Raw genomic sequence first — 53,380 nt, 5'->3', positions numbered from 1 at the left:
CGGCGCGGCCGGCTCGGAAGCGCCTGCAGGCTGCTCTTCCGCGGACGCGTCCGCATCGGGCCTGCGAGGGGGCTGGTCGGCCTGGGCACCGGCATAGGGGTTCGATGCCGTAGCGCTCGTCTGGTACGGAACGCCGTCGGGCAAGGGGGCCGAGGACACGCCCCAGCGGCCGACGTCGAAGCGGCAGAACCACTGACCGACCGCGTTGATGGAGATGAGCTGCATCGCAGTGCCGATCACGCCCCCGAAGAACATGACGACGACCACGAGCACCACCGCCAAGACGATGATGCCGGGCCCGATGCCCTGGATCATATGGCTCGCGTACTCGCTGCCCCTCAATCCGGCCCCGAGCACGAACCCCATCACGCCGCCGAAGGCGAACAGGCTTCCCACCAGCGCGATCGCCATCGAATAGGCCGTGGTGACCAGCCCGCCGATAAGCGACACGCCGTACGCGTGGAGAAATCCGCGCGGATCGCGCCCGATCATCTGGAACAGGCGGTCGACGCGCCAGCCGGCGGCGAAGTTGTCGTAAATGGTCGCGCGCACCATGGCCGCCGTGGCAAACGTCCCCATCAGCAGATTGACGATCAGGATCACCAGGGCGATCAGGATGGACGTGTCGCGCGCGAGATCGAACACCGAGCTCGAGAATACCCCGATGCCCATAGGGAACGCGGCGATGGGATACCAGCCGCCGAACAGCATGAGGTCGATCGCCCCGAGCACGAGGCCCATGGTCACCGTGAGCAGAAACGCGATGCCGCCCGTCGAAAGCACCTTGCCGTAGGCGACGCCGCGCTGCTTGGGCGCCGCGTCGACGCCCCATGCGGTCAGGCGCGCCCACTCCAGACCGTATCCAAGGATGGCGATCTGGCCCAAGATGGGAATCCAGCCGACAAGGGTGAGGATCAGCAGCGGCTTGATCCATCCCTTGTCGCGCGTCAGCATCTTCCAGGAAGAGACGAATCCCAGCTGCTGTGCGTACATATCTCTTACTCCTCTGATCTCAGGTCGCCAAGGCGACCGTGCCATGCACCTTCACCGCTTTACCGCGCCGCGAAAGACGTGACTACCGGGCAACGTCCGCGAACAGCGACCGCACCGCTCCCATGCAGATGGACGATTCGGCAAACGAATACGCAGCGCCCGCGCGATACGGCAGCACCATCAGGCGCGCCATGGCGTCCCCGCGACACGCCGCCTCGCATATGAGGGCACCGGTATGCCCGGCATCGACATCAACGAACCCATCATAGACAAAGGCATACGCCTCCGGCTTCTCGCGGACCAAAAGATCGCGCACGGAGCGGTAGATATCCCGTGCCGATCGACCGTGGTGCTCGACGATGTCGTACCCGTCGGATGCGCACATGATGGTAAAGGGAGCGAGGGAACCGCATCCGATAAGGCACGACCGCGCCTCCGCAAACGCGTGGTCGACGGCGACGCGCAGCGCCTCCGCCGGCATGGCGTGCGTGGCTATGCTCGTGGCGTACATCGCGGTTCCTCCTTTCTCACATCTTCAGTGTATCCGCGACAAAATGCCCTTATGGCGGCATTTGCCCAGATTAAGCGGGTCTTAAGGCGTCGGGGGAGACAGAGACTCCTGCCTGCCGGCTCCTTAACTCCCCCACATTTTTTCGCCATCTTGCAAATGACACTTGCGCGCGGCGCTGGATACGGTAAAATTGCCGTTGCATTTCACGGAGAGTTGTCCGAGTGGCCGAAGGAGCACGATTGGAAATCGTGTAGGCGCCAAAAGCGTCTCCAGGGTTCAAATCCCTGACTCTCCGCCAGCATCTTCTCATGGCGCGCCCCTTGTGACGCGCCATGTTTCACTCCAACGGAGGAGTGGCAGAGTGGTTGAATGCGGCGGTCTCGAAAACCGTTTACCCGGTAACCCGGGTACGAGGGTTCGAATCCCTCCTCCTCCGCCATCATGGAACGCAAAGCGCCCGCCAGCTCGGGCGCTTTTTTGTATGTCGCCCCACCTGCGAAGACAGAGCGAGCGCAAAACCCTCCGGCCAGGACATGGGAGCGAAGCCGGAGCTCTTGTTCCAAATCTATGACGGCAAACGATGCGAGCGCTATCCGGTATACTTTGTCTCACATCCCACGGGGCGCAAAGCCCGGAACGGAGCTGAGCATGATTCCGACCATCATCGCGATCGTTGTCGTCATCGTCATCGTCTGCGCAATCGCGGGCATCTACAACAACATGGTCACGCTGCGCAATCGCATCGACAACGCGTGGCAGAACATCGATACCCAGCTTCAGCGTCGAAACGACCTGATCCCCAACCTCGTCGAGACCGTCAAGGGCTACGCGTCGCACGAGCGCGAGGCGCTTGCCGCCGTCACCAACGCGCGCAACGCGGCCGTCACGGCGACGACGCCCGACGAGAAGATGGCCGCCGACGGCGCGCTCACCAGCGCCCTGCGCCAGCTGTTCGCCGTGGCCGAGGCCTATCCCGATCTCAAGGCCAACGCCAATTTCATGCAGCTCCAGACCTCGCTCGAGGACACCGAGAACAAGGTCTCCTACGCCCGTCAGAGCTACAACGACTGCGTGCTCAACTACAACAACGCCATCCAGACGTTCCCCGGCGTCATCTTTGCCGGCATCTTCCAGTTCAAGGAGCGTCAGGGCTTCGAGGCGGAAGAGGCGGCGCGCTCCGTCCCGAACGTGAAGTTCTAAGCGACGCCGATCACGTGGCCGATGTGCGCCCGGGGGCTTTCCCTCGGGCGCTTTTTTGCGCGGCGCGTCGCACTCCCCGCTCACGGGAATCCCCTTCATTCATGAAAAAGTACGGGTGTCAAACAAACAAATCCTGGGCAAACGCCGAAAAGGGTCCCGTTCATTCATGAATGAACGAAGGCCCGCATCTGCCACAAGGGACCGGCTGCCCATCGGGCACAGGCGCATATGCCCTTTTGCCGCGCACAGCGGTACAATCAGGCGGACTGCGAACCCGACACACGAACGGATCGACCCGAAGACATGACTTCCCCTCAGCCCAAGCAGGAGACCACCGGCACCAAGCCCGCATCAACGCACACCCCGCGCGCAGATGCAGCCCGCCAGCAAGACATGCGCCCCGCTCGCCCGCGCTCACGCTATATCCCGGCGCTCGACGGCATCCGCACGCTTGCCGTCGCGGCGGTCGTCCTCTACCACCTGGGCTTCTCATGGATCCAAGGCGGCCTCCAGGGCGTCACGATGTTCTTCGTGCTGTCCGGATACCTCATCACCCACCTGCTGATCGTCGAATACCGCGGCACCGGACGCATCGACCTCAAGGATTTCTGGATTCGCCGCATCCGTCGCCTGCTGCCCGCCGTGCTGACGGTCATCGTGGTGACCATCATCTTGTGTGCGCTGTTCAACCACGTGATGCTCACCAAGATGAGGCCGGACATCGTCCCCTCCATCCTGTTCTTCAACAACTGGTGGCAGATTCTGCGAAACGTGTCGTACTTCGATGCGCTGGGCGACCCCTCGCCGCTCACCCACTTCTGGTCGCTGGCCATCGAGGAGCAGTTCTATCTGATCTGGCCCCTGCTGCTGATGGGTGTCTGGAAGCTCGGAGGCAAGAACAAGCTCGTGCGCCGGGGCACGCTCGTGCTGGCCATCGTGTCGGCGGTCGCCATGACGGCGCTGTACGATCCGTCGGTCGACCCGAGCCGCGTGTACTACGGCACCGATACGCGCGTGTTCTCGCTGCTTCTGGGCGCCTGGCTCGCGTTTATCCCGACCTCCTCGATGCGTCTCGGCTGGCTCGCCCCGCATCTGCGCAAACTCGGCAGGAGGCTTGGGAAGGCCGCAGGCGAGCACAAGCCGGCGGATGCGCACCGCGCAGGCACCCCGCATCCCACCTACCGCATGGTCGCCCAGAAGTCCGCCGATGCGATCCGCAGCGAGCAGAAGATGACGAACAGCCCGTGGCTCATCGACGTCATCGGCCTTTTGAGCCTTATGGCGCTGATCGCCATCATGGCCCTCACCAACGGCTACACCGCCTTCCAGTACCAAGGCGGCACCCTGCTGTGCTCGCTGCTCACGGTTGCGCTGGTGGCCGCCTGCGTGCAGCCCGACACGCTGCTGTCACGCGTGTTCTCGCTGCCGCCGCTCGTGTGGCTCGGCAAGCGCTCGTACGGCATCTACCTGTGGCATTACCCGCTGCTTTTGCTCATGAACCCCGTGAGCGACATCAGCGAGAAGCCCTGGTGGGTCTATATCATCCAGATCGCCCTGGTCATCCTAGCGGCGGAGCTCTCGTACCGCTTCATCGAGACGCCGTTCAGGCACGGGCTGTTCGGCAAGATCGTCAAGCAGCTCAAAGGGTCGCACGAGACGCCCGGTCGCCTGGCGCGCAAGCACCCGCTTCCCGTTGCGGCGACCACGCTCGTGCTGGTCGCCGCCGTAGCGGGGCTCGTCCTGGTGCCCGACACCTCCGCCCTGTCGGCAGAGGGCGCCGCCCTGCTCGAGCAGGGCACCGATGACGGGCAGGACGCTGCGGGCGCCGAAGGGCAGGCGGATGGCACCCCTGCCGATCAGGAGGATGGCGAGACGACCGCCGCCGAACCCCAAGGGGCCTACGACATCGTGATGATCGGCGATTCGGTCTCGGTGCGAGTCATCCCGGCGTTTGAGGAGAAATTCCCCCACGGATACATCGACGCGGCGAAGAACCGCCAGTTCGGCACGGGCATCGAGATCTATCAGAGCCTCGTCGACCAGAATCTCGCCGGAGGCATCCTCGTGTTCGCCCTGGGCACGAACGGACCGATGAGCGACGAGCAGATCGACACGCTCATGGGGATCGCCGGGGCGGACCGTACCGTGGTGTTCGTCAACACGCGCAGCCCGCAGCCATGGACCGGCCCCACGAATGAGACGCTTGCGCGAGCGGCCGAGCGCTATTCCAACGTGCGCATTGTTGACTGGTACGGCTACAGCGAGGGCCGCAACGACGTCTTCGACGGCGACGGAACGCATCTGAACGAGTCGGGCGCGGTCGAATACGTGGATCTCATCTACTCTGCGGTCGAAGACATCCTGCCCGTGCACCTCGATGACCCCGAGCTGCAGCAAGAGCTGCAGAGCCGGATGCAATCGGTGACCGACGGCATCAGGACCTCGCTGACCGATAGCATGACCTCGGTGCTGCTCGAGCCCTATAACGCGCAGGAGTAGCCCCCGGCCGCACGCCATCGGCATCGGCATCGGCATGCCCCGGCTTCGCCTCTGTGCCGCCGCGCGAGCGCGCGCCTTTCGGCCCGATCAGTACCCGAGGGCCTGGAGCACGAACATGATGATGGTCAGCACGGTGATGATGACGATGGTCGCCCAGGTCAGCACGTTCCACACGCGCCCGTTGCGATACTCGCCCATGATGTGGCGGTCCTGGGCGATGAACAGCAGAAAGACCAGCAGCACCGGCAGCAGCACGCCGTTGATGACCTGCGCGCTCATCATGATCTGGAACAGATTGACGCCGGGCATGATCACCAGCAGGGCCGAAGCGACGATGACCGCGGTGATGATGCCGCGGTAGATCGGCGCCTCCTCCCAGCTGCGGTCCGCTCCGCGCTCCCAGCCGAACGCCTCGCAGATCGCGCTCGAGGTGACGCCGGGCAGCACGCAGGCGGCCAGAAAGCTCGCCGCCACCAGGCCGGATGCGAACAGGATGGTGGAGAACTCGCCCGCGATGGGCTCGAGGGCGAGCGCCGCGTCGGCGGCATCCGACACCTGGACGCCCGCCGGGTAGAGAACCGCACCGGTCGTGACCACGATGAACCACGCGACGGCGCAGGCGATGATCGAGCCCGACGTCGTGTCGATGCGCTGCAGGATGATGCCGCTCTCGTCGACGTTCTTGTCGACCACGTTGTTTTGCGCCAAGAAGATCATCCACGGTGCGATGGTGGTGCCGATCGTCGCCACGAGCAGCGAGACGTACTCGGGTTCGGGCACGATATGAGGCGACACCGTCGCCGCCGTGACCTGCCCCCAATCGGGACCCGCCAAAAACGCCGCCACGATATAGGTCACGAACACGCAGCTCACCATGAGCAGGATCTTCTCGATGCGCTGGAAGCTTCCCGACATGGTGAGCGACCAGATGGCCAGACCGACCAGGGGAACCGATACCGTGGCGGGCACGCCGAACAGCGCGAGGCCGCTTGCGATGCCGGCAAACTCCGAGATGGTCACGGCGGTGTTCGCGACCAGCAGCGCACCCATCGCCAGCGCGCTCTTCCGCACGCCGTACTTCTCGCGGATGAGCGACGCGAAGCCCTTGCCGGTCACGCAGCCGCACCGTGCCGCGGTCTCCTGCACCACGATGAGGAGCACCGCCATGAGCGGCAGCATCCACAGCGTGCCGTAGCCGTAGCTTGCTCCCGCGCTCGAATACGTGGCGATGCCGCCCGCATCGTTGCCCGATAGAGCAGCCAAAAGACCGGGACCCATGGCGCCGAGCACCATCCCGATCGTCAACTTCTGATGCGTCCGTCTTGCCATGTCAGCACCCCTACGCGGCGATCATGGAGACCGCGAGGGTCGAGACGACCGAATAGAGCGCGCACGCGATCAGCACGGCCGACACGCTGAGCGCGATGCCCGACGTGTTGAGGTCGTGCTCGTCGCGCCAGAACAGCACCTTGAGGTAGATGACCGAAAGCGCGCAGCTCACAAACGTCACGCCCGCCGCGCAGGCAAAGCAGGCGGACAGCATGCGCGCCGCCCCGATGAGCGCGTTGACGGCGCCGTCGGGATCCGCCGCGGCAGGCATCCATCCGCCAGCCGAGGCGCTGGCCAGCACGTCGTCGGAATAGGCGGCGCCCAGCACCAGCTGGCCGCATAGGTAGATCACGAGCGCCAGCACCGCGCCGACAAGCACGGTCTGCAGGAAAAAGGCCAGGTAGGGCTTATCCTCATCGTCAGCCTCGTCGTACTCCAGATAGTAGTTGCGCACGTACGAGACGACGCGGCTCGCCGCGAGCAGGGAGACGGGCATGACGCACATGGGGTAGATGAAGTAGCTCCCAAGACCGCCCATCATCTGCAGGACCGCCGCGATGATGCCCGATGCGATGGCCCAGACGAGCAGCCAGTACTGGCGGCGCGCGAACCACGAGAACACGTGCATGGACTCGCCCGATCCGCCCTCGGCGCCCGCCATGCCGGCGATCTGCAGGTCCTCCTGGTGCTCCTCGTTCATGACCTCCATGGCGTCGTCGACCGTGACGATGCCCAGGATATGGCGGTTCTCGTCGCACACGGGCATGGCCGCGAGGTTGTACTTGGACATCTCCTCGGCGACGTCTTCCTGGTCCTCGTCGGGCGAGACCCAGACCACGTCGCGATACGCGAGGCTGTTCAGGCGCGCATCGTGATCGGCAACGATCAGGGTGCGCAGCGAGAGCACGCCGGTGAGCGCACCGGCGGGGTCGGTGGTGTAGACGTAATACACGCTCTCGAAGTCCTCATCGAGCTTGCGCAGGCCGTCGATGGCATCGGCGACGGTCGATGTTGCCGGCAGGGCCACGAACTCGGACGTCATGATACGACCGGCGGTGTTCTCCTCGTAGCCCAGCAGGTTGCGGATGGCACGCTCCTCCTTGACGCCCATGAGGCGCAGAAGCTTCTCGGCCTTCTCGTAGTCGAGCTCGTCGATGAGGGCGGCGGCGTCGTCGGGGTCCATCAAGGCCAGCATCGAGGACGCATCGCGATCGGACAGGCCCTCGAGCATCTCGGCCACGAGCTCGTCGTCATCGAGCTCGGAGATGGCCTCGGCGGCCTGCGCCGTGTCGAGCTGGGCGAAAACCTGGCCGCGCAGGCGCGGGTCGAGCTGCTCGATGATGTCGGCGATGTCCGCCGGGTGCAGCTCGCCGAGGGTCTTGTGAGAAACGGACAGCTTGATGGTCTGCGTGGAGCGCTCGAGCAGGTCCATGTACGACCACGCGATGATGTCCTCTTGGAGCGGCTTGCCCACCGCGCGCGAGGCGGCGACCACGACGCGCTCGAGCACGGGATGCAGCGTGCGCAGAAGGCCGCGGACGCCCACCTCGGCGCCGAGCAGGCGCAGCTGGTTTTCGCCCGACGCGGACAGCTTGATGTCGTTCACGCGCACGACCTTCATGCCCTGCGTGTCGACGATCTGCTTGTTCATGATGTCGCGAGCGAGCAGCACCTCGTCGGGCTGCAGATAGGAGAAGCGGATGTCGGTGGCGGGCATTTTGAGATACACGCCATCGTCATCGAAGCGCTCGACATATTTTCGCCACGAGATCATGAACGGCGTCTTGCCGGGCCCCTGGAACGCGAGTGACGTCACATGAGGGAAAACCTCACCCGTGGCGATGCCCAAGTCATTGACGATGCCGATGCGCTCGCCCGCCGAATCGACGACAGGAAGCTTGAGCATCTCTGAAAGATAGTTCATGGTGCTCCTTCGAAGAAGAAAAGAAAGCTATGGCCGCGCAACCCCGGCGCGCGCCATAACGAAGGGCACCCGCAGGGGTCAGCTACTGTGTGGTCGAGGTTTGGATCTCACCTGTTACCTTTCTCGTGACCCCCATACAAGAACAAGACGGCCGCGCCCGATGGGCACAGCCGTCTGTACTATAGCATGTCCGGGGCTGCTGCCAAAACGCGCGCCGCGCCTTACACGTTGGGCAGCACCGCATCTTCGGGCATCTTGACGGTCCCATCGATCACGTCCTGGGGAAAGCGCCCGTCGAGCTCCATGAGCTCCGACACCGTTACCAGCTCGTAGCCGTCGGCCTGCAGGGCCTCGATGATGCCCGGCAGCGCCTCGACGTCCTGGGCGCGGTTTCCGCCGCCGTCGTGCATGAGCGCGATCGCGCCGTTGTAGGCACCCGCGAGCACCTTGTTCTTGATGGCCTCGGCGCCGGGCAGCTTCCAGTCGAGCGTGTCGATGTTCCACAGTACGTTGCAGCTGATCAGATCCCCCGCGCGCGCCCATTCGGTAAGCGTGAAGGCGCCGTACGGGGCGCGGATCATCTGAGGTCGGAAGCCCGATGCCCCCTCGATGGCGTCCGCCGCGCTGCTGATCTCGGCGCGCAGCGAATCGCGATCGCAATCGGGCAGGTTGGCGTGCTGATTCGTGTGGCTCGCCATCTCATGGCCGCCCTCCACGACCGCCTTACTGTCGCTGTCTACCTGCGTGCCGAGATTGAAGAACGTCGCCTTGACGCCGTAGCGGTTGAGGATGGCCAAGATGTCTTTGGTATACGCGCTCGGACCGTCGTCAAACGTCAGCGCTATGTACTTCTTGTCGCCTTTGGGCTTGGGATTGTACATGGAGACCACCATGTCCACCGGAGCCTCGACGACTTCCTTGTCAGCGGTTTCGCCGGACTGCTTGCCCGTCCACACCTTCTTTTTGCCCGACTTGCCCCACTGAGACACGAACTGGATCGCACCGGAGCCATCCGATGTGATGTTCGGGGCGATCTCGACGATCTCCTCGACATACTCCTCGGTCTTGTCGAGACCGTCGGACACGGTCAGCGCAAGGTCATCGTCGAGTGCCATCTCGGGAAGCTCCGACGTCTCCACCGCCTCGCCTTCGCTGATGACCGAGCAGCGCTCGCCGCCCTGTTCATCGAGAACGTTGCCGTTGACCGACAGCAGGCGTCCGGCCTTGACGCCGAAGTAGTTGTTGTCGGCAAGGAACTGGTCGACCGGCGTGCCGATCTTGCCCGACACCTCCTGGCCGTTGACGGTAACGTCGACGGAACGCCAGAAGAACTGATAGCCGATACCGATGCCGACGGCGGCGATGAGCACGACCGCCACGGCCGCCGCGATGAGCGGCACGCGCTGCATACCGCGATGCTCGTGACGCACGTACGCCTCGCGATGCCGTACGGGCGCCACGCCCCGAGGCGCCCCGTGTCCCTGACGCGGCGCAGAAGATGTCCGGGGCGAACCCTGCGCCGCGTGCGGCGCATACGCCTGCTGGCGGGATCCCTGTGGGCGCGCCGCCCTTGGATGGGCAGCTCCCGACGATTGGGGCCGAGAAACGGCCTTCCGCGGTCGCGGCGCAGGAGCCTGGTGGGATGCAGGGGCAGGCCGGGACGAAGCAGCACGGGTATGGGCGGTCGGCTTGTGCGACGCCCCTGCCGTCGAGGCGTGTCCCGATGCCGGCCGATAGGTCGGATGCTGAGACGGGACCGATGTGCGCGCATGGGGACGCGACGCGGCGCCCTTCTGGACACCGCGATCAGGCTGCGATGCCGAACGGGCACCGTACGGGGACTGGGCCGTCTTCCCCTGTGGGCTCTTCTCATGCATGTCGCTCATCGGACCATCTTTTCGTATCGATCACGTCGCGCAGCGGTACGCGACGTCGAACAGGCTGTGTCCATCATGACCTTCGTCGCGGCCGCAACCCTGCATGCCTGCGACAACCGGATGATTTTCGACGATTCCTACATCATGATTGTATTTTTATCTATTCGGATTCCCCCTCACCCTCATCTATTTCAAGCGATAGATGAGGCAGGACGGCATCCGCGGGCATCGAGGTGCGGGACAGGTCGAGCGTGTCGGCCAGCTCCTCGTCGGTCTTGATGAGCTCAGAGAGGCTCACGATCTGATAGCCCTCGTCTTGAAGGCGCGAAAGCAGGGTCGGCAGCAGCTCTAAGGTCTGCTCGCCGCACGAGTCGTTGTCGGTCAGAAGGATGATGTCGCCGTTGCCGACCGAACCCATGACGGTCTCGATCACCGAATCGGCGCCGGGCAGCAGGTAGTCGCCCGAATCGATATTCCACGTCACGACTGCGCTCACCAGATCCATGGCCTCGGTCCAATTCTGCTCGGAGAACAGACCGTAGGGCGGTCGCAGCAGCGCGCAGGTCGTATCTGCGGCACGGTCAATCGCGTCGAAGCCCTGGGTGAGCTGCTGGCGCAGGTCGTCACCGGACAGCGTCGTGAGGTCGACATCGTTTTGACCGTTCGAGCCCAGCTCGTTGTCGCTGGCGGCGATGCTTGCCACCGCAGCCTGGTTGGCATCGACCCGATCGCCCTGCATGAAGAAGGTCGCCGTGGCGCCCGCGTCGGAGAGCACCCGGAGGATCTGCTCGGTATAGCTGCTGGGGCCCTCGTCGAAGGTCAAGGCCACGCACTTTCCGTCCGCCGGAGAGACGGACGTCGCGCGCACCACGCAGTTCTGAACCTCCTGCACCACACCGCGATCGGCCGTGATGCCAGAGACCGTGCCCGTCCACACCTCGGTCCTTCCAGGGATGCCCCAGGTTTCGACGTACTGGATGGGGCCGCTGCCCTTGAGCGTCAGGGTCGGCTGGATCGCGGTTGCCTGGACCTCGTGCTCCTCGTAGACATCGCGCCCGTCGCCGATGGCGAGCTCCTCGCCACCCGTAAGCTGGGTGGTATCGAGCTCGGCGTTGTCGATCTGCTCGCCGTTCAGCACGACGGAATAGGCCTCTCCCCCGCGCTTCTCGAGCACGCTGTCATCGACCGCCAGCAGATCGCCCGCGCGATAGCTCAGCTCCTGGTCGTCGATGAGCTGCTGGATGGTCGAGTTGATGCGCACCGAGCTATCCGAACCGTTCAAGGTGATGGGCACGCTGCGGTTGATGTACCACACGACGCTCGCCACGAACAGCAGGGCGGCGCAGGCGACCGCGATGATCGCATAGGGTCGGCGCGAATCGTTGCGGCGGGGCATCATGCGGCCGCGACCGTGGCGTCCGAACCCCTGCGTATGGTGGAGATATTGCGCCCCCGGCCGGCGCTTGCCCTTGCGGCGCGCAGAAGGCAGCTGGTTGCCGTTGCTGCGCCGATAGTGGGGCTTCTTCGAGGTTTTGGAGTAGGAGGTGGTGTAGTTAGGCAATGGTTCTCCCCTTGGTGCGTTTGGGAAAACTGTACCATTGTTGGCCGTGCAATTTTGGGGAAACACCGATCAATCGCGTCCGCGGCACCCGGCACGGGGCGACCGGCGCGAAATGAATCGATCAGCGGTTCCCCGAAGATTCATCCCACAATTGCACGCGCTACTTCTTTTTCTTCTTGGGCGCTCCCGCCGCCTTGCGATACTCCGCGGCAAACGACGAGAACATCCCCTTGGTCTTGCCGAGCTGCTTGCCCAGCGCGCGGCTTCCCTTGTCGAGCGCTTTCGAGCCGTGCTCGTCGATCTTGGCCGCGCCCTTTTTGACCTTGTCGCCGATCACGACGGTCGCCTCGGCCGCCTTGGCGGCAGCGCCGCCGGAAAGCTCCAGCTCGCACACCTTGTCGGAAACGACCATGGCGCCTTTTCGGTAGCCCTTGAGGTAGGAGGCGGGCATCTCGATGTCGCCCACGAGCATGCTCGAGGTGCTGCCGTTGGTGATCTTGAATGTGGAGACCTTGCCGGTCTTGGCGTCGAAGGCGCAGTCGGCGCAGTAGCCCATGGCCTTACCGGAAGCGGTCACGACATCCATGCCGGTCCAGATGAGGCACTCATCGAGGTTGATGCCCAAGCGCTTGGCCGCCGCATCGTCGTAGTTCTCCTTGCCGTCGGCCACCGCGATCACGCCTTCATATACCTTGAGCGCGTCGAGTGCCACGAAGCGATCGGGCCGCTTGATCATCGCGGCGACATCGGGCAGCTTGACCATGAAGCCCACGACGTGCAGACCGTCGGGCGAGAACACGGCAAAATGCACCCGCCCGAGCCGCTTGGGCTCGCGCGGGGTGCCATCCTTGTTGGTTCGCTTGGATTCGGCGGGCATGCGGTAGATGCGCGCGCCCTGGAGATCGGCGACGAGCATTTACGCCTCGGCAGCGGCCTCAGCGCCCGCAGCGGGGGCATCGGTCACGACGGACTCGACGACGACGTCGGCGGCGGGCGTCACGTTGCCCCCGGCGATGGCGTCGTTGAGCTGCTCGCGGAGCTGATCCATGCGCTCGCGGGCCAAATCGACCTTGGCGCGAAGCTCATCGGTCTTGGCGTCCACCATGGGGCCGAAATCGGTTGCGGCGGCACGGGCCGTGTCGACGCCCTGCTCATACATGTCACGCGCGCTGTCCCACGCGTCGTTGGCCATGTCGGCGGCCATGGCGCGCGTCTCGGCGCCCGAGCGAGGAGCCACCAGGATGCCGGCGACCACACCAGCGGCGGTACCCAAGACCGCGCCTGCGACAAAACTGAATCCCTTACCCATGTTGCTCCTCCCGTATAGAGTGAACGTTGTCGATGGAGTCTTCATTATACCTGCGTGTACCCACTCGGGGCATCGCATAGACCCAAACGGCGCCGGGTGGCCCGTATCGATGGGCCGCCCGGCGCCGCCTGCGGTCGGTTTTACTCGGAACGGTGGTTGGACGCCGCGCCGCCGAACATCGGGCGGAACACGTCGGCAACGCGCTTGGCGGGCGCATGACCTGCCATCTTGGCCCTCATGCGCAGACCCTCGGTGTCGATGGCGCGACGCGGGGCATCCTGGCGGGATGCTGCGGCCTCCGGCTGAACCGGCACCTGGACCTCGGGAGCCGAGACGGGCTCGAAGCCGCCATCGGGCTCAGTGCCCTCCGCTTCCGCGTCCTCGGCGGCGTCGGCGGTCTGCTCCCCCTCGCCGCGCAGATTGAGCACCAGGCTGCGCAGAGCGGCGACGGTGCCGGGAAAATCGGGCGCCGGCGCCGAGGCGTGCAGGAACGCCCAGTCCATCATGAAGGATGCAGAGGAAAGCGCGCCGACGGTCAACGCGTCATCGGGGCACGAAAGCTCGACGTCGAACAGGCGCTCGTCACCGGGGACCGCACGGGTGCGCCCGCACGACACGTTACCGCCTAGGCCGGTCTCGTTCATGATCTCGACCGTCAGATGCTCAAGCAGGTGCGCGAGCTCGGTATCGCCCATGCACTCCTGGAATTCACGGCCGGTGTCGCCCAGGCACAGATGCTTGGCGATGGCCGGCGCCAGATAGTAGACGCGCGCCGTCGCCTCGATATCCTCCGAGGTCTTAAGAGGCATGCCGGGGTTGACCAGCACGCGGGCGCAGAGCTTGTCGACGCCCACCGTGATCTTCAGGATGTTGAACAGCTGTGCCATGAACGTTTCCGCCTTTTCGTCTTTCGCTACGCCCGCGGCAAGCCGCGAACCGTTACTTATCATTATGCCCGTCTTCGGCCTCGTCCGCAGGCTTGGGCTCTGCGTCGGGGTCGGGACCGGTCACGCGGATGAGCGAGATGCGCTGCCCGCGCATGGACTGCACCTTGAACTTGTACCCGTCCTGCTCGAAGACGGCGCCGATATCGGGCACCGAATCGCACAGGTCCAAGATCCAGCCGGCAAGGGTCTCGTAATCGTCGCTCTCCTCGATGGGCCAGCCGAGCTCGGCAGCATCATCGCACGAAAAGCGTCCGTCGACCAGCCACTCGCGACGCGACAGGCGGGTGAGGTACTTGTTATCGGGGTCGAACTCGTCCTCGATCTCACCCACGAATTCCTCGACGATGTCCTCGATCGTGATGACGCCGGCCGTTCCGCCGTACTCGTCCACCACCACAACCATCTGTTCATGCGCCGTCTGCATCTCGGACAGCAGCGGCAGGATGTCCTTGGTGTCCGGAACGAAGGTGGCGTCGCGCACGTAGTCGCTCACCGGGGAGTCCGACAGGCCCTCGAGGGCGGGGCGGATCAGATCCTTGATGTGGGCGATGCCCACGATGCAGTCCTGGTCCTCGCGATAGATAGGGATGCGGGAGAAACCGGTCTCGCGCATGACGGTGAGGACGGACATGATGTTGTCGTCCTCTTCGCACATGGTGACGTCGACGCGCGGCACCATGACCTCGCGCGCCACGGCATCGCCCAGGTCGAAGACCTCGTGGATGATGCGCTTCTCCTCATCGAGCAGCGTGTCCTGCTCGCTGATCATGTACTTGATCTCCTCCTCGGAGACGTTCTGGCGATCATCGGCACTCTTGATGCCCAGCAGCTTGGACAGGCCGTTGGCGGAGGCCTGGGTCAGCCACACGAGCGGCTTGGCCAGGTTGCGGAAGGTGGAGATGGGGCCGGCGACGGACTTCGCCATGCCCTCGGCGTCCGCGAGGCCGATGCGCTTGGGGACGAGCTCGCCGATCACGATGGACAGATACGACACGACCAGCGTGATGATGATGGGCGAGATGACCGGGGCGATCGCCGTGAGCGGGCTCAGGCCGAACGACTCGAGCCAGGTCGCCAGAGGATCGGACAGCGTGTTGGACGACACGGTCGCGGAGAAGAAGCCGACGAGCGTGATGGCGACCTGGATGGTCGCGAGAAAGTCGGTGGAATCCGTCGAGAGCTCGAGCGCCTTGGCGGCGCGCCTGTCGCCCTCCTCGGCGTCGTGCTCGAGGCTGGCGCGCTTTGCCGTGGTGAGCGCCATCTCCGACATGGAGAAATAGCCGTTCAGAAGCGTCAGAAGAAGCGTTGCGATGATGGAAATTGCTATGCCCATAGCGTAATGATCGAACCTCCGAGGTCGAGTGGAAACGTGGCGATCCGCCTGCGCGGATGACGGTACGGGTGGCGCAAGGGCGCCCGAACTATCAGATCACGAAAAGGATCACCACCATGAAGATGAAGATGCTGCCGGCAAGCACCCACAGGTGCCAGACGCTGTGCATGTAGCGGATGCTCTTCATGAGGTAGAAGATGGTGCCGATGGTGTAGCACAGGCCGCCGACGACAAGGAGCGCGAGCGCGAGCGGATCGAGCGCCGCCACGAGCTGGGGCAGACGGAACACCACGAGCCAGCCCATGACGAGGTAGATGATGATCGTCACCCAGCGCGGCTGGCGTTGACGTCCGACGATCTCGAAGGAGATGCCCGCGAAGGCGAGCGCCCAGATGACCACGAACATGACGATGCCGCCGTACGGCTCGAGCGTGATGAGGAGAAACGGGGTATAGGAGCCCGCGATAAGCAGGTAGATGCAGCTGTGGTCGATGGTGCGGAAGATGCGCTTCGCCGCGGGCACTTGGATGGCGTGGTACAGCGTCGACGCAAGGTACTCGAGGATGATCGAGACGCCGAACACGATGGCCGAGGCCATGTGCGCAGGCGCCGCACCGCCGAGGGCGGCCTTCACGATGAGGAGCACGAGGCCGGAGATGCCGAGCAGGACGCCGATGCCGTGCGTGATGGAGTTCGCGATTTCTTCGCCGACCGTGTAGTGCGGCGGCTCTTTGTGATTGCGCCCATGGTCCTGCTTGCAAGGGTATTTGGGGCAGGAGCGTCGCCGTTTGGGGCAGGTGGCGCATACATCCTCGACGGCGTCGTCGCGCACGTCGGTTACCACCTGAACAGGTGAGGGATCATCGGATTCGGGCACCGGCGCGGACGAGCCGCCCGGCACCGTGGTACTTCGCGATGTGGAACTGTCGCCTGATGCGGACATGTTGCTGAGCAATCCTCCAAATATAGACCGCTCAAAACTATAGCAAACGAGCAGGGTGTCGTACAAGTAGCAACGTTTTGGGTCGTTTGGGGACGGGTTCATCTTCGTCGACGACATGTCGTCGACGAAGATGAACCCGTCCCCAAACGACCCAAAACGCCGCCCGCCCCAGGACAATCCTGGGGCGGGCGGCCCCATCGACTGCTTGTCGCTACTTCATCGTGATGAGCTCATAGCGGCTCGTACCCAGACCGATCTTCTCGGCGTGCTCGATGCAGGAGCGCCAGTTGGTGTCGGGATGGGTCATGTTGAAGTGGTCGTGCTCGCAGCGCTCGGGGATGCCGCCCTCGGCCTCGAGCTTGTCGCGCATGTCGGTGAGCTCGGTGTTCGGCAGCGCCGGCGCGGCCAGCGCCATGTCGATGCAGGCCTGGTCGATGGCGACCGGGTCGAAGCTCGCGAACATGCCCAGATCGGGCACGATGGGCGTGTCGTTCTCGGCATGGCAGTCGCAGTTGGGGCTGATGTCGATGGCGAGCGAGATATGGAAGTTGGGGCGATCCTGCACGACGGCCTGCGTGTACTCGGCGATCTTGCAGTTCAGCACATCCACGGCCTGGTCGTAATCCGGCTCGATGGCATCCTGGTTGCAGGCGCCGATGCAGCGGCCGCAGCCCACGCAGCGATCGTGATCGATGTGCGCCACCGGAACCGTCACGACCTTGCCGCTCTTGAGCTCGCGCTCGCGCGTCTCCTCGAACGTGATGGCGCCGTGGGCGCAGATGCGCTCGCAGGCACGGCACCCGATGCAACCTTCCGTATGGACGCTGGGCTTGCCCGACGCGTGCTGCTCCATCTTGCCGGCGCGGCTGCCGCCGCCCATACCCAGGTTCTTCATGGCGCCACCGAAGCCGGCCTGCTCATGGCCCTTGAAATGCGTGAGGCTGATCACGATGTCGGCGTCCATCAGCGCGCGGCCGATCTTGGCCTCCTTGACGTACTCGCCGTTCTTCACCGGCACGAGCGCCTCATCGGTGCCTTTGAGACCGTCGGCGATGATCACATGGCAACCGGTGGCATACGGGGTGAATCCGTTCTGGTAGGCGCAATCGATGTGCTCGAGCGCGTTTTTACGGCTGCCCACGTACAGCGTGTTGCAGTCGGTCAGGAAGGGCTTACCGCCGAGCTCCTTGACCACGTCGGCGACGGCGCGGGCGTAGTTGGGACGCAAAAAGCTCAGGTTGCCCAGCTCGCCGAAATGAATCTTGATGGCGACGAACTTGTTCTCGAAGTCGATCTGATCGATGCCGGCGCGGCGAATCAGGCGCTTGAGCTTATCGACCTGGCTCTCGCGGCCATGGCTGCGAAGATCGCAGAAATATACCTTGGACGGTTCGGTGATGGTATCCATAAGATCCCCTCTGTGTCGTATGGATTACTGGCGCGAGCGCATTGTACCAAACGCCCATGCGGTGCGAACCGGCACGGCCGCGCCAGCCCTACTGAACAGGACGGGAGCGAGCGGCAGCGAGCCCGATGGCCGCAAAGGCCACGGCGAACAGCGCCGTGATGCCCATGCCGCAACCGGCCTCGGCGAGCACATCGGCCGTGAGCTGCGGAGCCGAGGGCAGCGAAGCGACGGCCTCGTTGGTCCAGAAAGCCGGAGAGAACCGAGCCGCAGTCTGCACGGCGTCACCCAGCAACGCGATGGGCACCCATGCACCGCCCAGAAAGGACATGATCAGGCCGCCGATATTGCCGAGCGCGTTGAGCCCTTCCTCGCCCACGCCCAGCATGGCGAGCATGAAGGCGACGGACAGCGGCACGAGGGCGAACACGAGCATGGCGACGAGCGCCAGCATCACCTGGGCCGGTGCGGCGACAAGCGTGCCGATGCCGCTCGACACGACCCCCACCGCGCTCGTAGCCGCCCACACGCCCACCGTGATCACAAGGCAGCCGAGCAGCATGTGCAAACCGAGCCTGCGGGGACGCAAAGGCGATGCGAGCATGCGGCGGCGAACGTCGGGCTCCGTCATCTTGGAGAGCACGAGACCCACGCAGACCACCACCGAGCACATGAGCGTATAGGTACTGAAGCTCAAATATGTCTGCAGCGGATACGCGGAGCTCGTGGCGACCTCGGCGGCCTCGACCTCCACGTCAGCACGGCGATCCGCCGCGGCATCGACGGCGGCGGCGACCTCGGCGGCGCTCGCCTCGGGCTCCAACGCCGCCTCGGCGCCTGCAAGCGAGACCCAGCGGGCGGCCTGCTGCTCGGCAAACGCCGACGCCTGCGTGTAGCCGCCGTACGCGACCTGCAGACGCGGCAGCTCGCCGTCGCTGCGCGCGGCAGACAGGCAATCGTCCTCGAACCCCTGGGGCACGATGATGACCGCATCGACCTGATTGGTCGCCAGCGCATCCTGCAGCGCGAACTCCTCGTCGGGGACGTCAGCCACATCGTGTATGCGGGAGAGATAGCCCTCCAGGGCTTCCGACAGGTCGGAATCGTCGCGATCGATCACGGCCAAGCTCGCCCGCGCGGGTTCATATGTTTGGGTATCCTCCTCGACGTAGGCGGCACCGCCGGTGACAAACGATCCGATGAGGGACAGAAACAGCACGTACACGCCCAGATAGATGGGGTGCTTGAACGCGATGGTGAGAGCGGTCCTAAAGATGCGCATAGCGATGCCTCCTGAACAGCGGGGCCGCGCACGCGAAGAGCACCGCGCCCCATGCGACGCAGGCGAGCAGGCGGGCGGCGAACGGCACCAGGGACTCGTAGAAATACAGGCTGTAGAACAAGTCGCATACGAGCTTGGTGGGATTGATCCACGCCGAGACGGGCACGGCGCGCGCGATGCTGTCCGCCAGCTTCATGGTGGGTTCGCCGTACAGGCCCGCAAAGATGGACAACACGCAGGTGAGGCCCGTCAGGATACCCGACCCCGACGATGCCGACCCCTTGAGCGGCAGCGATCCGACAAGCGCCCCCAACCCCGTGGCCATGCAGGCTCCGGCCGCCAAGGCCAGAAGGCACAGCCCCTCGCGTCCCTCGAAATCGATACCGACAACGAAGCGGATGAAGGCGAACGCCACGGACAGGAAGATCGCCGACAGCGCCCACGAGCCCAGCAGGGCGCCCGCAAGCTGCCGGATGCGGCTCGTGCCGGCGATGCAGCGGCGCGCCGCCACGGCGGAGGCCGTGGGCCTGATGTTGCTCACGGCGATCATGGAGAGCTGGGCCACGAACATGGTGGCCATGCCCATAAGGGCATAGTAGTAGCGCACGGTCTCGTCAGGCGTGCCGCGCGTCAGCGAGATGTGCTCGGTGTCGGCCGCGAGCGACAACGCGCGCTCGACGACCTGCGGGTCGGACAGGGCGGAAGGGTCGTGCGCGACGAGGTCCTCCAACAACGCCTCGGACTGGGTGTAGGAGCTCGCCACGGTCTCCAATATCGAACGGTTGATTCCGTAGCTCCGCCCCCGATCCCCCTGGTGCGCCGAGGAATACTCAGGTGCCACGGTAAGCTGGACCTCCCCTGCCCCATCGATGCGAAACACGCCGTCGACCTCGCCGGCATCCAGCAGATCGCGGGCCTCTGCGAGGGTTTCGACCTCGGTGACGACGAGCAGGGCGGCACCCGTGCCCTCCCCGGACGCGCCAGCGTCCTCGTCGGCAAGAGCGCCGACCGCCTCCGCGAACATCGAATCATCCCAGGCGGCATCGGCCACCACCGCAACCGGCACGGCGTCCACCGACCCGTCGTTGCGCATACTTGAGAACATGAACATGAACAGCGTCGCCATCAGCACGGGGAACGCGAGGGCCCACACGAGCGCGCTGGGCGTCCTCAGCAGCATGATCACGGTCGCTTTGAAGGTACTTCGCATGATGGCCCCCTAATCGCGCAGCTCGCGGCCGGTAAGCTCGAGAAACACGTCGTTTAAGGTCGGAGGCTCGGCGTACACGCGCCCCAACTGCACACGGGCCGCTCCCAGCACCCCGAGCACGTCGGTGAGGTTGTGCGGGCTCGCCTCGCAGCGCACGGTGAGCGTCTGGTCGGCATGGCCCGCCTCCAGCACGTGGGGCAGCGCGCGAAGGCGCCGCAATACGGCATCGGACACCGAGGGGACCTCGATCACGATCTTCTCGCCCGTGGACACCATGCGCTTGAGCTCCTCGTTGGTGCCCTGCGCCAGCACGCGGCCCCCATCCATGATCATGATGCGCGAGCAGATCTGCTCGACCTCCTCCATGTAATGGCTTGTATAGACCACGGTCGCACCCTCGTCGCGAAGCCCCTTGATGCCCACGAGGATGGCGTTGCGGCTCTGCGGATCGACCGCCACGGTGGGCTCGTCGAAAAAGATGAGCTCGGGCTTGTGCGCAATGCCGCACGCGATGTTGAGGCGACGCAGCAGGCCTCCGGAGAGCTTCTTGGGGCGGAATCCCGCGAACTCGGCGAGGCCCACGAAGTCGATGGCCTCGTCAACCAACGCGCGGCGGCGCGCGCGGTCCGATACGTACAGCGAGCAGAAGAAATCGATGTTCTCGCGGACCGACAGCTCTTCGAGCACCGCCACCTGCTGGGGCACGATGCCGATTCTCCTCTTGAGGTCATAGCGCGCCGGCGCCATATCCTCGCCGAACAGGCGAATCGAACCCCGATCGTATGTGAGCAGCTGGAGCATGCAGTTGATGGCCGTGGTCTTGCCGCTGCCGTTGGGCCCCAGCAGTCCGAATATCTCCCCCTCGGCGATATGGAGATCGAAGTGGTCGAGTGCGAGCAGCTCGCCATAGCGCTTGACCAGTCCGTCCACCGCGACGATATCCATGGATGCCTCCCATCCGGTCCTCGATCCGGCACGACGCCGAACCCGCCTGCATCGGCATCTCGGGCAAACGGACGCCGCGCGGCCGATCTTTTTGGAAACCATGCTGCGTCCAGTGTGCTCGAGCACGGCAACGAGCGCCAGTGACAATTGTCATGGTCTCTATTTTCGCAGGTAGATAGCATTGGTTGCGCACGTTCGCGCACCGATGGACAAAGGGAGGCGAACACGGCTTGAACCCCCGGGCGCCCGCTGCGCAACACGGGCATGAGGCCGATCCGCCATCGCAGCCGCCTTCTTCAGGCAGAAGGAGGAACCTCCCTTGCTATGATAGGAGCATGGAACGCACGATCGACAAGCTTCTGGTCTTCTGCGGGTGCGCAGCCTGCCTTCTGCCCCTCCTTCCCGGGGGGCTGGGCACCGCTGGCGTCATCATGACGCTGCTCGCCATCTGCAGCGCCGCGCTGTCCGATGCGCTCCCCGAGCGAATTCGCGCAGCGATGCCCATCTGCTACTGCATATGCGCTTTGTCCACGCCCGCGGGAGCAGGCTTCATTCCCCTGGCGCTCTACGACACCGTACGCGACCTGCACCGCAGCGACCGGATGCGCGCCTCATGGATTGCGCCGGTCGCCTCGCTGTGCATATCGGCCGTCCTCTGGCGGCCCGAGCTGCTCACCCTGTACGCCACGGCGGCCCTCAGCGGACTCGCAGCGGCGCTCTCGGCGCGCACGAGCCGCATGCTCGCCCGACAGGCGACCCTCAACCGCACGCGCGACGACCTAACCACGCGTGCCCGAGCCCTCCTTGACCGGGCACGGGGCCTTGAAACCCGCCTGGACGACGCGCTTCGGCATGCGGATTCGACGGATACGACATCCCGGGCAGCGGGCGCGGACGAACCCGAAAGGCGACCCGCGGCCTTCGCCTGCCTCACCGACCGTGAATACGAGGTCGCCCGCCTCATAGCCGAAGGGCTGGACAACCGGGAGATCGCGGCGGCGGCCTATATGGGCGAGGGCACCGTCCGCAACCACATCAGCTCGATCCTCTCCAAGCTGCGGCTCAAAAATCGCACGCAGATCGCCATCGCGTTCTGGCGCGGCTGAGCAGGAGCCCATGCGGGCATCGTTATGCGCATGGAGGGCGAGCACCCGTCTTTCGGCAGCGCGCGCGAGTTACTCGGCGCTTCCTCGACGGATACCGAGTGCTCTGTCGAGCTGAACGTTATCGGGTTCATAGGGCTCGCGCACGCCGTTGCGCAGCATGAAGGCGTCGTCGCCCTTGCCCGCCACGACGATCACGGCGGGACCGGACGTCTCGCGAACGATCGTGCGAATCGCCTCGGCGCGATCGAGCACAATCTTCCAGTTCTCGTTGCCCTGGGCGGCGACCGCGCGCGCGATGGCGTCGCAGATGTCAGCCGGATTCTCGGGACCGGGGTCGTCCTCGGTGATCACGATGCGATCGGCGAACTTGCCGGCCGCCTCCCCCATCGTCTCGCGACGATCGACGCCCTTGCCGCCCGTCGACCCAAAGACCACGGCGATCTCGCGCTCCGGATAGGTCTGACGCAGCTCACGCAGCAGCATTTCCAGACTCATGCCGTTGTGCGCGTAGTCGACGACGCCGACGATACGGCCGTCGTCGGAGCGATGCATCTCCATGCGTCCGGGGACGCGCGCCTCCTTAAGACCCCGCTCGATCGACACTCCCTCGACGCCGAGCGCCACTGCGCAGGCGATCGCCGCCAGTGCGTTCGACAGGTTGAACGTAGCGGGCGTCGGAAGGTCGATGGTCAGCACGCCCGCAGGCGTCTGCACGCGAGCGCGCAAGCCCGAATCGCCGCGCACGGCACCGAGCGCATGGATGTCCGCCCGCACGTCGGAGAGCGAGTAGGTGAGCACGCGCCCGCAGGAGCGCGCGGCCTCGAGCACGCGGTCCGCCACATCCATGTCCAGATTGACCACCGCGACGCGGCAGTTGTGGAACAGCATCAGCTTGCTGGCAAAATAGTCCTCGAGCGTCGGGTGCTCGATCGGCGAGATATGGTCTTCCCCGAAGTTGGTGAACGCGCCCACGGCAAACTCGATGCCCAGCGTGCGATGGAACTTGAGCGCCTGGCTCGACGCCTCCATCACGATCTGCTGGCATCCGGACGCTGCCGCATTGGCGATGCGGCGCTCCAGGGTAAACGGCTCGGGCGTCGTCAGCAGGCTCTCGCCTCGCTCCGCTCCATCATCGAACTCGACGCCGGTCAGGAAGGCGGGCGCTACGGCGCCGTTGCGTCGAGCATCTTCGGCGAGGATGCTGCGCAGATAGTACACGCAGGTCGTCTTGCCCTTGGTGCCCGTAAACGCGCAGACCTGGATCCGTGCGGACGGATGATCATAGGCGGCGTCCGCAAGAAGGCCGAGGGCGCGACGGATGTCACGCACAAGCACGCAGGGGGCATCCACGCCGTAATCGACGGTAGAGACGTAGGCGACGGCGCCGGCGCCGCAGGCATCAACAAGATACTCGCGCTTGAACGCTGCGCCCTTGCAGACAAACAGCGTTCCCGGAACCGCCTCGCGCGAATCATCCGTCACAAGGCGAATCTCCAGCGCACCGACCCCATCGGGCGCCTGGAGCAGATTGTCGTCTTGCGCAAGAATTGAAAGATAGCGCTCAAGCGGATATATGTGCTGGATAGCGGCGGGCATGCGCACTCCCTGGCGTCTGCGAACGTATGGTGACAATCTCAAAGTGTACTCCAAGGGCTGACGATGCGACGGTGGGGCGATCGAACGCAAAGCACTCTCTGCAACGCGGTGGCCGCGCTCCCACGATTCCACCTGTTCACAACGAATAACGTTCCGAGAAACAATGGGAAGGGCGGTTGGAAGCATGCTGGATTGAGAAGCGCTCGTCCGGAGCGGCTCGATTGCGTTGTCTTGCCGCGATTCACCCCTGCCGTCTCAGCGCGATAGGCAAATCTCACCGCAAAAGCGCAGGATTGAGAGGGTCATTATATGTTGAAAATGAATTTGGTATCAATCATTGAAGTATCCTGTGCTTACGGTCAAAACTGACAACGCTTCTACCTGCAGCTTCTTTCCTTTGGGTTCGAGCAGGGCAGCGAAAGAACATCAAAACATGCCTCCAGATGGCCTTGATAGCTCGATTATTGATACCAAATTCATCGAGAACCGTACGCATATCATGATAAAACGTTTAATCATGATGCGGTTTTTCCATCGGGCGGATACGAGGGCCTGATTTCGCCTGCCAAGCACCCCAGAAGCCCAAAAGCGAGACGGGGCCCGCCTGCTCGGCGGAACCCCGTCATCATAAGCTCTTTGCAGCCGTCTACCTTACTCGGAGGCTTCCTGCGCGGCCTTGGCGGCCTTCTTTGCCGCAGCGGCCTTGCGCGCAGCCTCGACGCGCGCCTGCTGCTCAGGCGTCAGCTCGCGCTTGGGCTTGGCGGCAGCGTCACCTGCCGCCTTGGCGCCGGCGGCGGGCTTGGCGGGCTTGGCGGGCATGTCCTTGTGCATCGTGAAGACGGAGAGCTCCGTCGCGGGCTCCGTGCAATGGACATCCATCGACAGACAGTTCTTGGGGCACTCGTGCGTGCATGAGGCGCACTGGACGCAGCGATACGGGTCGATGGTCCAATCGCCCGCCTTGCGATCGACCGTGATCGCTCCGACCGGGCAGGCGCGCTGGCACATGCCGCACAGGATGCAGACGTCGATATCGTTGACCACATGTCCGCGCATCTGGGGGAACAGGCGCTCCAGATCGCGCTTCTCATACGGGTAGCGCACCGTTGCGGGCTTGCTCACCAGGGAGCGCAGCGTCATCTTAGCGAGATTGAATGATCCCATACGGCCCTACCTTTCCGTGCAGCTGATGCACGGGTCGATGGTCAGGATGATCATGGGTACGTCGGCCAAGTCGACGCCCTGCAGCGCGCGCACCATGCCGGCCAGGTTCTGTGAGGTTGGCGTGCGCAGGCGGAAGCGGTCGAGGTACTTCGTGCCGTTGCCGCGCACATAGTAGAACGCCTCGCCGCGCGGCTGCTCGATCAGCACGTGCGCGCGTCCCTCGGGAGGCACCACCTTGGGTCCGGGCTTGCCGCCGATGCCGTCGTGCGGAATCTTGGCGACCAGCTCCTTGACGATATCGATGGACTGGAAGACCTCCTCGCAACGCACCTTGCAGCGGGCGTAGCAATCGCACTCGTTGGAGATGATGGGCTCGAAGTACTCAAGGTCGCCGTAGGCGCCGAACCCCGTCGTGCGCATATCGTGCTCCACGCCGGAGCCCTTGGCGAACGGACCGACCATCGACAGCTCGAGGGCGTCCTCGAACGAGATGTAGCCCACGCCGCACAGACGGCTGCGCACCGAGGAGTCGTTCAGCATGGTGTCGACGATGATCTTGTAGTCATGGCGCAGGCTCTCGAGCTTGTCGCATACGTCGCGCAGCATGCTGTCCTCGATGTCGTGAGCCATGCCGCCCACGATGCAAATGGACAGGATGATGCGGCCGCCGCAGGTCTCCTGGAAGATGTCAAGGATGGTCTCGCGCAGGCGCCAGCAGTGGTTGAACAGGCTCTCGAATCCAAAGCCGTCGGCAAGCAGGCCGAGCCACAGCAGATGCGAATGAATACGGGACAGCTCCTCGAGAATGGCGCGCAGGTAGTCGACGCGGCGGGGTACCTCGATGCCGAGCAGCTTCTCGGTCGCGGCGGCGTAACCGTAGCCGTGGCCAAAGCTGCAGATGCCGCAGACGCGCTCGGCGACGTACACGAACTGGTTGTAGTCGCGCTTCTGAACGAGCTTCTCCAGGCCGCGGTGGACGAAACCGATCTGCGGGATGGCCTCGACGACATGCTCGTCCTCGACGACCAGGTCAAGATGAACCGGCTCGGGCAGCACCGGATGCTGCGGGCCGAACGGGATGACGGTACGGGTTGCCATGCACTACTCACCAGCCTTCTGGGTACGCGCGGCAAGCGCGGCGCGAATCTTGGCCGCCTTCTCGGGATCCATGTTCGCGAGCTTCTCTTCCATCTTCGCCGCACGCTCCTCGGGCGTGGGCTTGGCGGCCTTGGGCCCCAGATCGTCGACGGCCGCCACGGCAGCGGCGTCGGCGGTGGCGCGATCCTCGGTCAGTGCGCGCTCGGCGCTCTTGGCCTCGGCGGCCTCGCGGGCTGCCTTGGCCTCCTTGGCGGCCTTCGCGGCGCGCAGCTTGGCCGCCTTCTCGCGCTCCGCCTTCATCTCGGGCGTGATCACGGTCATGGGCGCCTTCTCGGCAAGCTCGAAGAAGTGGCCGCCGAAATCAAGCTTCATGTTGATGAACTGCACGCCGAACAGGTCATGGGCCTCGTTCTCATATGAAAACGCGGCAAAGTACAGATCCTGAATCGAGGGGACCTCGGCCCCCTCGGGCACGCGCACGCACAGGTTGAGGGCGTTGTCGCACGTCTCGTCGTAGAACGTGTAGACCAGATCGATGCCGCCCTCGGGAAGCTCGGCGCACAGCTGGACGAACCGCATGCCCTGGTGCTTGAGGCTCTGGATGCGCGTCAGGAGATCGCACAGGTCGATATCGACGAACTCGGTGGTGTACATCTACTTTTCCCTCGCCTTCATGGCAGCAAGACGCGCATTGACCGCCTCGTCGTCCAACAGGTCGTCGGGATCGCGCAGGACCTCGCCCGCCTCCAGACGGCGCGCCTTCTCGTCAAGGATCTCAACGCCCTTGAGCACTGCATCGATGATCGTCTCGGGGCGCACCGCGCAGCCCGGCGCGTACACGTCGACCGGAATGGCCTTGTCCACGCCGCCGATGACGTTGTAGGCGTCGCGGAACACGCCGCCGGTGCACGCGCAGATGCCGCACGCGACGACGACCTTGGGCTCCAGCATCTGGCTATAGATATGGCGCACGACGCGGATGTTCTGCGCGTTGATGGAGCCGGTCACCAAGAAGATGTCGGCGTGCTTGGGGTTACCCGTGTTGATGATGCCGAAGCGCTCGATGTCGTAGAGCGGCATGAGCGAGTCGAGCACCTCGATATCGCAGCCGTTGCAGCTCGATCCGTCGTAATGGATGAGCCACGGCGATTTGGAGTTATATCCCATATCACTTGCTCCTTAGATGAACGGGGTGACGAGCACGTAGAACAGGTTGACGACGCCCATCACCAGCGCGACGAGCCACGCGAGCTTCAGGCAGTTCTGCCACTTGGTGCGCGCGAAGTTGTTGTCGATGGCGACCTCGAAAAACCACGTGATCGCGACGACGGCGAGAGCGACCACGATGGAGATGGGCGAATCCCAGATGAAGAACATGCCCACCCACATGAGGAACAGGACGCTCTCGCACCAGTGCATGATCTCGATCTTGGCGAGCGTGCGGCCGGTCATCTCGGTCGTAATGCCCTTGAGCAGCTCCTGGTGCGCATGGTGGCTGTAGGACAAGTCGAACGGACTCTTGCGCAGCTTGATGGTCAGAATGAACAGCAGACCCAAGAAGATGGGGATGAGGGTGGTGACGATCGGCGCATCGATCTGGAACAGGCGCGCGATGTCGAACGACTGGGTCGCCGTGAAGAAGCCGACTGTCATGATCAGCAGCATGGGCTCATAGGACATGACCTGCAGGCACTCGCGATCGGCGCCGGCGTCGGCCCACGGGGAGCGCGAGGAGTACGCGGCGATGATCACGAACAGAGTGGCGAGCGTGACCAAGAAGACGCACATCAGCAGGTTGGAACCGGAGATGAACATGCCGCCGGCGAGGATGCAGAAGACGAGCGCGCAGGTGACGTACGCCTCGTCGATGGCGTTGACGCTCGTCTGCTCCTTGGACAGCAGCTTGCGCACGTCGTAGTAGGGCTGCAGCAGCTTCGGTCCCACACGCCCCTGCATGCGCGCGCTGACCTTGCGGTCAAGACCGTCGAGCAGGCAACCGACGATGGGCGCGCAGACGCCGAAGACAACCACGCCGACGAGGATGCCCACAAGGCCGGGACCGACCAGCAGCACCTCGCGCTCGACGAGGAACGCGCCGCCGGAGAGCAGGCCGGGATTGAAAATGAAGCAGGCGGCGAACGCCATGAGCAGCACCGACGTGCAGACGATCAGGCCGACGTTCGTGAGGATGCCCTCGGGGAAGATGTCGTTCAGATACCAGTTGCGCTTGGTCGAGCGCATCGTGCGGCCCATCGATCCCAGGTAGGTGCGCGAATCGGCGTCGATGCACGTGCCGGACAGATACACATGCTGGCGCGCCTTCGAGGAGCGGCCCCACGGGGTCAGCAGCACGATGGCGATAAACAGGACGATAGCGACCATGATGAGCATGTTGTCGATATCGATGAGGCGCGGGACCTTGTTGTAGGTGAACTCGAGATAGGGCCCGATCACGTACTGGGAGATGACCGGCAGCAGCACGCAGCACATGACGAGCAGCGCGGAGATGAACCCGATGGCCGCCCACTCGGTCGCATGGACGCCGCCCTCGACGTTCTCGGCCTTCTGGGACACGCCGGCGAGCTTGCCGAGCCACTTGGCCCAGAAGAAGAACGTCGCGGCGGAGCCGAACGCGAGCAGGATCAAGAAGATGACGTTACCCGTCTCGGCAAACGACACGAGCGTCGCCCACTTGGAGATGAGCATGCCGAAGGGGGCCACGAACATGCCCATGATACCGAGCATCATGAAGCGGGTCAGATGCGGCAGGCGGCTGAACAGACCGTCCATGTCCTCGATGTTGCGGCTGCCGATACGGTGCTCGACCGTGCCGACGCACAGGAACAGCACGGACTTGGACACCGTGTGGAAGATGATCAGGAAGATGGCGGCCCACACGGCCTCGGCGGTGCCCACGCCCGCGCAGGCGGAGATCAGGCCCAGGTTGGCGATCGTGGAGTAGGCGAGCACGCGCTTGGCGTTGCTCTGGGAGATCGCCAGAAACGAGCAGAGCACGAACGTGATGCCGCCGATGCCGACGACCATGGCCGACGCGGCCGGATAGATCAGGTAGAGCGGGGCGAGCTTCACGAGCAGGAAGACGCCCGCCTTGACCATGGTGGACGAATGCAGAAGCGCGCTCGTGGGGGTCGGCGCGACCATGGCGCCGAGCAGCCACTTGTGGAACGGCATCTGGGCGGCCTTGGTGAGGCCGGCGACCGAGAGCAGCATGAGCGGCAGGATCATCAGGTCGGGCTGCTCGCCCGCCGCGAACTCGATAAGGCCGTTGATGGACAGCGGGATATGGACCACGTGCATGATCACGAGCGCGATATGGAACGCGATGCCGCCGACCATGTTGAGGTTGATCTGAAGCAGGGCGCTCTTCTTGGCCTCGTCGGTTTGCGTGAACCCGATCATGAGGAAGGAGCACACCGTCGTGATCTCCCAGCCGGCGACCAGCCAGTCCATGTTGTCGGACGTCACGATGATGAACATCGCGGACAGGAACAGGAACATCAGGGCGATGAACTGGTGGCGGCGATCGGACACGGGGGTGCCCAAGCGCTTGGCCGCCTCCTCCTCATGATGCTGGAAGTCCTTCATGTAGCCCAGCGCGTAGACGCAGATCGCGCTGCCGACCAGGCCGACAATGAGGACCATGATCACCGACAGGGTGTCGATGTACATGGGCTCGGGCATGGCGTCTTCGGGGTGGATGGCCATGGAGCCGCACCAGACGGAGATGACGAGCTGGACGGTCGCGAGCACCAGCGCGATGGCGTTACGTGAGCGAACCGCGAACACGAACACGAATCCGCACAAAAACAGGTCCGTCGCCGTCGCCAGGTAGTTACCGATAAGCGACGTTTCGCTGGAAAACGCGAAGGTGGTCGGGTTTCCCATGAAGGTGACGGCGGTGATGATGCTTGCGATGCCGATGATCACCGCGGAGCCGATCACGAGCGGATCGCGAACCGTGTCGGTGCGCAGAAACATCAGCGCGATCGCCGCGACAAGGGGAAACGCGATCAAAAAGCCCAGTAAAGCCATAAGCACCCCTCTTCATATAAAGCTTTTCAATCCCATTAACGGTAACACTCGGTGCACATTTTCGCCACATCTTGTCCACAGGAGGAGACGCGCGGGGAAGCAGCGGCGAGAGCCCGACAGGGCATCGCATGCCCCGAACGAAAAGCGCCCCGCCCGCAGAAGCGGACGGGGCGCGATGCAGGCCGAAGCTCTACTCCTGAGCGGCCTCGATCATCTTGCAGACGGTGTCCTGAAGCTCGGCCAGGTTCTCCTCGGAAGGAATCCACTGCTGAGCCACGACGGGCACGGGCAGCTGGAATTTGGCGTTCTCCAGCTCGGCGTACACCTGCTTGGGGCCGAGCGGCGCCCAACCGTAGGAGCCGAACGCCAGGCCGATGCGCATGCTGTTGTTGGGCGACAGGCCGCGCATGTAGGTGAGGAAGCCCGCCACGGTCGGCATCATGTTGGAGTTCAGGGTCGGCGAGCCCACGGCCACGTACTTGGCATCGCACATCTCGAGGATGATGTCGGAGACATGCATGTGCTTGACGTCGATGAGCTCGGCGGGGATGCCCTCCTTGATGAAGGCGTCGGTGATCTCGCGCGCCATGGCCTCGGTGGAGTGCCACATGGAATCGAACACCACGACGGCCTTGTCCTGCATCTGATACGTGGTCCAGGCCTCGTACTTGTCGAGGATGTCGGCGATGTGGCTGCGCCAGATCACGCCGTGGCTCGGGCAGATCATGTTGAGATCGAGCGTCTTCACGACGTCGAGGGCCTTCTTCGCCTGCATGCCATAGGGCCACACGATGTTCGCGTAGTACTTCTTGGCCTGCTTGTAGACCTCGCACAGATCGTTCTCGTCATCGAAGCGCTTGGTCGAGGCGAAGTGCTGGCCGAAGGCGTCGTTGGAGAACAGGATCTTGTCCACGTCGGAGTAGGTGACCATGTTGTCGGGCCAGTGGACCATGGGCGTGGTCACGAAGGTCAGCGTGCGCTTGCCGATGGAAAGCGTCTCGCCGGACTTGACCGGGGTGGCCTCGATGCCGAAGTGGGCGCGGACCTCGTTCACGCCGGCGCCGGCGGATGCGTAGATGGTCGCGTTGGGGGCGATCTTGTGGATGGCGGGCAGCGAACCGGAGTGGTCCATCTCGACATGGTTGGTGATCACGACGTCGATCTTGGAGGGGTCGACGACCTGCGAGATGCGCTGCAGGAACTCATCGGTAAACGTTGCCTTGGCGGTATCGATGAGCGTGATCTTCTCATCCATGATGAGGTACGCGTTGTACGTGATGCCCTTCTCGGTGGTGTATCCGTGGAACGAGCGCTCGTTCCAGTCGATGCCACCGACCCACCAGATATCGGGAGAGATCTCGATTGCGTTGAGCATGCGGCTTCCTTTCACCTGTGCTCGCAGATACCGATAGGTACCTGCAGTTCTTTAAGAATCTGCTACATGATAGCACGCAGATATGCGACAAAAGGGAGCGAGCGGATTCGCCTGCGGGCGAAACGCTGAATAATTCACTCCGCGCCAGGCGCCCGCCACGGGGACGCACGGCGCGGAACGAATTGGCTGGCGTTTCCCTAGGACTTGGGATGCTTGGGCTTGCGGCCGCGCGGCTTGTTCACCAGCGCCTCGGGACCGCCGTCGCGATACTGGCGGCACCACGTCTTGACCGACGACTCGCTCGGGACCCCGTGCTTGATCATGACCTCGCGCACGGACATGCCCTGCTCGATACGGTCGCGAACGACCGAGAGCTTGAGCTCATAGGGGTACACACGGTGCGTGGACCCGGCATTCATGACAGCCGCCTGTCCGCCCACGGCATACGAACGAGCCCACTGGCGCGCGGTCGCCTCGGGAATACCCAGCTCGACCGCAAGGGCGCGATGCCCCACTCCGGTGGCCAAAATCCGGGCCGCACGCTTGCGGATCTTTGCGTCATACTTTCTGGCTTGCGTGTTCTCGGTCATGTCCCACCTTGATCTGATGACGTACCATAATCTGCCCACAATACAGCAGTTTTGATGGTAGCACGGAAATAGTTTGTCACCACGCTATTTACAAAAGGCAATGATGACTCCTTATCTGATGCCCACCTAGGTACGGTACTATACCGTTCTCCATCGCACTGCCATATATTCCAACCAACATACTAGGAAACGTAGAGTTTCAACCTCAGTGCAACACGCCCCAAGGATTCCAGAACCCAGCGCAACGCGTTGCGCTGGGTTCTGGAATCCTTGGGGCGTGGGGCCGGTCGGCGGCCCCGGCAAGGAGGCCGGAATATGAAGGGCTCGAAGAGGGCGAAGGCCGCCCCGCTCGCCGCGCGGCGCGCCTACCCGAGGCTCACGCTCGACGACAGGCGGGGCATCGAGCGCGGCCTGGACGGGGGCGAGAGCATGCGCGAGATCGCGCGCAGGCTCGGCAGGCCGCCGTCCACGGTGACGCGCGAGGTCAAGAGGAACAGGGTGTACCTGAGGCCCAGGGGCATGGAGGGCGAGCGGTTCCCCGCGGAGGGGCCGGACGGGCTGTGCGGCCTGCTCGCGAGGTCGCCGGGCGTGTGCAACGGGTGCAGGAAGAGGGCGTGCGGCTGCTCGAGGACCCCGAAGGCCGTCTACCGCGCGGCGAGGGCGCACGCGCTCGCCGACGAGGAGCTCCGGGGGGCGCGCAGGGGCGTGGACGAGACCGAGGAGGGCATGGCCATGAAGCTCGAGGTCATCCGCTCCGACCTCGCCCGCGGCCTGTCGCCGGAGCAGATCGCGGCCACGAGGCCGTCGCTCGGCGTCTCGAAGTCGACGATATACCGCTGGGCCGACGAGGGCTACGGGGGCATGAGCAACATGGAGCTGCGGCGCAAGGTCGGCTACAAGCCGAGGAGGAGGAAGGTCCCGCGCAGGCCGACGCCCCACTCCGACCGCAGGTCGCACGCCGCGTTCCTCGCGCTGCCGCGGGACGCGCGGGACGGACGCTGGGAGATGGACACGGTCGAGGGGCGCTCCGGCGACTCCGCCGTCGTGCTGACGCTGCTGAACAGGGCGACGAGGTTCCAGCTGGCGCTGCCGATGGCCGCCCAGACCTCGGCCGAGACCGTTCGCGCGCGCACCATGCCGGCCAGGTTCTGGGAGGTTGGCGTGCGCAGGGTCTTCGCCGTCGTGCTCACCGACAACGGCTCCGAGTTCGCCGACGAGGCCGGCATCGCCGCCGCGCTCTGCGAGCGGCCGGGCGAGACGAGGCTGTTCTACTGCGACCCGATGCGCTCGGACCAGAAGGGCTCCTGCGAGCGCAACCACGTCGAGATCAGGAAGCTGCTGCCGAAGGGCCGCGGGATATCCTTCGACCGGCTGGCGCCGGCCGACTGCGCCCTGCTGATGAGCCACGTGAACTCCGAGCCGAGGGGCTCGCTCGCCTTCATGTGCCCCTCGGCGATGCTGCTGGCGGCCTACGGGGACGACGCCCGGGCGCTCCTCGACGGGCTCGGCGTCGAGGTGCTGGACCCCTCGGAGCTCGACCTGACGCCGGGGTGCATCGAGCGCGCCCGCGCCGAGAGGGGTGACGGGCCGCTTGTGTTTGATAACGTCTGACTTGCGGATTTGATCACCCGGAGCTTTCGGGAATGGTCACGAAAAACTTTCGGGTTTGGGCATGGGCACGCCGACCATCCCCAACGGGGCCTAACGTTGTCGCTGCTACGGTTGCGACGATGGGAGGCCGGGAAGGAAATGATCGGCGTGGACAAGATCGACGATATCAGAAGGCTCGGGAGGGGCGGGGCGAGCGTCGCCTCGATCGCCCGGGAAACCGGGGTCTCCGAGCCCACGGTGAGGAAGTACCTGAGGGAGACCGACCTCTCCGAGAGGCCGCCGGCGGTCGGCAGGGCGCCCGAGTCGCCCCTGCTCGAGCCCTTCGCGGCGCTGGTCGATTCGTGGCTGCTCGAGGACAGGCGCTGCTGGTACAAGCAGCGCCACACCGCGAAGAGGGTCTTCGACCGGCTCGTCGCGGAGAAGGGCTTCGAGGGCTCGTACTCGACCGTCAGGAGGTACGTGAGGAGGAGGCGCGAGGAGCTCGCCGCCGAGCTCGACGCCCGCGAGGCGCAGGGGTTCCTGCTGCTCGACTGGCTCCCGGGCGAGTGCCAGGTCGACTTCGGGCAGGCCGACTTCCGCGTGCGAGGCGTCGTCACCCGCGGCCACTTCCTCGTGGTCACGTTCCCGCACTCAAACGTCGGGCTCGCGCAGGTCTTCTGGGGCGAGACCGCGGAGTGCGTCTGCCAGGGGCTCCGCGACGTCTTCGAGTTCCTCGGGGGCGTGCCGCTGCGGGCCGTGTTCGACAACGCCACCGAGGTCGGCCGCAGGGTCGGCGCCGAGATGAGGACCTCGGCGCTCTTCCGCCGGTTCGCCGCGCACTACGGGCTCGACTACAGCTTCACCAACCCCTACTCGGGGAACGAGAAGGGCTCCGTGGAGAACAAGGTCGGGACGCTCAGGCGCAACCTCTTCGTCCCGGTCCCGCAGGTCTGGGACGTGAAGGCCTACAACGAGCGGCTGCTCGGGACGTGCCTGGCGCTCTCGGACGGCAAGCCGCACTACCGCAAGGGCGCGAGCGAGTCCGAGCTCTTCGGGGACGACACCGCCGCGCGCCACTCCGCCGACGGCGGCCGCGTGCGCGTCCGTGACGTGGCTCACCAGGAGGTGCGACAAGCAGGGCTCGTTCAGGGCGGGCGGCGAGCACCGCTACTCGGCGGGGCCCGTCAACGCCTCCCGCGAGGTCGCCGTCGCGATGGGCGCCTTCGACGTCACGGTCGTCGGCGCCGGAGGCGAGGTCGTCGCCGAGTACCCGCGCGAGTGGGGCGACGCGCCGACGGACTCCGCCGACCCAATGCTGCAGCTGAGGCTGCTCTGCGTGCGCCCCGGCGGCTGGCGCGACAGCGTCGTGCGGGGGTCCCTGCCCGAGCAGCTCGTGGCGTTCCTCGACTCGGAGTCGCCCGCCGACCTCGGAGCCGACCTCAGGGCGCTGCGCGACGTGAGCGCCAGGCGGGGCTGGGCGGCGACCGTGGAGGGCGCGCTGAGGTCGCTCGGGGCCACGGGCGGCGTCGACGCCGCCACCCTGGAGCTCGCCGCCGCTAGGGCGGATGCCGCAGACGCGCTCGGCGACGTACACGAACTGGTCGACCTCGCGGGGTACGACCGGGCCTTCGAGCTGCTGGAGGGGGGCGCCGCCAGTGCCTAGGATCCCGGACGCCGAGCGCGAGGAGTTCTCCTCGCGCGCCAGGTCGCTGTTCATATCGAAGGCGACGATAGCGTGGTTCCTCGAGACGGCGACCCCGGGCCAGCTCGCCGCGTGCTCGGGGATGCTCGCGCGCGAGCTCGAGTCCCGCGAGCGGTCGAAGCGCGCCCGGCTGCTGCGCCAGGCCCGCTTCCCCGTGCCCAAGGCCGTGGAGGGGTTCGACTGGTCCAACGTGCGCTTTCCCGAGGGCTGGGGCCGAGACGAGATGCTCTCGCTCGACTTCGTGGAGCGCGCCGAGGACCTCGTCTTCCACGGCCCGACCGGCCGCGGCAAGACGCACGTGGCGACGGCCCTCGGCATCGAGGCGACCCGGCGCGGGGTGCCCGTGCGCTTCTTCCAGACGGCGGCGCTGGTGCTGCAGCTCGGCAAGGCGAAGCGCGAGGGGACGCTCGACAGGCTGCTGGCGGACGTCGGCAGGGCCGAGCTCGTGATCCTCGACGAGTTCGGCTACGTCCCCTTCGACGTCGACGGCGCGCGCCTGCTCTACCAGGTCATATCCGACTCTTACGAAAGGAGGAGCATAGTGTTCACCACGAACGTCGAGTTCAGCCGGTGGGGCACGGTCTTCGCGGACGACAAGCTCGCCGCCGCGATCGTGGACCGCGTCGTCCACCACGGCAGGCTCGTCGAGTTCGGCGGCCCAAGCCACCGTCTCGAGGAGTCACTCATGCTGGGCAAGTCGGGAAGCTAGCGGCGCGCCCGTGACCGAACCCGCAAAAGTTGCGTGCCCAAACCCGAAAGTTTTCCGTGATCATTTCAGAAAGACGGACTTGAAGAACCGCAGCCGAGTACCGGGACGCGTGCTCCGCGAGGGGCGAGGCGTCGATGGGTTACGACCGCTTCTGCAAGCGCTACCGCGAGTTCACCGTGAGGAAAAGCGTCGTGAGCCGCGTCGGGCCCCAGGCGGCAGCGATCATGGAGGTCGACTGGGCCGTGCCGTCGACGATGGCGTCGTCCAGCCCGGCGTCGGGCGAGGTCTCCAAGGTCTACCTGTTCGTGGCCTGCCTGCCCTTCAGCCGCATGTCGTGGGTCGAGCCGACGCTCGACATGAAGCAGGATACATGGCTTCGCTGCCACGTGCACGCATTCGGCTACTTCGGCGGCGCGGCTCCCTGCATCGTGCCGGACAACCTCAAGACGGGCGTCAAGCGCCATCCCCGCGAGGGCGAGGTCGTCATCAACGACGCATACCGGGAGATGGCAGCCCATTACGGGGCGGCGGTGATGCCCGCGCGCGTGAGGAGGCCGCGCGACAAGCCCAGCGTGGAGAACGAGGTGTGGCAGGCGGCCACCGAGGTGATAGCGGCGCTGCGCGAAACGGTCTTCACGGACTTCGGCGCGCTCAAGGAGGCCGTCAGGAAGAAGGTCGACGAGCACAACTCCCGCCCCTTCTCCAAACGGGAGGGCACGCGGAGGCAGGTCTTCGAGGAGCAGGAACGCCCGCTCCTGAGGCCGCTGCCGGCCGTCCCCTACGAGGTCTGCGAGTGGGTGTACGGGCGCAAGGTCCAGCGCAACTGCCACGTGTCGTACAAGCGCAACTTCTACTCGGTGACCCATCTCGCCGTCGGCAGGACGGTCGACCTGCGCGTCACTGAGTCCACCGTCGAGGTCTTCCTGGGCGGAGAGCGGCTCGCGACCCACCCGCTGTTCCCGGCATACGCGCGCAACAGGTACTCGACGCACGAGGCCGACCTGCCGGACGGGGGGTCGTACTCGGACTGGGACGCCGGGCGAATCCGGCGCTGGGCGGAGAGGGTCGGCCCGTCGTGCGCCGGCGTCGTCGAGCGGATATTCCAGTCCGTGGAGTTCGAGGAGCAGGGGTTCAACGCCGCGCTCGCGGTGCTGAGGCTCTCGCACAAGTACTCCGCCCCGCGGCTCGAGAGGGCGTGCGAGATGGCGCTGGCGACGGGGAGGCGCTCACCGCGCTACCGGGATGTGGAGCCGATACTCAGGAGCAACCAGGACAGGCTCGCCGACGCCCGGGCGGGCGACGACGGCGGGCCGGGCGAGGACGAGGCCGGATACGTCCGGGGCGCGGACTTCTACGGGGAGGTGTAGGGAGATGGACCTCTCCGTGGAGACCAGGCGCAAGCTGCGCGACATGGGCGCATCCGACCTGCTCGACGCCTTCGCGGCGCAGGACGAGGGCATGTGCATGGGCATGACCTGCGCCGAGCGCGTGCAGATGGCCGTGGACGAGGCCCACTCGTCCTTCTTGACGTCCAAGGTGCGCAACCTCACCAAGCGCGCGGGCCTGCGCTATCCCGAGGCGGACGTGCGCTCCATAGACTTCTCGGAGGAGCGCGGGCTCGACCGGCTGCTCGTCACCGAGCTTTCGACCTGCGGGTTCGCCGAGCGCGGCCAGAACGTCGTGCTCCAGGGGCCGACGGCCACGGGGCCGGCCTCGCTGGCGCGGGCCTCGCCAAGTCTGCCCGCGAGCGACGGATGCGCGCCTGCTACATACGCTGCCCCGACCTCGAGGAGGCGTGGCGCGAGGCGCGCGAGCGAACGGGCGGCGAGCGCAAGCTCACCCGCAAGTACGCCGCCTTCCAGGTGCTCGTGCTGGACGAGTGGCTGCTCGACCGCCCCGGCGAGCTGTTCCGGGGCTTCCTGCTCGAGCTCATGGACGCGCGCTGCGGCTCGTGCTCGACGGTTCTCTGCACCCAGTTCAGGCAGAAGGACTGGCACGCGCGGCTCGGGGGCGGCGTGCACGCCGACGCGATCATGGACCGCATCGTGCACGGCACCGCGTGGGTCGAGATGGGCGAGCTCAACATGAGGAGGAAGCTCGGCAGCGGATCCGGCTGACGAGCTGATGCCGGGCGCGGCTCCCTGCGGCACCGCGCCCGGCTCTCACGCGCAATACCCCCGGCTCCAGTTGGCAATATTTAGTGGCTTCTCTGCGGACGAATACTCACATAGACCTTGTTTGTGCTTGTTTACCTGCGGAAGCAGCTACACATATAGGGTGTACACGTAGGCATGCAGGGTGTGTGCCGTGTACACCGGGGCGTACACGGCACATCCTTCTACGTGTGTTTGAAAGTCGTAGTAAAAAACTCGCCCGCAGGGTGTGTAAGGTGTACACGACCGTTCTTTTCGGTGTTTTACCTGCAAAAATACCCAACACACCCGGGGTGTACACGGCGCTCTCAGGGTGTGCAGGGTGTACCGGAGGGTGTACACAGGTGTGCGAGCACACCCTCGCGTGCGCGTGTGTCAAGGTGCCCCGCTCCCGGGTACACACCTTGAATACCCACCTGCCGCGGAACGCGAAGACGGCGGCGGCTGCCCAGTCTGCGGACATGTCGCGCGCGACGCCGAAGCCGAGGAGTAAGGCCGCTACCATGTGTGCCCGAACCGTTCGGTCTGGGTGTGCGAAAAACAGGGGTACCGAACGTGCGTTTGATACCCCTGATGTACATACAAACGTACATACAACTTTGATTATAGAAGAAAAAAGCTCGGAGTTTTTAGGCTCCGAGCTGGACTTTTGGTCGCGGGGGCAGGATTTGAACCTACGACCTCCGGGTTATGAGCCCGGCGAGCTACCAGACTGCTCCACCCCGCAATGTCTGGTTGCGCCTCAGCGCAAGAAAATATACTACGAATGTGCCTCCCGTTCGACAAGTGGAATGTGGCATTCCGGTCGCATCTCCACATGGCCTGCATATTTGATACCAGTACGCCCTATTCTCCCGCGTATAGGCGCAGGCTCACGATCAGCTGCACAACGAGCGCGATCGCCGCGGCAATCCAAAGCAAGCCATAGCCCCCTGCTCCGAGCAGCATGCGGCCGAGCGTGCTGCCGATGCCGCCGCCCACAAACATGCCGAAGCCCGTAAAGCCGGTGCACAGGCCCGCATGCTGGGCATCCAACCCGAGCGCGCGCGTGGCGAGCGTCGGCTGCACCATGATGTAGCCCGCGCCCAGCAGCACCGCGGCCGCGAGCGCCGGCACCCACGACGCCGTCGCCTGCGCGGCAAGCAGCAGCGCGATCGAGCAGAGGCCCGCGATCTCGCCCAAGGCGAGCGTCCGGGCGACACCGATGCGCCCGGCCAGTCGTCCCGTCAGCGTGCTGCCCACCAGGCACGCGAAGCCATAGCCCATCATCAGAAGACCGGCCTGCATCGCATCGAGCCCGCAGCGCTCGGCCAGAAACGTCCCGAAGAACCCGTAGACGCCCAGGAAAATCACGCCGGTTGCCAGCGCGGTGCCGTACACCTTGCGACCGACACCGAACACCAGATGCCCACTGAGACGAACCATGTCGACAAGACCGGCACCCCGCGCGCCGGCGGCGCGCACCGCACGATCGTCAGCGGATTCATGCAGCCTGCTCAATCCCAGCAGAGCGATCACGCCCAGCACCGCAAAGCTCATAAATGCCGCACGCCACCCAACAAGCCCCGTGATGGCGCCGCCCAGTCCCGCAGACAGACCCTGCCCCGCATACGTGATTCCCATGAGCAGCGCAATCGCGCGCGGGCGGTCCTCAGCGGAAACCGCGTCTCCTGACAGCACCTGCGACACGGCGATGATCCCCGCGGCAAAGCAGCCGGTTATGACGCGCGCCACGATCAGCATCTCCAGCGACGACGCCATCGAGCACAGCACGGTCGAGACCGTCAGGCCGCACACGATGATGCGCAGCATGCGCAGACGTCCGACCTTGTCGCCCAGCGCGCCGCACACAGGCTGCAGGCAGCCATACGGGATGAGATACGCCGTCAAGATGACCGTCGCCACCGACGGGAGCACGCCGAGCGTGTTGGCGATAGACGGGAGAGCCGGGGATACGAACCAGTTGTCCGCCGCCGACACCAGACCGCAAAAGCCCAGCGCCATGACCGTCCCCCGTTGACGAGCATCCATGCAAACACCTTCCGACTTCAAGCAGCTGTCAGGCGCACCAGCGTCCGGCATGCACAGTATTCAGACTATTCTGCATGGTAGCAGACTAATTGTTAGGTATGAGCATGACCTGCAGAACGCCGGACAACTTTAGCCAAAATCGCACCTCGTTGCGGCAGGCAGTTATCCAGTCGGCGCTCTTTGGGATCCGTCTCCGAAGCACCCATGGGTTGGAACGAACCCGTCCCCGACGAACCCATCAGTTCTTGCGCGCGTCGAGCGCCTCCTTGAGCGCCTCGACATCTTGGCTCGTGTGCTTGGCGCGACGGAACAGCACGAACACAAACACGGCAAGCACCAGCCAGATGCCCACGTACGCGCCGATGACATACGGGGCCGCGGGCAGCACCGTCGAATAGACTTCAGACAAAATCGGATCCATCGTTAGCCCTCCTCAGGTCCATCGGTTCGAACCGCCGCCTCGGCATGCGCACGCAGGCGCTCGAGCGCCTCGTCGGCCCGAGCGCGCTGCGCCCAGGCGTCCTGCTCCTCAAGCTGCTGTTTGAGCTCCTCGACTTCCAAAGCGTCCATGTTGATGCGCACCGCGATGCGGTAGAGCGCGAACGCGACCATCAGCATCCCGAACAGCCCGAGAAGAAACGGGATGAGCATCATGGGCGGCAACCCGCTGTCGGTGCGAAACACCACCGGGTGGATCGAGGTGGGAACCAGGCGCGTGATCAAAAACGAGATCGGCGCATCGATAAATGCCACCACGCCGAACACCGCGCTGAACCGTGCGCGACGCTCAGGGTCATCAAAGGCGTTGCGCAGGATGAAGTAGCCAATGACCAGCAGCATCAGGATGAAATACGTCGTCAGGCGCGGCTCCCAGGTCCACCAGACGCCCCATTCGAAATAGGTCCACAGATCGCCCGAGATCATCGTGGCGACGATGAACACGAGGGTGATCTCCATGGCCGTCTTGGAGCGCACGTCGAAGGCGCGGTCCCTGGTCATCAGAAAGCGGATAGCGAAAAACGCCGCGAACGCCATGGCGGCAAACGACGCGACGGCCACGGGCACGTGCAGATAGAAGATCTTCTGCGACAGCAGCAGCTTGGTGGTGACCTGCGTCCCCGCAATGATGACCGGTTCGGACAGCTGCGCACCCTGCACCAGCGGCGCCAAGGTGAACGTCCACACAACGTCGACGACGGTCAGAAGCACGCCCGCCGCAAGCAGCACAGGCGTCCAACGTTCGAGCGCGCGCCCGAACGCCCCGGTCGTCTCCTTTCCTGTATTCAACAGCCCCTCCCCCTACCTGGAGTTATCCGCCATGAACATGCACGCCCTATAGTAGCCCATTTGCCCGTGCGCCCGCCCGTGACGGCGTCGAATCGCACGCTTTTGCAGAAGGCCCCCTACAGCAGCCCCTGGAGAATGCAAATTCGGGGACGTACCTTCCGCGTGCACTCTTGCACACCGAATGAATGCCCCCGCATGCAAGAAATATATGCAAAAGATACATCCTAACGCTCCCAACCTCTGGAACCTGCCCAAGAGGTGCCCTCGATATGCAAATAACAGGTACGTCCCCGATTTGCAAAAGTGCATAGGGGGGACACACCTTCGGTGCGTTGTTAGGCGTCTAGGACGAATTCGTAGAGGCCCCAGGCGGCAGCGATCATGATCACGTCGTAGGCCGCAGCCAGCGCACAAGAGGTCCAGTAGGCGCCGAACGTGCCCTCGACGCCCAAAAACGCGGTCGTGGTCGCCGAGACGCACGCGTAGAGCAGCGGAAAGATCACCGGGATGAACAGGATCGCCAGCAGCACGTCGCGCCCGCGCGTATCGATGGCGATGGTGGACAGAAGCGTACCCACGCCCGCCACGCCGACGGTGCCCACGGCGAGCGGCAATACGATCATGGGCGTCGTCGCCGCCACGTCCGCGCCGGACAGGAAAAACAGGAAGAACAGCGGGATCACGATGAACTCGACCACAGCCAGAAACAGAAGGTTCGACGTCGCCTTGGCCAAAAAGATCACGGAGCGGTCGACAGGCGCCAGCAGGATGCCCTCGAGACACCCCGACTCGATCTCGTGCGAAAAGCTCCGGTTGAGACCCAGAAGGCTCGTGAACACGATGAGGGCCCACAGCAGCCCGCCGGCAAACGACACCACCTGCAGGCCGTCCGCCACCTGCGAAAGCGCCGCACCGTAAATCGTCAGCACGAGCAGCGCGTAGACGACCATGGACGTCAGCATCTCGCGGGTGCGCAGCTCCTGCCGGATGTCCTTCATGAGCAGCGCGCGGAACTGCGAGAACCCCGAAGGCCGCCGCGATGCATCGGAGCGCTTCATCTAGGCCACCCCCATCCCGACGGTCGCCCGGTACAGGTCCTTGAACGCAGAGGCGTCAACCTGCTCCTTCTCGGCGCACACGACGACCTGGCCGCGCGCCAGGATCAGCGCGTGAGTGCACAGCTCGAACCCTCGGTCCAGATCATGGCTCACCATGATGAACGTGCGCCCCGCGCGAACGCGGGCGATGAGCCCGTCGAAAAGCTCGGCGGCATGCGGGTCCAGGCCGGAATAGGGCTCGTCGAGCAACACCAGCTCGGGATCGTTGATGAGCGCGCGGGCGATCGACAGGCGCTGCTGCATGCCGCGGGAAAACGTGCGCACGCAGTCGTTGCGGCGGTGATCGAGCTCCACCAGGCGCAGCAGCTCGTCGATGCGCGCGCGGTCGGGCGCCCCGTACAGGGAACTGAAGAACTCGAGGTTCTCGCGCGCCGTCAGGTCGCCATAAAGCATCGAGGTGTGCGAGATGAGCCCCACGCGCGACCGGAGCGCGTCGGCATCCTCCAGGGCGTCGACGCCCAGCAGGCGCAGCGAGCCGCGCGTCGGGCGCGAGAGCAGGGCGAGCATGCGCAGCAGCGTGGTCTTGCCCGCGCCGTTGGGGCCGAACACCGACAGGAACGCGCCGGCGGGCACCTCGAGATCGACCCCGTCCAGGCCGCGACGGTTGCCGAACTGCTTGACCAGGCCATGCGCCTCGACGGCCAAACCGGCACCCGGCAGGGGCGCCTCCCCCCTACCCACGACGAGCCTCCTCGCGTGCGCGCTCATCGGCAGCGAGCAGCGGCGTCGCGCGACGCGGCAGGCATGCGAATGCGATGCCCGCAACCGCCACGCCGGCGCCGATCCAGTTGAGAAGGATGAGCGGATTGATCTTCACGTGGATGGAAAGCGACCCGTCGGCATTCACGCCCTGGAACGCGACGAACAGGTCCTCGAGCGGCGTCGTGATCACCGCTGCGTTGAGCGTCTGCTGGCTGGTGGCCGCGGAGACCTCCATGGACGGGGCGATATGCCCCAGCTCGCGACCCGATCGATCGTACACGGTCATCCCGACCGCACGGATCATGTTGTCGGTCGCGTCGAACGAATCCTCGGTGCCGCCGTCGAACGTCAGAACGTAGTCGCCCACCTCGACGGTCTCGTTCGGCGTCGCGGACACATCGAAGGTCCGCTCGGTCACGTACATGGTCGACCCCACAAGGCCCGCCAGGGCGATGGCCACGCCCAGATGCGCCAGATAGCCGCCCGCCTGCGCAGGCGAATGACGGAACAGGTTCACGAGCGCCAGGGGCGCCGCCTCGCCCTTGTTGCGAACGCGGGCCGACATGCCCCGACCGAGCAGGTACAGCGAGCTCGTGAACAGAAGCGATGCCGTGAAGAAGCCCAGAATCGTCCACGCGAAGTAATACGGGGCGGGACCCTGCTCGGTGTATGCGGCCGCCTGGTCGCCGCCCGCGGCGACGACCTCGTTGTAGACGGGCACGAACTTCGTTACGAACAGAACCATGAAGCCGCAGAAGATCACCGCGCCGGCGATCGCGGGCACCCGCATGTTCCTCGCGAACGACGCGCCGTCGGTCTTGCGCCACCCGAGCATGGGACACACCGCCATGAGCAGGCAAAACAGCGTTCCCACCGGACGGGCGACCGCGTTGTACACGCCCGCGGGGATCACCTGCCCGCCGAGCGGCAGAAAGCTCGGCAGCGAGCTCGAGATCGTAAGGTAGGCGCACAGCACCGCGCCCACGATCATCACGATGTTCGTCAGGTAGTACGACCCGTTCTTGGACACCATGGACTCGATCTGGTCGTCATCCTCATACGTGCCATGGCGATGCACCAGGCCGATCAGGAACGCGAGGCCCGCGAGCACCATGATGCCGAGGAAGAAATACGTGGACACGGGGTCCTCGGCAAAGGCGTGCACCGACTGAACCAGGCCCGAGCGGGTGATGAACGTGCCGAGCACCACGAAGATGAACGTAATGGTCGCCGCGAACATGCTCCACTTCTTGAAGCAGCCGTGCTTGCGGTACATCGTGAAGCTGTGGATCATCGCCACCGACGTCAGCCACGAGAACAGGCTCGCGTTCTCCACGGCGTCCCACGCCCAAAAGCCTCCCCAGCCGAGGACCACGTAGGCCCACACCGCGCCGAGCGCCATGCCGATGGTGAGGAAGATGAACGCGAACACGGCGAGCCTGTCGCACAGCTCGACCCAGCGCGCGGACAGGTCGCCGCAGATGAGGGCCGCCATCGCGTAGGCGAACGGCAGCGTGACGCCCGCGTACCCGATAAAGGTCGCCGGCGGGTGCAAGATCATGGCCCAGTGCATGAGCAGCGGATTCATGCCGCTCGCAGGGCTCACCAGCGTGCCGTCGGCGTTCAGGTACTCGGCGGCCGTCGGCATGAAGGGGTTGTTGGATTCGGACAGCACGAGCGTCGCCGTGAACAGCGCGACGATGACCTCGGTCACGCCGAGCGCCGTCGAGGAGAGGTCGTCGGTCGCGTGCATGCGCTTCCAGGCGACTACCGCAGCGTAGACCGAGATGAGCCAGGTCCACAGAAGCAGCGAGCCCTGGCGACCGGCCCAGACCGCCGACACCTCGTACAGCGGCTTCAAGGGGCTGTCAGTCACCGGATAGTTGGACACCACGTATGCCAGGCTGTAGTTTTCGGACAGCATGCACGCGAGGATGATGGCGATGCAGCCGGTCAGCATGAGCGCGTTGGCGAACACCAGCAGATAGCCCGTGTTCACGAGGCCCTCGCGCCGCAGCTTCACGCCTCCGATAAGGCAGACGGCCGCCGCAAGCGCCACCGCGAGCGCCAGGACCTGCAGCGCATTGCCAGCCATTGCAATCATATGGGATGCCCCCTGTTCCCCTTGCCCGTCATGGCACGCACCGATGCCGCGGCGTCACGCCCCTGCCACGTGGCACAAGACCCGCAGCGCTGCGCGCCAAAAAGCGTTATTCGGATACCGCCTCGTCGATGGCCGGCTGCTCGCTTGCCGTGAACGTGCCGTCCTCACCGAGCGCGCCGGATACGACCACGGCCGTGCCGTCGACGATGGCGTCGTCCAGACCGCCGTCGTAGCGCACGTTGAGCGTGGCGCCCTGGGACTCGATCGTGAAGCGATAGTCAGCATCGACCGCTTGGATGTCTCCGCGCACGTAGCCGCAGATCTTGGTGTCCTTGCCCACCATGGCATCGCCCTGGTCGAGCAGACCCTTCACGGTCAGCGAGCCCTCCGCGCTCTCGTATTTGGAGGGGCACTTGGTCACCATCTCGGTCGCGTTGAGCACGCCGTCTTGCACCGTGCCCGTGCAGATGGCCACCACGCCGGCGCCGAACGTCGCGGGAAGGGCGCCGTCATAGCTCACCTGCAGCTCCTCGGACGCGTCGCCCTCTTCGGGCGCGATCTCGAACACCGCCGTCGAGCCCTCGTTTGAGATGGAGTCGGCCACCACCGAACCGGATACCTGGACCTTCTTGCCCTCGTACCCGCCGCCGAGCACGTCGCCGATGGACAGCGACGAGGCCGCCCCGCCGCTGCCCGCGATAGCGACGATCACGAGCATGGCGATGATCACGATGCCGCCCACGACCACCAGGCGGCGCTTTGCTTTCTTGTTCATGTGCACTCCAAGCACAGCATTCCTCCGGGGAATCTGTGCGCAACGATATCGTGTTTTGCCATCGGTCAAGTATACAATGGGCGCATGGCGCGATCGGGCGCGTTCGGCATGCAACGGGCGATTGAAAGAGCAAAATCATGGTTCTGGCAGTTGATATGGGCAATACGCAGACCGCACTCGGGCTGTTCGACGGCGAGGAGCTCATCTACTCCTGGCGCATGCCCACCGACCGCACCTTCACCAAAGACGAGATCAACGTGCGCCTGCAGGGGTATTTCCGCATGTACGGGCTCGATCTGTCCTGCGTGGGCACCATCGCGTTCGCCGGCGTGGTGCCGCAGCTCACGCGCGAATGGGAGGGCGTGGCCCGTCAGCTCGGCGCGGCGTTTTTGGCCGTCGGGCGCGACACGGCGCGCGTCACCGCCATCAAGGCGGACAACCCCGCCGAGGTCGGCGCCGACCGCGTCGCCAACGCCGTGGCCGCCGCCGCGTTCTACGGCTCGCCCGCCATCGTGGTCGATTTCGGCACCGCTACTAATATAGATGTGGTCGACGCCTCGGGCAGCTACATCGGAGGCGCCATCGCGCCGGGCATCCGCATCTCCATGGACGCACTCGTGGCCCGCGCGGCGCAGCTTGCCAGCGTGCCGCTCGAAGCGCCCGCGCACGCCATCGGCAGCAACACCATCGAGGCCGTGCAGAACGGCATCGTGGTGGGAGCGGCCGCCATGGCCGAAGGGCTCGTCGCCCGCATCAAAGCCGAACTTGAGGCGCCCGACGCCTATGTCATCGCCACCGGCGGCCTCGCGAGCGTCGTCGCCCGGTCGACCGACGCGTTCGATGCGGTGGATCCGACTCTGACGCTTCGCGGCATCCAGGAGATCTACCGGCGGATGACGGAATAGCGGCTGGGTTGCCGCTGCGTTTTCCCGCAGAAACCTCCACGACATCGGGCATGGGTTGAAACGAACCCGTCCCCAATCAACCCATCAGCACGCTACAGCGCGCGCAGGCTGACCGCCTCGGCAGGATAGGTCTGCTCGCCGCCCGGCGTCATCACGCAGGCGCGACCCCATACGTCAAGCCCCGCGAACACGCCGGTGTTCATGAGGTGCCCGTTGGGAGACAGCACGGCGACCTGATGGCCGAGCATGGGCACCAGATCGAAATACTCGGAAAGAATCGGGGCCAGCGGACCGGCCGACGCCCGGCCCTCATGCACGAGGGCCGCCCACGCGTCGACGCGCGCGATCACGGCGTCGCGCAGGCGTCGGGCCACGTCGGGCACCTCCACCGTGCCAGCCGCTTCCCCCAAAAGTTCGTCCAACGACACCGGCGTCAGCGCGCGCGGCGCCTTCGGCACGTTGCCTTCTGCCGGGGCCTCGATCTCGACGGGATGCATGTTGACCCCCATGCCCACCACGGCAAAGGGGCCGGCCTCGCTGGCGCGGGCCTCGACAAGGATGCCCGCGAGCTTGTTGTCGAACGCGGTCGGCGTGCGGTCGTCGGCATCCACGCGGGCCACGATGTCGTTCGGCCATTTGATGCCGACGCTCCCCGCAAGACCCAAACCGTGCAGCGCGTCGATGACGCCCATGGCGCATACCGCCGGCAGCGCGATGAAGTGCTGCATGGGGACCTGGGGCCTCAGCACCACGGACATGTAGAGACTGCCCGCAGGCGACGCCCACGTGTGCCCGCGCCTGCCGCGACCGGCAGTCTGCTCGTCGGCGCACACGGCCCAGCCGTGCGGGACGCCGCCGAGCGCGGCGTCGATGGCGACATCGTTTGTGGAGGGCACGGACGCCTCGAACACCAGCGGCGCCTCGTTGCCGGAAAGCATCTCATCTGCCATTACAGCGTCCCCAGCTCCTGCGTCACGTGACCGACGCGCTCCTCGGGCTCCTTGACGTCGACGCCCTCGTAGCGGAAGAAGCGCGCCGGGTCGTGGACCAGGTCCTCGAGCGGCACGAGCACGAAGTCGCGCTCGCCCAGCTTGGGATGCGGCAAGCGCAGCTTGTCGCCGCCGTGGATCTCGCCCTCCATCCACAGCAGGTCGCAATCGAGCGTGCGCGGCCCGTTGGGCTTGGCGCTCGCGGTGCGGTTACGGCCGAGCTTGCCCTCGACCTTCATGAGCTCGTCGAGCAGGATGAGCGGTGCGAGCTCCGTGCGGATCTCGATCACGGCGTTCGCGAAGGGCTCCTGGCGCTCCTCGTAGGCGGGCTCGCTCTCATAGATGCGCGAGCAGTTGGACACGCAGGTGAGCGGGATCTCGGCGATAAGGTCCTTGGCGGCGCGGATGTTGTCCATGCGCCGGCCCAGGTTGGAGCCGAGGGCCACGAAGGCGCGCCGCGGCTGAGGGCGGGCGACCGCCCAGTAACCGTTCAGGAACTGCGCGAAGCCGGCGACATCGTGCACGCGCACCACGTTGGCACCGGCCTGGATGGCTCCCAGGCACACGCCGAACGTCGCGGCGTCGCGGTCGGCCTCGATGTGGCGACGCAGGAAGTCGATACGGTAGTCGTCGTCGATCGAGCCGTCGGCATTCGGCTCGTCCTTGGCGCCCAGGCCGTTTTCCACCACGAACAGCGGCTTCTGGAAAAAGGGGAGGGCCCCGCGGGAACATCCCGCGGGGCCCTCCCCTGCGACGAAGCGCCGTCCACCGGTCAGCGGCACCCAGCTCTCGCCCACGCGGCTTCCCCCGCAGTACCATCGGCGCTGGCCGGCTTAGCTTCCGGGTTCGGAATGGGACCGGGCGTGCCCCGGCCGCCAGGACCGCTGACCGGTGGGCGGCGCTCCGCCCCGGGGGCGCCCGCGTGCCCCTGAGGGCCGCACAGCGAGTCTCGGGAGCGTCCGCGGTCCGATGCGGTCGGAGTGATGTGTTGAGAAGAGCTCGGGCGATTAGTACCCCTCGGCTGAGCGCGTCGCCGCGCTTGCACCTGGGGCCTATCAACCAGGTGGTCTACCTGGGCCCTTACCGAAAGGAGAACTGATCTCGGGAACGGCTTCCCGCTTAGATGCCTTCAGCGGTTATCCGCGCCGGACGCGGCTACCCGGCCATGCCGTCGGTCGACAACCGGTTCACCGGAGGTCCGTCCACCCCGGTCCTCTCGTACTAGGGGCAGCCTCCCTCGATTCTCCTGCGCCCACGGAGGATAGGGACCGAACTGTCTCACGACGTTCTGAACCCAGCTCGCGTACCGCTTTAAACGGCGAACAGCCGTACCCTTGGGACCTGCTCCAGCCCCAGGATGCGATGAGCCGACATCGAGGTGCCAAACCTTGCCGTCGATGTGGACTCTTGGGCAAGATCAGCCTGTTATCCCCGGAGTACCTTTTATCCGTTGAGCGACGGCCCACCCACTCGGGGCCGCCGGATCACTAGAGCCTGCTTTCGCACCTGCTCGACTCGTGGGTCTCGCAGTCAAGCCCGCTTGCGCTCTTGCACTCAAAAGGACGGTTGCCGACCGTCCCGAGCGGACCTTCGCGCGCCTCCGTTACCCTTTAGGAGGCGACCGCCCCAGTCAAACTACCCACCTGGCACGGTCCCCGGGCCGGGTCACGGCCCCGGGTTAGGACGCCGGGCGCGCGGGGGCGGTATTCCAAGGTCGGCTCCGCCGGGGCTGGCGCCCCGGCATCTCAGCCTCCCGCCTATCCTCTACGCGCGCGTCCAGCGGCCAATGCCAAGCTGCAGTGAAGGTTCACGGGGTCTTTCCGTCCTTCCGCGGGTAGGTCGCATCTTCACGACCAGTGCAATTTCACCGGGTCCATGGTCGAGACAGCGCCCAAGTCGTTGCGCCTTTCGTGCAGGTCGGAACTTACCCGACAAGGAATTTCGCTACCTTAGGACCGTTATAGTTACGGCCGCCGTTTACCGGGGCTTGGCTTCGCCGCCTCGCTTGCGCTAACGGCTCCGCGTGACCTTCCGGCACCGGGCAGGCGTCAGACCCTATACGTCGCCTTGCGGCTTCTGCAGAGTCCTGTGTTTTTGGTAAACAGTCGCTTGGGCCTCTTCACTGCGGCCGGCCTCCGCTCCGGGGGCGAAGCCCCTTCACGTACGCGCCGGCACCCCTTCTCCCTAGGTTACGGGGCCATTGTGCCGAGTTCCTTGACCATGGTTGACCCGATCGCCTCGGTATGTTCTACCCACCCACCTGTGTCGGTTTGCGGTACGGGCGGAGGGGCCCCTGCCTAGGGGTTTTTCTGGGGACCTCGGGCTCACTCGCTTCGCTTGAGTCGCTTCGTCCGGAGCCTCGCCCTCGCGCGGGACGGATTTCCCTGTCCCGCGGGCCGCGCTCCATCACGGGGGCGTCCAGAACCCCGCCGAGCCACCCCGATCCGTCGCCCCGTCGGTCGTGACGGTTCCCCTCCGGTGCAGGAATGTCTGCCTGCTGCGCTTCGGCTACGCCTGCCGGCCTCGCCTTAGCCCCCGACTGACCCTGGGGGGATTAGCCTCGCCCAGGAAACCTCGGGTTTACGGCGGACGAGTTACTCTCTCGTCTCTCGCTACTCATGCCAGCATTCTCGCTCGCGCGCGGTCCACGGCCCGGTTCCCCGGCCGCTTCGCCCCGCGCGCGACGCCCCCCTACCGATGAACTTAGGTTCATCCCGCCGCTTCGGTACCGCGCTTAGCCCCGTGTATTGTCGGCGCGCGCCCACTCGACCAGTGAGCTGTTACGCACTCTTTGAAGGGGTGGCTGCTTCTAAGCCAACCTCCTGGTTGTCTGCGCGAGCGCACATCCTTTGCCACTCGGCGCGGATTTGGGGACCTTGGCGGGCGGTCTGGGCTGTTTCCCTCTCGAGCACACAGCTTAGCCCACATGCTCTGACTGCCGGGATCTGGGCCTGCGGCATTCGGAGTTCGGTTCGAGTCGGTAGGCGGCGAAGCCCCCTCATCGATCCGGTGCTCTACCTCCGCAGGCGAACTCCCGACGCTAGCCCTAAAGCTATTTCGGGGGGAACGAGATATCTCCGGGTTTGATAGGCCTTTCACCCCTATCCCCAGGTCATCGGGGCACTTTTCAACGTACTGCCGTTCGGCCCTCCACGGGGTCTTACCCCCGCTTCAGCCTGCCCAGGGATAGCTCACCCGGCTTCGCGTCCGCGGCACGCGACTGGAACGCCCTGTTCGGACTCGCTTTCGCTACGGCTCGCTTCCCAGCTTAACCTCGCCGCGTGCCAGCGACTCGCTGGCTCATTCTACAAAAGGCACGCCGTCACCCCGCGAGGGGGCTCCGACTGCTCGTGGGCGCGCGGTTTCAGGTACTGTTTCACTCCCCTCCCGGGGTGCTTTTCACCTTTCCCTCGCGGTACTCGTGCGCTATCGGTCACAGGAGAGTGTTCAGGCTTGGATGGTGGTCCACCCAGGTTCGGACCGGGTTTCACGTGCCCGGCCCTACTCAGGCGCCGCGTCCGCGCCCGACCCGAGGGTACGCCTACGGGGCTGTAACCCTGTGCCGCCGGCCGTCCCATGCCGTTCGGCTCCCCTGGATCGGTGCGCGCCGGGGGCGGCAGCCCCCGGGCGTCGCGGCCCTACAACCCCGGCGGCGCGAACGCTGCCGCGCGCATGCGCCCGCCGGTTTGGCCATGGCCCCCTTCCGCTCGCCGCTACTCGGGGGATCTCGCAGTTGATTTCTCCTCCTCCGGGTACTTAGATGTTTCAGTTCCCCGGGTTGTCCTCCCGGGGGCTATGGATTCGCCCCCGGGATGCCGGAACTCCTTCCGGCGGGTTCGCCCATTCGGAGACCCGCGGGTCGAAGGGTGTGTGCCCCTAACCGCGGATTATCGCAGCTTGCCGCGTCCTTCATCGGCTTCCTGTGCCAAGGCATCCGCCGCGCGCCCGTGATATCTTCTCGTTGCCGTCTGATATCCGCGCCCCGGGGGCGTCCCCCGGGGCGGCGCGAACATACCGGCCGGGGCGGTATCCGCCCCGGCGACCAGATGCTCATTGCTACTACCCATATATAAGGATCTTTTCTCTCAATCCTTTTACCTTTCGCAGAATCGATATCCGTTCTTCACTCTGTCAATATCGCTATCGAATCGTATTTCGCTCTCGCCGGACGCCGTGTCGGCGTCCGGGCTCGCTATGCGGCTCTCAAGGTACGCGGGGCGACCCCGGGGACCGGACGCTGCGGGGAAACCGGGGAAGGCCGAGCGGGCACACCTGGCCGTAGCAATTGTGAGATATTCACTTCGTCTCTTCCCATGGAAGCTGTCTCTCCCTAGAAAGGAGGTGATCCAGCCGCACGTTCCCGTACGGCTACCTTGTTACGACTTCACCCCCCTCACCCTCCACACCTTCGACGCCTCCCCCCCTTGCGGGTTGGGCCGGCGGCTTCGGGTGCAGACGACTCGGGTGGTGTGACGGGCGGTGTGTACAAGGCCCGGGAACGCATTCACCGCGGCATGCTGATCCGCGATTACTAGCAACTCCGACTTCATGGGGGCGGGTTGCAGCCCCCAATCCGAACTGGGGCCGGCTTTCAGGGATCCGCTCCCGCTCGCGCGGTCGCATCCCGCTGTACCGCCCCTTGTAGCACGTGTGCAGCCCAGGGCATAAGGGGCATGATGACTTGACGTCGTCCCCGCCCTCCTCCGGCTTGACGCCGGCGGTCCCGCATGGGTGCCCGGCACTACCCGATGGCAACATGCGGCGGGGGTTGCGCTCGTTGCGGGACTTAACCCAACATCTCACGACACGAGCTGACGACAGCCATGCACCACCTGTGTCGGCTCCTTCCGGCCACGGGGTCTCCCCCGCTTCACCGACATGTCAAGCCCTGGTAAGGTTCTTCGCGTTGCTTCGAATTAAGCCACATGCTCCGCTGCTTGTGCGGGCCCCCGTCAATTCCTTTGAGTTTTAGCCTTGCGGCCGTACTCCCCAGGCGGGACGCTTAATGCGTTGGCTGCGGCACGGGGGGATCGTCCCCCCACACCTAGCGTCCATCGTTTACGGC

The 53,380-nt window shown here is 65.1% G+C and carries 39 protein-coding genes, 3 tRNA genes, 3 rRNA genes and 3 pseudogenes (1 of these 48 running past the window's edge); 12 read left to right on the top strand and 36 right to left on the bottom strand.

All coding sequences use genetic code 11. From position 1 onward, the window contains the following. Both BN3789_RS05335 and BN3789_RS05330 read right to left on the bottom strand, forming a co-directional pair. Positions 1–993, bottom strand: a 993-nt coding sequence (locus BN3789_RS05335) for a DUF4013 domain-containing protein (protein WP_161938974.1), incomplete at its 3' end; no start/stop codon positions are given. An 82-nt stretch (positions 994–1,075) separates the two neighbouring features. Further along, entirely contained in the window at positions 1,076–1,504 is a 429-nt protein-coding gene (locus BN3789_RS05330; RefSeq protein WP_066831340.1) for a hypothetical protein, read from the bottom strand. Between the two features lie 207 nt (positions 1,505–1,711). Here BN3789_RS05330 and BN3789_RS05325 point away from each other — a divergent pair. From BN3789_RS05325 to BN3789_RS05310, 4 genes are all read left to right on the top strand, one after another. Beyond that, positions 1,712–1,802, top strand: a tRNA-Ser gene (locus BN3789_RS05325). Between the two features lie 49 nt (positions 1,803–1,851). Next, positions 1,852–1,943, top strand: a tRNA-Ser gene (locus BN3789_RS05320). Positions 1,944–2,152: 209 nt separating this feature from the next. Beyond that, positions 2,153–2,704, top strand: a complete 552-nt coding sequence (locus BN3789_RS05315) for a LemA family protein (RefSeq protein WP_066831337.1) — start codon at positions 2,153–2,155, stop codon at positions 2,702–2,704. A gap of 303 nt (positions 2,705–3,007) precedes the next feature. After that, entirely contained in the window at positions 3,008–5,203 is a 2,196-nt protein-coding gene (locus BN3789_RS05310; RefSeq protein WP_229254211.1) for an acyltransferase family protein, read from the top strand. A gap of 87 nt (positions 5,204–5,290) precedes the next feature. Here BN3789_RS05310 and BN3789_RS05305 read toward each other — a convergent pair whose 3' ends face one another. The 13 genes from BN3789_RS05305 to BN3789_RS05245 form a co-directional block, all read right to left on the bottom strand. Continuing rightward, positions 5,291–6,532 carry an NRAMP family divalent metal transporter gene (locus BN3789_RS05305; protein ID WP_066831334.1) on the bottom strand — a complete coding sequence of 414 codons (1,242 nt, stop codon included), beginning with the start codon at positions 6,530–6,532 and terminating at the stop codon, positions 5,291–5,293. A gap of 10 nt (positions 6,533–6,542) precedes the next feature. Beyond that, positions 6,543–8,456 carry a magnesium transporter gene (locus tag BN3789_RS05300; protein ID WP_066831330.1) on the bottom strand — a complete coding sequence of 638 codons (1,914 nt, stop codon included), beginning with the start codon at positions 8,454–8,456 and terminating at the stop codon, positions 6,543–6,545. 221 nt (positions 8,457–8,677) lie between these two features. After that, positions 8,678–9,916 (bottom strand): polysaccharide deacetylase family protein, encoded by a 1,239-nt coding sequence (locus BN3789_RS05295; protein ID WP_147569567.1) that lies wholly within the window; start codon positions 9,914–9,916, stop codon positions 8,678–8,680. Between the two features lie 577 nt (positions 9,917–10,493). Next, positions 10,494–11,894 carry a polysaccharide deacetylase family protein gene (locus tag BN3789_RS05290; protein ID WP_066831326.1) on the bottom strand — a complete coding sequence of 467 codons (1,401 nt, stop codon included), beginning with the start codon at positions 11,892–11,894 and terminating at the stop codon, positions 10,494–10,496. 160 nt (positions 11,895–12,054) lie between these two features. Continuing rightward, positions 12,055–12,810: a hypothetical protein gene (locus BN3789_RS05285; RefSeq protein WP_066831324.1), complete on the bottom strand. Its 756-nt coding sequence runs from the start codon at positions 12,808–12,810 to the stop codon at positions 12,055–12,057. After that, complete coding sequence (locus tag BN3789_RS05280) at positions 12,811–13,203, bottom strand: YtxH domain-containing protein (RefSeq protein ID WP_066831321.1); 393 nt, start codon at positions 13,201–13,203, stop codon at positions 12,811–12,813. Positions 13,204–13,343: 140 nt separating this feature from the next. After that, entirely contained in the window at positions 13,344–14,090 is a 747-nt protein-coding gene (locus tag BN3789_RS05275; protein ID WP_229254210.1) for a hypothetical protein, read from the bottom strand. A 52-nt stretch (positions 14,091–14,142) separates the two neighbouring features. Then, positions 14,143–15,483, bottom strand: a complete 1,341-nt coding sequence (locus tag BN3789_RS05270) for a hemolysin family protein (RefSeq protein ID WP_066831318.1) — start codon at positions 15,481–15,483, stop codon at positions 14,143–14,145. 91 nt (positions 15,484–15,574) lie between these two features. Then, a complete protein-coding gene (gene trhA, locus BN3789_RS05265; RefSeq protein WP_187119119.1) occupies positions 15,575–16,315 on the bottom strand; it encodes a PAQR family membrane homeostasis protein TrhA in 741 nt (246 codons plus the stop codon). A 322-nt stretch (positions 16,316–16,637) separates the two neighbouring features. Next, positions 16,638–17,834, bottom strand: coding sequence for a DUF362 domain-containing protein (locus tag BN3789_RS05260; protein WP_066831315.1), 1,197 nt, complete (start codon positions 17,832–17,834; stop codon positions 16,638–16,640). Between the two features lie 88 nt (positions 17,835–17,922). Further along, entirely contained in the window at positions 17,923–19,113 is a 1,191-nt protein-coding gene (locus tag BN3789_RS05255) for an ABC transporter permease (protein WP_066831313.1), read from the bottom strand. Next, entirely contained in the window at positions 19,100–20,323 is a 1,224-nt protein-coding gene (locus tag BN3789_RS05250) for an ABC transporter permease (RefSeq protein WP_066831311.1), read from the bottom strand. The genes BN3789_RS05255 and BN3789_RS05250 overlap by 14 nt, the downstream gene beginning before the upstream one ends. A 9-nt stretch (positions 20,324–20,332) precedes the next feature. Then, on the bottom strand, positions 20,333–21,268 hold the full coding sequence (locus tag BN3789_RS05245; protein WP_066831308.1) for an ABC transporter ATP-binding protein: 936 nt from the start codon (positions 21,266–21,268) through the stop codon (positions 20,333–20,335). A gap of 335 nt (positions 21,269–21,603) precedes the next feature. On the opposite strand from BN3789_RS05245, the gene BN3789_RS13190 reads away from it, so the two are divergent. After that, positions 21,604–22,374, top strand: a complete 771-nt coding sequence (locus tag BN3789_RS13190; RefSeq protein WP_066831306.1) for a helix-turn-helix transcriptional regulator — start codon at positions 21,604–21,606, stop codon at positions 22,372–22,374. 69 nt (positions 22,375–22,443) lie between these two features. Here the strand turns inward: BN3789_RS13190 and BN3789_RS05235 are convergent, their stop codons facing one another. The 8 genes from BN3789_RS05235 to BN3789_RS05200 form a co-directional block, all read right to left on the bottom strand. After that, positions 22,444–23,970 (bottom strand): Mur ligase family protein, encoded by a 1,527-nt coding sequence (locus tag BN3789_RS05235; RefSeq protein WP_066831304.1) that lies wholly within the window; start codon positions 23,968–23,970, stop codon positions 22,444–22,446. Positions 23,971–24,621: 651 nt separating this feature from the next. Next, positions 24,622–25,134: a 4Fe-4S binding protein gene (locus tag BN3789_RS05230; protein ID WP_066831302.1), complete on the bottom strand. Its 513-nt coding sequence runs from the start codon at positions 25,132–25,134 to the stop codon at positions 24,622–24,624. A 6-nt stretch (positions 25,135–25,140) separates the two neighbouring features. Next, the gene (locus BN3789_RS05225) at positions 25,141–26,232 is read right to left on the bottom strand and encodes a hydrogenase large subunit (RefSeq protein WP_066831299.1); all 1,092 of its coding nucleotides are present in this window, start codon (positions 26,230–26,232) and stop codon (positions 25,141–25,143) included. 3 nt (positions 26,233–26,235) lie between these two features. Beyond that, positions 26,236–26,886 (bottom strand): NADH-quinone oxidoreductase subunit C, encoded by a 651-nt coding sequence (locus BN3789_RS05220; protein WP_066831297.1) that lies wholly within the window; start codon positions 26,884–26,886, stop codon positions 26,236–26,238. Next, the gene (locus tag BN3789_RS05215; protein WP_066831295.1) at positions 26,887–27,399 is read right to left on the bottom strand and encodes an NADH-quinone oxidoreductase subunit B family protein; all 513 of its coding nucleotides are present in this window, start codon (positions 27,397–27,399) and stop codon (positions 26,887–26,889) included. It lies immediately after the preceding gene. Positions 27,400–27,411: 12 nt separating this feature from the next. Beyond that, positions 27,412–30,285: a proton-conducting transporter transmembrane domain-containing protein gene (locus BN3789_RS05210; protein ID WP_066831293.1), complete on the bottom strand. Its 2,874-nt coding sequence runs from the start codon at positions 30,283–30,285 to the stop codon at positions 27,412–27,414. A gap of 190 nt (positions 30,286–30,475) precedes the next feature. Then, complete coding sequence (locus tag BN3789_RS05205) at positions 30,476–31,660, bottom strand: FprA family A-type flavoprotein (protein WP_066831290.1); 1,185 nt, start codon at positions 31,658–31,660, stop codon at positions 30,476–30,478. Positions 31,661–31,857: 197 nt separating this feature from the next. Continuing rightward, positions 31,858–32,250 carry a helix-turn-helix domain-containing protein gene (locus tag BN3789_RS05200; RefSeq protein WP_066831288.1) on the bottom strand — a complete coding sequence of 131 codons (393 nt, stop codon included), beginning with the start codon at positions 32,248–32,250 and terminating at the stop codon, positions 31,858–31,860. 315 nt (positions 32,251–32,565) lie between these two features. Here BN3789_RS05200 and BN3789_RS05195 point away from each other — a divergent pair, with 315 nt between their 5' ends. The 6 genes and pseudogenes from BN3789_RS05195 (at position 32,566) to BN3789_RS13470 (ending at position 38,368) form a co-directional block, all read left to right on the top strand. Further along, the gene (locus BN3789_RS05195) at positions 32,566–33,861 is read left to right on the top strand and encodes an IS30 family transposase (RefSeq protein ID WP_066831286.1); all 1,296 of its coding nucleotides are present in this window, start codon (positions 32,566–32,568) and stop codon (positions 33,859–33,861) included. Positions 33,862–34,008: 147 nt separating this feature from the next. Further along, on the top strand, positions 34,009–35,400 hold the full coding sequence (gene istA / locus BN3789_RS05190) for an IS21 family transposase (RefSeq protein ID WP_202615088.1): 1,392 nt from the start codon (positions 34,009–34,011) through the stop codon (positions 35,398–35,400). Positions 35,401–35,495: 95 nt separating this feature from the next. Continuing rightward, positions 35,496–36,251, top strand: coding sequence for an IS21-like element helper ATPase IstB (istB, locus tag BN3789_RS05185; RefSeq protein ID WP_079989156.1), 756 nt, complete (start codon positions 35,496–35,498; stop codon positions 36,249–36,251). A gap of 131 nt (positions 36,252–36,382) precedes the next feature. Next, a pseudogene (gene istA / locus BN3789_RS13480) lies at positions 36,383–37,012 on the top strand (IS21 family transposase); the annotation flags it as partial. Further along, a complete protein-coding gene (locus BN3789_RS13475) occupies positions 37,007–37,618 on the top strand; it encodes a Mu transposase domain-containing protein (RefSeq protein WP_411431522.1) in 612 nt (203 codons plus the stop codon). The pseudogene istA (BN3789_RS13480) and the gene BN3789_RS13475, both read left to right, overlap by 6 nt. 4 nt (positions 37,619–37,622) lie before the next feature. After that, positions 37,623–38,368: pseudogene (locus tag BN3789_RS13470) on the top strand (ATP-binding protein). Between the two features lie 686 nt (positions 38,369–39,054). Here the strand turns inward: BN3789_RS13470 and BN3789_RS05170 are convergent. The 8 genes from BN3789_RS05170 to BN3789_RS05135 all read right to left on the bottom strand — a co-directional run bounded on the left by BN3789_RS05170 (position 39,055) and on the right by BN3789_RS05135 (position 46,421). Then, positions 39,055–39,131, bottom strand: a tRNA-Met gene (locus BN3789_RS05170). A gap of 119 nt (positions 39,132–39,250) precedes the next feature. After that, complete coding sequence (locus tag BN3789_RS05165) at positions 39,251–40,435, bottom strand: MFS transporter (RefSeq protein ID WP_161938973.1); 1,185 nt, start codon at positions 40,433–40,435, stop codon at positions 39,251–39,253. A gap of 238 nt (positions 40,436–40,673) precedes the next feature. Next, positions 40,674–40,856, bottom strand: coding sequence for a hypothetical protein (locus BN3789_RS05160; RefSeq protein WP_066831280.1), 183 nt, complete (start codon positions 40,854–40,856; stop codon positions 40,674–40,676). Positions 40,857–40,858: 2 nt separating this feature from the next. After that, the gene (ccsA, locus tag BN3789_RS05155) at positions 40,859–41,722 is read right to left on the bottom strand and encodes a cytochrome c biogenesis protein CcsA (RefSeq protein ID WP_079989106.1); all 864 of its coding nucleotides are present in this window, start codon (positions 41,720–41,722) and stop codon (positions 40,859–40,861) included. Positions 41,723–42,057: 335 nt separating this feature from the next. Further along, positions 42,058–42,780: a heme exporter protein CcmB gene (locus tag BN3789_RS05150; protein WP_066831274.1), complete on the bottom strand. Its 723-nt coding sequence runs from the start codon at positions 42,778–42,780 to the stop codon at positions 42,058–42,060. Next, positions 42,781–43,521, bottom strand: a complete 741-nt coding sequence (locus BN3789_RS05145; RefSeq protein ID WP_229254208.1) for an ABC transporter ATP-binding protein — start codon at positions 43,519–43,521, stop codon at positions 42,781–42,783. Then, positions 43,514–45,646, bottom strand: a complete 2,133-nt coding sequence (locus tag BN3789_RS05140) for a heme lyase CcmF/NrfE family subunit (RefSeq protein WP_079989104.1) — start codon at positions 45,644–45,646, stop codon at positions 43,514–43,516. The genes BN3789_RS05145 and BN3789_RS05140 overlap by 8 nt, the downstream gene beginning before the upstream one ends. A 106-nt stretch (positions 45,647–45,752) precedes the next feature. Then, on the bottom strand, positions 45,753–46,421 hold the full coding sequence (locus BN3789_RS05135; RefSeq protein WP_066831271.1) for a cytochrome c maturation protein CcmE domain-containing protein: 669 nt from the start codon (positions 46,419–46,421) through the stop codon (positions 45,753–45,755). A gap of 137 nt (positions 46,422–46,558) precedes the next feature. Between BN3789_RS05135 and BN3789_RS05130 the strand changes: the two genes are divergently transcribed. Then, a complete protein-coding gene (locus BN3789_RS05130; protein WP_066831268.1) occupies positions 46,559–47,326 on the top strand; it encodes a type III pantothenate kinase in 768 nt (255 codons plus the stop codon). A 92-nt stretch (positions 47,327–47,418) separates the two neighbouring features. Here the strand turns inward: BN3789_RS05130 and BN3789_RS05125 are convergent, their stop codons facing one another. The 5 genes and pseudogenes from BN3789_RS05125 to BN3789_RS05105 form a co-directional block, all read right to left on the bottom strand. Beyond that, entirely contained in the window at positions 47,419–48,276 is an 858-nt protein-coding gene (locus BN3789_RS05125) for a biotin--[acetyl-CoA-carboxylase] ligase (protein WP_066831265.1), read from the bottom strand. Then, a pseudogene (folK, locus tag BN3789_RS05120) lies at positions 48,276–49,022 on the bottom strand (2-amino-4-hydroxy-6-hydroxymethyldihydropteridine diphosphokinase); the annotation flags it as partial. The gene BN3789_RS05125 and the pseudogene folK, both read right to left, overlap by 1 nt. Positions 49,023–49,085: 63 nt before the next feature. After that, positions 49,086–49,204, bottom strand: a 5S ribosomal RNA gene (gene rrf, locus BN3789_RS05115). A 98-nt stretch (positions 49,205–49,302) separates the two neighbouring features. Beyond that, a 23S ribosomal RNA gene (locus tag BN3789_RS05110) occupies positions 49,303–52,276 on the bottom strand. A 373-nt stretch (positions 52,277–52,649) separates the two neighbouring features. Beyond that, positions 52,650–53,380 (bottom strand): 16S ribosomal RNA (locus BN3789_RS05105) (it continues 777 nt past the right edge of the window). The 16S, 23S and 5S rRNA genes sit together here, the layout of an rRNA operon.

The organism is Collinsella ihumii (genome assembly GCF_900046475.1).
In the GTDB taxonomy this organism is placed as follows: domain Bacteria; phylum Actinomycetota; class Coriobacteriia; order Coriobacteriales; family Coriobacteriaceae; genus Collinsella; species Collinsella ihumii.
Note: the sequence above shows the minus strand (reverse complement) of the source record. Positions and strands in the feature narration are given on the sequence as shown.

What these genes read in the sequence shown, in the direction of transcription:
- BN3789_RS05260 (WP_066831315.1), bottom strand. Translation starts at nt 17,834, where the DNA reads ATGGATACCATCACCGAACCGTCCAAGGTATATTTCTGCGATCTTCGC.
- BN3789_RS13190 (WP_066831306.1), top strand. Translation starts at nt 21,604, where the DNA reads ATGGAACGCACGATCGACAAGCTTCTGGTCTTCTGCGGGTGCGCAGCC.
- BN3789_RS05310 (WP_229254211.1), top strand. Translation starts at nt 3,008, where the DNA reads ATGACTTCCCCTCAGCCCAAGCAGGAGACCACCGGCACCAAGCCCGCA.
- BN3789_RS05330 (WP_066831340.1), bottom strand. Translation starts at nt 1,504, where the DNA reads ATGTACGCCACGAGCATAGCCACGCACGCCATGCCGGCGGAGGCGCTG.
- BN3789_RS05160 (WP_066831280.1), bottom strand. Translation starts at nt 40,856, where the DNA reads ATGGATCCGATTTTGTCTGAAGTCTATTCGACGGTGCTGCCCGCGGCC.
- BN3789_RS05235 (WP_066831304.1), bottom strand. Translation starts at nt 23,970, where the DNA reads ATGCCCGCCGCTATCCAGCACATATATCCGCTTGAGCGCTATCTTTCA.
- BN3789_RS05135 (WP_066831271.1), bottom strand. Translation starts at nt 46,421, where the DNA reads ATGAACAAGAAAGCAAAGCGCCGCCTGGTGGTCGTGGGCGGCATCGTG.
- BN3789_RS05220 (WP_066831297.1), bottom strand. Translation starts at nt 26,886, where the DNA reads ATGTACACCACCGAGTTCGTCGATATCGACCTGTGCGATCTCCTGACG.
- BN3789_RS05255 (WP_066831313.1), bottom strand. Translation starts at nt 19,113, where the DNA reads ATGCGCATCTTTAGGACCGCTCTCACCATCGCGTTCAAGCACCCCATC.
- BN3789_RS05300 (WP_066831330.1), bottom strand. Translation starts at nt 8,456, where the DNA reads ATGAACTATCTTTCAGAGATGCTCAAGCTTCCTGTCGTCGATTCGGCG.
- BN3789_RS05215 (WP_066831295.1), bottom strand. Translation starts at nt 27,399, where the DNA reads ATGGGATATAACTCCAAATCGCCGTGGCTCATCCATTACGACGGATCG.
- BN3789_RS05140 (WP_079989104.1), bottom strand. Translation starts at nt 45,646, where the DNA reads ATGATTGCAATGGCTGGCAATGCGCTGCAGGTCCTGGCGCTCGCGGTG.
- BN3789_RS05245 (WP_066831308.1), bottom strand. Translation starts at nt 21,268, where the DNA reads ATGGATATCGTCGCGGTGGACGGACTGGTCAAGCGCTATGGCGAGCTG.
- BN3789_RS05150 (WP_066831274.1), bottom strand. Translation starts at nt 42,780, where the DNA reads ATGAAGCGCTCCGATGCATCGCGGCGGCCTTCGGGGTTCTCGCAGTTC.
- BN3789_RS05280 (WP_066831321.1), bottom strand. Translation starts at nt 13,203, where the DNA reads ATGGGTAAGGGATTCAGTTTTGTCGCAGGCGCGGTCTTGGGTACCGCC.
- BN3789_RS05125 (WP_066831265.1), bottom strand. Translation starts at nt 48,276, where the DNA reads ATGGCAGATGAGATGCTTTCCGGCAACGAGGCGCCGCTGGTGTTCGAG.
- BN3789_RS05270 (WP_066831318.1), bottom strand. Translation starts at nt 15,483, where the DNA reads ATGGGCATAGCAATTTCCATCATCGCAACGCTTCTTCTGACGCTTCTG.
- BN3789_RS05315 (WP_066831337.1), top strand. Translation starts at nt 2,153, where the DNA reads ATGATTCCGACCATCATCGCGATCGTTGTCGTCATCGTCATCGTCTGC.
- BN3789_RS05200 (WP_066831288.1), bottom strand. Translation starts at nt 32,250, where the DNA reads ATGACCGAGAACACGCAAGCCAGAAAGTATGACGCAAAGATCCGCAAG.
- BN3789_RS05285 (WP_066831324.1), bottom strand. Translation starts at nt 12,810, where the DNA reads ATGCTCGTCGCCGATCTCCAGGGCGCGCGCATCTACCGCATGCCCGCC.
- BN3789_RS05195 (WP_066831286.1), top strand. Translation starts at nt 32,566, where the DNA reads ATGAAGGGCTCGAAGAGGGCGAAGGCCGCCCCGCTCGCCGCGCGGCGC.
- BN3789_RS05165 (WP_161938973.1), bottom strand. Translation starts at nt 40,435, where the DNA reads ATGGATGCTCGTCAACGGGGGACGGTCATGGCGCTGGGCTTTTGCGGT.
- BN3789_RS05130 (WP_066831268.1), top strand. Translation starts at nt 46,559, where the DNA reads ATGGTTCTGGCAGTTGATATGGGCAATACGCAGACCGCACTCGGGCTG.
- BN3789_RS05230 (WP_066831302.1), bottom strand. Translation starts at nt 25,134, where the DNA reads ATGGGATCATTCAATCTCGCTAAGATGACGCTGCGCTCCCTGGTGAGC.
- BN3789_RS05210 (WP_066831293.1), bottom strand. Translation starts at nt 30,285, where the DNA reads ATGGCTTTACTGGGCTTTTTGATCGCGTTTCCCCTTGTCGCGGCGATC.
- BN3789_RS05225 (WP_066831299.1), bottom strand. Translation starts at nt 26,232, where the DNA reads ATGGCAACCCGTACCGTCATCCCGTTCGGCCCGCAGCATCCGGTGCTG.
- BN3789_RS05275 (WP_229254210.1), bottom strand. Translation starts at nt 14,090, where the DNA reads ATGGCACAGCTGTTCAACATCCTGAAGATCACGGTGGGCGTCGACAAG.
- BN3789_RS05250 (WP_066831311.1), bottom strand. Translation starts at nt 20,323, where the DNA reads ATGCGAAGTACCTTCAAAGCGACCGTGATCATGCTGCTGAGGACGCCC.
- BN3789_RS05205 (WP_066831290.1), bottom strand. Translation starts at nt 31,660, where the DNA reads ATGCTCAACGCAATCGAGATCTCTCCCGATATCTGGTGGGTCGGTGGC.
- BN3789_RS05305 (WP_066831334.1), bottom strand. Translation starts at nt 6,532, where the DNA reads ATGGCAAGACGGACGCATCAGAAGTTGACGATCGGGATGGTGCTCGGC.